This window comes from Candidatus Xenohaliotis californiensis (genome assembly GCF_963930935.1).
In the GTDB taxonomy this organism is placed as follows: Bacteria; Pseudomonadota; Alphaproteobacteria; order Rickettsiales; family CAWVOK01; genus Xenohaliotis; species Xenohaliotis californiensis.
Window position 1 is genome coordinate 1 of record NZ_CAWVOK010000034.1, and the last position, 57,671, is coordinate 57,671.

Sequence of the window (57,671 nt, forward strand, 5' to 3'; positions counted from 1 at the left end):
AAGATGGTTAGTTGGACTAGGATTTAATTGCTGTATGCTTATATTTTTAAGATATAATTTTATTATATATTAAAGTTTTATTTTTATTTATTAATAATAAATAAATAATTTTATTGTAGTATATTTCATTAAAGTTGATTTAATTATTATATGTATGCCAAAGATATCGCGTTTTGCATTAGAGCGAATTGATAAACTTCACCAGCAGTATAAAGAAGATTATCCAAATATATCATTCAGTGATTTAAAGCATAGTGATGATTTAAATAGATATCGTAATAGTATTATATCTCATATTAAAACACGGGTTGATGAATGGAGTAGATTACGTAAGGAATTGCAGAAATCAAAAGATTCAGAAGAAGATATGGTAGATGTGCCAGCAGAAAAATTGGAGGGGTTGATAGGTTTTATTTTCATTGATTGTGAGCCAGAGCCACTGAAGACAATAGCAGAATTGTATAAATTTGCAACACCAGATGAGCAGGTTGTTGGTGCTACATTAGCTAGCACTGCTTTGTCAGAGCTTGGTTATGTTGTTTCAAGAAGTGCATTGCAGAGCTTTAGTGAATTCTCTGAAAAAATGCATGGCAGGAATTGGGCTACAGTGCAATTTGCCAGAGAATATAGTAAGGATATGTATGGCATTAAAGATTTTAAAGATTTTATAAATATCCCCGGTTTTCAGAGATCTGCTGAAGGAAGACAGTTTCTAATTGCACAAAAAGTTCTGAAAAATATTACTGTAACTCAGGATTTATTTATTAAAATGTTTGACAATGCATCTTCTAAAGGCAGTTCTAAGGTTTTGGATAAAAAAGTTAATGGCGAACCTTTATTGTTTAAACTTCTTAGTACAAAAGGTGTAAATAAAAGAGTATTAAGCAACATTATTGCAAACAATGCTAATCCTAGGATAGTTGATAGTAAGGGAAATAGTTTGATGTATGTTGCTTTAAAAAGACTTATTGCTAGTTCTAATGTTTATGAAAAATCAAAATTTAAGACAGGAAAGTCATTTTATTTGGCTAAACATGATTTGCAGGATGCTAAAGAAAATTTTCAAAGCTTAGTAAGAAGTGGTGTAGAATTTGATGCATTAGCTATGCATGCTATGCAAGAGGATGAGCATGGTACTGAGATTGTTTTGCATAATTTGTATACTGGCTTAAGATTAGGTGATTATGGTGAGGAGTACTATAAAAATAAAGCTGCATTTATTAGAGATACTAGCATCAAAGATAAATTAGATGCAGTTGACAGAGAACGAGAAAAAGTTAAAAATGATTTAGAAAAAAATATTAAAAATATTACCATTGCTGGCATAACATCCATTGCTGTTGATAATATAAAAAATGTATTAGATATATTTACCAAGAAGGCAGCAAAAGTCAGAAGATTTGCGGAAGATATGCAGCATAAGGCAGGTGGTCAAATTAATGCTATGGTTATTAAAAAATTAGAAGATGAAAAAAATGAGGTTATTGAGTGTGCAAAAAAAGCTATAGAAGTTATAGAAAGCAAAAAAAGAAATAAAGAGATCCTTGGGTTGGAAGCTGTTGTTATGTCTGTAAAAGATGCAATGTATAAATTTATTAAACAATCATCAGTATCTACTTTTAACTTACAATATGAGGAGGATATGATGGTTTATCGTAATAGGGCTGCAAGAGATAAGAAAATAGAGGATGCAATGGACAAGATTGCTCATTGTGCAGTATCTAATGCTAATAAGTCAATGATTGATGCTGCAATTAAAGAACACTCAAAAGGGGTTGAAAGTGCATTATCAGAAGCAACACCTAAGAAAACATTGGAAATGGTTGCCATGATTGCAGAGCAGAATAACAGAGATGATATTGCTGCAAATGCCATGAGGCTTGCTTTAGGCAATGGAGAGAATTTAGCAAGCTTAATGCAAATGCAAGAAAGCATGGATGCTAAGCATTTAAAAATGGCTCAAGATGATGGATTGTCTGATGATATGCATTTGACACTTGATGATAAAAATCCTTCAAGTGCTTTACGATTATTCAGAAGAGATAATAGTAATTTGAGTACAAAGCATATGAAATAGATTGTTATTTAGAATAAACAGATTATTTCCATTAAACATTGTTTTTATAGCATAAAACTACAACATGAGCTGCAATAGCTAATTCTTGGCCAATGCTATCCATCCCCTCATTAGTTTTTGCTTTGATGCTAATATTATTAATATTAGTGTTAAATATTTTAGCCATGTTTTCTCTCATTATGTTTCTGTGTGGTTCAATTTTTGGTTTTTGACATATGATGGTGATATCAATATTTCCTAGCTTATAGTTTTCAGCATTCATAATTTCAACTGCTTCTTTGAGAAATATTTCAGAATTAGCATTATACCATTGTTTTTCTGATGCTGGAAAGTGTGTTCCTATATCATCTTTAGCCATAGCACCAAAAATTGCATCAACAGCAGCATGTAGAGCAACATCGCCATCGGAATGAGCATCTATTGCTCTATTATGCTTAATATCAATACCACAAATTTTGATTATATGATTTGTTGATATGTTGTTTATTTTGAATTTATGTAAATCATAACCAAATCCAATGCGAAACATGAAGCCTCTTGACTAGTCTAAAATTTATCTCCAGTATATTACAGGATATTTATTTGTCTGCAAGCTTTATTGTAGCACTCTTTCTGTTATTTTTAAGTCTTCTGCATTGGTTATTTTGACATTTGCATAATCACCTAGAACAATTGTTACAGGCAAGTTGTATGCCTCAAGAAGGCTACTGTCATCTACATGTAAGCTAAACTTAGATAGTCTATGGCACATAAGTATATCTCTATACACAAATCCTTGCGGTGTTTGTGCTGTATATAAGCCAGATCTGCCAACATTGCCTACTATTCTATTTTTCTCTATTCTTTTAATTGCATCTGTTATTGGCAGTGCTGGAATAACTCCTGTACTTAATTCAAGCCCTTTAATTACTCTATCAATTAGTGCTTTTGATAAAAATGGGCGTGCAGCATCATGAATTAGTACATATTTTGGATCATATTGCTCTAGCGCTTCCAATGCATTGCAAACAGAGTTTTGTCTTTCCTTGCCACCAGCTACACTTATGATAGTTGGGTAATCTGCCTGTGGTATAGCTGCATTGAATAATTGTTGATCTTGAGGATTTATTGCTATAATTATCTTATCAATTTTTTTATGATTAACAAAGGCATCTACAGCATGATTTATTAAGTTTTTACCATTGATTTTGATATATTGTTTAGGGTATGATTCAGTATTCATTCGTTGTCCACTGCCAGCTGCTACCACAACAGCTGCAATTCTATTATCTTTCACCTTGGCAACCATTTAACATAAGTAATACTACTTTATTTTTTTTTCCTATATGCTTCAACTTAAATCTACTTCTAATAATTTAATTATCGATATCTTGTAGGGTTTTGTTTTTAAATTAGCTAAATACATTGTTTATTTAATACATTTAACTAAGTGCAATATGATTGCTTATTGTATAATCTTGATATGGTTGTCAATGTTTGTTGCTATACCATAATAGCTATGATAGATTGTGGTTATGCTTATTAGACTTTATAATTGGTAATGGGGTTTATATGTATTGTGTCATGTTGCACCAGCGAAAATTATTTTTTTTAGTATTTATACTTACATTGATGTTTGGTCAAAGTGCTGTTGCCATTGATGATAAGCTTAATATTGAGCCATCAGTGTTTACTGCTAATAATGGAATGACAGTTTGTGTTTTAAAAAATACTAGAGTACCACTTGTATCACATGTATTGTTTTATAAAGTTGGTTCATTTAATGAGCCTGTTGGACTCTCTGGCATGGCACATTTGTTGGAACATATGATGTTTAAGGCAACTAAAGAAAGAGATTCTAATTATTATGTTGAGCAACTTGAGAAGATTGGAGCACGTTATAATGCTGCCACTAGTGCTGAATATACTGTTTATTACGCTACTTTTCCTAAGGAATATTTAGCACTTGTAATGCAGTTGGAGTCACACCGTATGAATAGCTTGCTTATTAATAATGATGAGCTTGCAAAAGAGAAGAATGTGGTTATGGAGGAACGCAGACAAAGAGTTGAGAATAATGAGTTTGCTAAAATGATGGAGTCTATGAATGTGTTTTTATGGCTGAATTATCCATATGCACATCCAACAGTTGGCTGGGAGCATGATATTTATGCCATATCAAGAGATGATTTATTGAATTTCTATAATAAATACTATAGTCCATCTAATACTATTTTAGTGCTAGCTGGTGATGTTAGTGTTGAAGATGCTAAAGAAATGGTGGATAAATATTATCCAGCAAAAAATTCAACTAACTTAGCAACACCTAACATTAAGCAGCTTTTGCCTAAATTGTATGGAAATACTTACACTACTATTGCAGACTCAAAAATTAAACAGAATAAGATTATACGTTCTTATCGTGCTCCAGGTATAGGATCAGATCTGCATAATGCATTAATTTTTAGGGTTTTAGGTGAAGTTATATCAGGAAAGCGTAATAGTCAGCTTTATAAATATTTGGTTGTTGAGCGTAAAGTGGCTGTTGAGCTTGACACAGAAGTGGATGTGATTGGCAATATAGGTGTGTTTACTTTTGCTCTCATGCCTTCTGCAAATGTATCAATGGATGTGCTTTCCAAAGAATTGGATAGTTTTTTGGCAGATCTTGCTAAAAAAGGAGTCTCTAATGAGCAGGTTGAGATAGCTAAAAATTCATTGAAGATAAGTAATATTTATATGCATGGCAGTATTGACATTATGGCAAGATATTATGCTCAGATAATTGCATTAGGTTTGCCAAATAGTTTTTTTGCTAATGGATATGCTGATTATATGGAGAAAATATCTTTAGATGATGTAAACAATGCTATAAAAAGTTTAGTTAGTGGGTATTTTGTTGAAGGTTGGTTAAAAGGAGATTCTGCATCATGAAGAATGTTATTTTAATATTAGTTTTATTACCATTAAGTTTTTCTAAAGCATTTGCTTTTAGCTGGGATGATGTTGTTAGTTTTAAGACAGGCAGTGGATTTGATGTAATGCTGCTTGAGAATCATGAATTACCAATAATATCTATGGAAATTTTGCTCAAAGGACAGGGATATGCAACAGAAACAAAGGACAAACATGGGATAACATATCTTGCTATGCATCTACTCAATGATCGTTTAACAGTAGCCAACCCAGATGATTTTTACAACCTAATTGATCAAGATGGCATAGTGTTGAGTTTTTCTAGCGATGTAGACAATAGTAAGGTTTATATCAAATCAGTATCATCAAAACTGATGAATGCACTAGATTATTTACATAGACTTATTATTAATCCTAGTATAACAGATGATGCTATGAAACGCAGCAAAGATTCTATTGAAGCTGAAGTTTTGCATGCTGAGGAGAGTCCATTTTTTATTCTTTCTAAAAAAACATCAGAGTTTGCATTTGGTAAGCATCCATATGGCAGGGTTCCATATGGTGACAAGAATTCACGCAATAGCATTACTGCAGACAACATAAAAGAGAGAGTTGCTGCAATATTTAATACTGCTAATATGCATATTTCAGTATCTGGTGATGTTGATAGTAAAGTGATTTCTATGGCACTTGATAAATATTTAGGCAGCATTCCTAAATCAAGTATTAGCACATCAAAAATTGTTGTACCAACACTACATAAAAGCACAATCATAGAACATTTTAAATATAATGTGCCACAAACTGCTATATCTTTTTATGCACAAGGTGTATCAAAAAGTGATGCAAATTTTTATACCGCTACTGTACTTAATGAAATGTTAGGAGTAGGACTGTCTTCTAGGTTAATGCATGAAATTAGAGTTAAAAGAGGATTGGTTTATTCTATTGGAACTAGCTTAGTTGAGAAAAATCTTTATTCTTTGTTGATTGGAAAATGTTCCACTAAAGACCCAGAGCAAACTATAGATGTTATAAAATCAATTTTAAAATCATTTGCTAGTGAAGAATTGTCAGATGATGAGTTTAATGATATTAAAAAGAACATAACAAATCGTTTTCTTATGTCATTAATGGATAACAAAACTATTGTAATGTATTTATCTAGTCTACAGGCATTAAAACTGCCAGTTACTTTTTTATCTAACTACACTGACAATATAAATAAGGTTAAAATGCATAATGCAATGAAGATGGCTAAAAGCTTTTTAGATCCAGATGCATTTACATTTGTTACTGTAGGCAATTAGCTAGGTATTTATCTCCAGCCAACTGTATTGGCCATTTTTAATGCATCTCTGGCATAGTATATTAAGCTGTCATTAGTTTTTGTATCTTCTTTGAATCCACTCCAATTTTGTAACAATGGGCTGAGAGGAGTATCATTGTTTACAGGATATTCATTATTTTTAATAGCATAAAGCTTTTGTCCATCTTTGGTTATAATATATTGTATGAATTTTAATGCATTGTTTTTATTTTTTGCTGTTTTAAATAGACCAATACCACTAAAATTTGTATGCAATCCATAGTTTTGTTGATTTGGGAAGACAACTTTAATTTTATTGGATATTTTTTCATCTTTTTGTAATAATTTTGCTAATATACTACAGCTTATCACTGCAATATCAGCTTTTTTGCTTATCAGTGCTTTGAGTTGATCTTGCTCATTTGGGAATGGCTCATGTGCTAGGTTGTTTATGAGTCCACTAAGCCAAATTTTTGCATATTCTTGGCCAAAGTGAGCTATTAAGAATGTTAGCAGTGAGTAGTTATTAGCTTCTTTTGACTCAGAGATTATAATTCTATTGTGCCATTTAACATTTGACAGATCTTCATAGTTTTCGATTCTGTTGCCCAATTCCATTCTATCTTTTATATATACTATGAGCTGTGGATTTTTGCTTATAGGAATCCATTTTTGTTCCACTATATTATCTATTCTAATCGGCTGTAGCATGCTTTTGTTTGCTAGTAGTGCCATAATAATATTATTTGATGATATAAGCAGATCTGCTGCATTTATATTTTTTTTTGCATTTTTTTTGTTACATGTTAGTAGTGGCAATGTATCACCATAGAAAACATGGACTTTTACTCCTGTTTTTTTGGTAAACTCTGCAACTACATCTTTTAATAATTCTTCTTCTCTAGTTGAATATATGTTTAGTAATTCTTTGTTGTTAAATATAATTTGAAAAATGATTGCAAGTAGTACAATTATTAGTAAGACAGCTGATTTTTTTACCATAATGTAGTTAATTTGTTGAATAATGGAATTAGAATATCCTTGCCATAATTTTCTATCAAGCCATAAATTTTATTATTTACTAAATTTAAAGTTGCATACACGATTTATGGCATCAAGTACATTATGATAAGTTGGAAGGGTTGCTAGCTCTAGCTCCCTGGAGTAGGGCATGGGATTATCTTGTGCTAATACTCTACATATAGGGGCATCCATATAGTCGAAAGCATGTTCTGCTATTTGTGCAACAATCTCTGATGATATGTTGCAAAATGGCCAACCAGCCTCAACAATAACCATTCTATTAGTTTTTTTAAAGGATTGTATAATAGCTGGTATATCAAGTGGACGTAATGTTCGCAGATCTATCAACTCTACATTTATACCATTTTTTTCTAATACCTCAACAGCACCTAATGCCATGACCATTGCATAAGAAAAAGCAACAATAGTTACATCAGTTCCTTTGCGCACTACTCTTAGTTTGCCTATTTCTGTTGTTTCATTTGTGACATTATAGTTGGGTAATTCATTTTTGTTGCCATATAGCAGCTCATTTTCTAAGAAGATAACAGGGTTATCATCTTTTATTGCAGATTTTAACAAGCTTTTAAAGTCTGTTGCAAAGTATGGTGCAATTACTTTTAATCCTGGGATATGTGCATACCATGCAGCATAACACTGTGAATGCTGTGCTGCAACTCCCACAGCATTTCCATTTGGGCCACGAAAGACTATAGGTACTTTAACTATACCACCAGACATATAATGTGTTTTTGCAGCTGAATTAATAATTTGATCTATGGCTTGCATGGCAAAGTTGAAAGTCATGAATTCAACTATCGGTCTTAATCCCATAAAAGCTGCACCAATGGCTAGACCAGTAAAAGCATGTTCAGTGATTGGAGTGTCAATAATGCGTTTTGAGCCAAATTCTTCTAATAATCCTTTAGTTACTTTATAAGCACCTTGATATTCTCCAACTTCCTCTCCTATGACAAAGATATTTGCATCTTGGCGCATTTCCTCTGCAATAGCATCATTAATAGCTTTGCGTATTTCAATACCCATTGTGCCTCAGTTTTATATAAATTTATTTTAATCTATGCATTTTATTAAAAAAAATACTAATCGTAAATATAGATAATGTATTTATTGGTTATTTGTAATATAATGGTAATAAAAATATATCTTCAGTAATAAATGTTTTTAAATAGTTTTATTTCTAACAATATACAAATTAACTATGAATCTTCAAAAGATTTGTCAATGGCACTTGAATTGCCTTTGGTAATACATCTATACAGTAATTCACCACTTATTAGTTCATTCAATGAGCATATAGATGATATTTATAGAAGCAATAATAATGGAAGTGCAGTAATTGATCTGCAGTTTTGGCAAATTATAATACATAAATTTTTTCTCTCTGTTTTAGATTATGGTGTACGTAATCAGTTTCTTACCTATAAAGTATTTAACCATAATATTATGATTAATGCAGGTCAGAATATAGAAAAGGTAGTTAGTTTATTAAATGATGTGCGTACTGATATTATTAATATTTTTGGCAATGGTAGCAGATTATTAGATAGGCAGAACACAATAGATGTAACTAATTCTATTTGGAGATTGCTTGCCAATAAATATGGTGACACATGTTATTGCAATGATGAGACTACTGAGGTAGATTTAGCAAATAGATTAAAAAAAATGGTTATGGGTATTAGAGATGAGCCAAAAAGTAGACAGAGACACACAAAAGGACATTTATTATACAAATTACGTACTTTTGCACTTGCAGTTATAGTATTTATATTTTTGTTATCTCAAATGGTTTTGTTACCCTATGTTTTAGGGGTTGCTACAGTTGTAGCTTTTGTACAAGCAAATATGTTAATTACAACTGGGGTTGTGCTTGGAACATCAGGACTGTTTGCACTAGTATCAACTAGTTTGTTTTCCAGTGATATGGATATTGAGATGAAGCAAAAGGAGTTAATTAACTCTGCAGTTGGCTTAGGTTGTAAATCACTATCTGGCTATGGTCAGCAGAGTGAGAATAATAATCAAGAATCTGCTGATGTTGTTACAAATTATAATACAACACAAATAGTTGATACTCAGAGTTTAAAAGAAAATGGTGTAGGTAATGTTATTTCAACTGCTGTGTCTACTCCCATGACAACTATAGCATCTATGGACATAAAGTAAATATTTTATATGATAGAAAAATCATCAATGTCTGTTACTGCAGTTAATTTGTATTCCTCAATGCAAGAGGTGTTGCTTAGTGTGTATTCTCCAATTATGTTATTGCTTAAGTCTGTATTGTGTATTTTAGCATCATAGATAGATAGGTTATAAATATTTTCATAATTATAGTGATTGTCAATTTCTGTTTCTGTAATTATTGTCTCTAAGTTGCCATATGCAACAGTATTGCCAAATAAGAATCCTTTATGTACTGAGAATATAGTTCTATTAACATGACATGCACTATTACATTCTTCAGTGCCAGTAATAAAAACATTGTTAACAACATATCCTTCTGCAACTTTTTCTTCACACTCAGTATTGTCTTTATCATTATATTTTTTTATAAGTAATATTTTCTCACGCATTTATTCAATCCACTTGCTTGTATTAAATAAGTTCAAAAATGTGTATCTCATCATTATGGTGGGTATTGTACTGTAGATCTGTTTGTGAGTCTATGTAAAAGATATCCATAGTACCTTTTGAGTAGGCTGAAATAGTTTCTGATCCAGTTGTATTAATTACAGTGCTGCTTTCTATAAAGAATATCATGTTATTTTCATTATCTACTTCCATAGACACTTCATTTGACTCAGTAGATCCTATAAGAATCATGGAAAGACCAAGTAATAATTTGTTTGCAGAATCAGAAACAAACAGATTATTATCATAAATTCCATAATAACTGTCAGTGTGTGGCTCATTATCAATGTAGTATGTATGTACTAATTTTTTATTATTTTTCATTATTTATGTTTATTAAATTAATGAATTTGTAATTAAATTATATATTGCATTACCTAATGAAACAAGATTTATCTTGAGATAATGCTGTTTATTTAAGTAATTAGCATTTGTGTTGATGATTATGTTAAACAGTGAATAGGATTGATTAATTTGTTATTTGTATATCAGGTGAATCTATCGGCCATCTTGCTTGCGGTGCATGATTTATGTTGCTAAATTGGCCAATTTTAGCACGCTCTACACCAGCCCAAGCTATCATTGCTGCATTGTCCGTGCACATTGCAACTGGTGGTGCTGCAAATTTTAGGTTGTGCTGTAAGGCAACATTAGAAATACTTTTTCTAAGTTGCTTATTTGATGCCACGCCACCTGAGACAACCAGATATTTTGCAGCAGGGTAGTTGATTTTTAGCATAGGTAGTAATTTATCTAACTTTACAACAAAAATATCTTTAACAGCTTCTTGAAAAGAAGCACATATGTTATTAACGTTTTGTTCTATTGTTATATCAGTTTTGTCAACTATGCGTTTTACTGCTGTTTTTAAGCCAGAAAAGGAAAAATTATGATTGTTTTGTTTTATCAGTGGGCGTGGTAGCTTAATTGAATCTGATTTACCAAGTAGTGCTCTATTTTCAATAATTGGCCCACCAGGGTAGTTAAGCTTAAGCATTTTTGCTACTTTGTCAAAAGCTTCTCCTACTGAATCATCTAGTGTTTCACCAATTTTTATATAGTTACCAAGACTTTTTACTACCAGAATCTGACAATGACCTCCTGACATTAATAACATGAAGTAAGGAAATTCTATATTATTGGTAAGTATAGGAGTAAGAATATGTCCTTCGAGATGATTAATTGCTATAAATGGTTTGTTTGTAGCTAGTGCAATACCTTTGGCTGTCATTAGGCCAACCATTAAACAGCCAATTAGACCTGGTCCTGAGGTAGCTGCAACTGCATCTAGTTGTTTATAATCAATTTTAGCATTAGTCATTGCTTGATTAACAATCATTTCTATATTTTTAATATGCATTCTAGCAGCTATCTCTGGTACTACTCCATTGTATTTTGCATGTTCTAGAATTTGTGAGAATACAACATTGGCAACTATGTTTTTTTTATTGTCAACTATTGCTGCAGCTGTTTCATCACAACTAGTTTCAATTCCTAGAACCAGCACGGTTGATGCCAAAATTTTGCTGTAATAAGAGCTTCCATGAATTATAGATAAAAAAATAATTTATACTATACATGCAAGCATTGCTTATTGCCATTATATTATTTTACAGTAGTTTATATGTTATTAAGTATTTATAATTCTTATATGAATAAGGATTGAGTAGTCTTGAACTTTAATGATTAATGATGTTATTATTTAATTAGTAAATTAACAATAGAAGTTATAGAAAATCTATGAGTTTTACAATAAGCATTACACCTATTGCATTGTTAGAAATTAAGAATGTTGGTGGCAAGTTAAGAGTTGTGCTAGAAGCTGGTGGATGTTCTGGCTTTACCTATGGCTTTACAAAGCCTGAGAGTTTGCTTGATACAGATCATGTATTAGATATTAATGGTATGGTAGTTGCTGTTGATATTAATGCCTTGCCTTTTTTAAAAGGTGATCTTGTTTTAGATTACCATAAAACGATACAGGAAACTGGATTTTTTATTAAGAATAATTCTCTTGAGTTAGGTAAGTGTGGTTGTGGTAAGAGTGTCTCATTTGATTTTGGCATTAGGTAAATGTTATATAGAATGTGTTTAATGCTATTTTTAATGATGCCTATTAGCATTTTTGCAAATAATGAACTATATATAAATGGTAAATGGTATATAATTGGTCTACCCAAAAGACAAGAAACAATTATTGCTAATCATAATAAAGAAATATGCATTCAAGCATCAACATGTGAGAGTTATGTTTATTATTTAGAGTTAATGAATAGGCTTAATGATAACAAACAGTCTTAGGTTATTATTTAATTTTTTAATTGCATTATATATAGTGATGAATTGTTATTTGCAGTGGAAAAGTTCCCTTTACTGTTATAAATATCTAATACTTCTAGACTAATTTTTTCTGCAGTGCTTTTTACATATTCTTGGCTAAATTGGAAATAGTCATGAATTTCATTGAATTCAACATCATTATTTTCTGTATTGAATAATGCAATTACTATAATGCCATTTTGATGTAAGAATTGTTTAAATTTTTTAAGTATTTTTTCTAAGTTAGCATGATAAGAGATTCTTTCTGTGCAAAATACTGCATTATATAATGACTCCATAGGGTCAAGTAGTTTGGTTGTGGATCTAGTTTGAGTCTTTTTATACACCTTTCCAGTTTTATGGAACCAAAGTTTCTCACAGTGCTCAGTTGCAATTGGTGCAGTGTCTATACCAAAAATATCACATTCAATACTAGCTTTTTTTAGAAAAGTACCTATTTCTCCAATACCACAGCATATATGAAGTATATTCAATTTTTTTTCTGTATCTTGATGGTTTGACAGTGCATTTAAGACTATGCTGTGCAATGCCATATCTTTTTTATCATGATATATTCTATATGTAGTTATATGGTGTGCAGCCTCATTGATGATTGTAGATGGTATGGTTTTAATGTTAAAGCTGTTAATAGATTTTTCCCATTGATATTTTGCCATACTATGCCTGTTTGCTAGTTCTTCAAATATTCTAAATGCTTCATGAAATTTGTTTTTTTTCATGTAGCATCTTCCTAAGTTATATTGAGCTTCAATATCATTGGGATAAAATTTAAGTATTAGTTTAAAGCGTATAGTTGCATCAAAGTTATTATCCATGTAATAATGACACAAGCCAACCTCCATGTTGGTCTCATGTAGGTTTAGTATTTTATGCCAAAATACCTTAAATTTTTTTTTGATAAATGATTGACTTTTATTATTTTGGTTAGATGATATTGTGCTAGTCATTCTCATATACTATTCACTATTTTATAAGAACTATATCAATATTGCATTTATCATGTCTATTGTTTTTGTATCATTAGCTATTTTGTGTTTGATTGAATGCACACAGATCAGAGATCAAGCATTTGTTGCATCTAGGTTTTAATGCTTTGCATGTGTATCTACCATGAAGCACTAGCCAATTATGTGTGTTGGCCATGTCTTTTTTTGGTATGATTTTTAACAACTCTTGCTCTGTTGTCTTTACATTGTTGGTGGAAACAATGCCAATTCTGTTGCTTACTCTAAACACATGTGTGTCAACTGGCATCATTGGAAGATTAAAAGCAGTAATTAGAAAAGCATTAGCTGATTTTCTGCCAACTCCAGGTAATGTGATTAATTGCTCCATATTATTAGGAATAGTATTATTAAATTTATCAATTAAAATTTGACTCATTGCTACTATATTTCTAGCTTTATTTCTCCACAGACCTATACTTGATATATGTTCCTCAAGTTTTTCTATGCCAATTTTAATTGTATCTTTGGGTGATTGTAAAATTTTGAATAGTTTGCTAGTTACTTTATTTACTTGTTTATCTGTTGTTTGTGCTGAAAGCATTATTGCTACAAGCAATGTGTAATTATTGATATAGTCTAACTCTGTTGTAGGATTTGGATTTTCTTTCCTAAAACGGTTAAGCATTTCCTTGATAATCATATCTACTATTAACATCATTGGTTATTGAGTGTACATTGTAAATATACAGTAACTCTATTTATATATGAAGAATAAAGAGCATGTAAGGCAATATTCAGTATTAAATGATTTTATTAAGATGAGCTTTCTTGTAGTGCTGTTGACAATAGCGGGTCTTGTGATTGCTGTTATACAAAAACATAGGCTTTTTAATCAACGAGTGCAGAGATATTTACACAAGGAGTCTATAAAAATGGTTGGCACTATCAGGCAATCTATTTCTCATATAGAATATATAATGTCATATATAGTCAATAGAATACAAGATAATAATGGCAATATAGAATATGTTGATAATCTAATTAACAGTTTTCATAAATATGATTCATTGGTGGTATGGGATTCTATAAATTGGCTTGATAACAATGGTGTTGTTAAGGCTGGTGATGTTGTAGGTAAGATAGGCACTATTCACCCAACTATTAGTGGTTTAAATGCTGATAATTTAAACATTAAATCTAACATGGTGGTTATGGCATATCATAGTGAGACAGGTCTATCACTTGAGCAAAACATATGTAGTTTGTTGGTATTTGCACATAATGATAATGGGGATTATTTGGGAACTTTAGCAGTTGATATTAAGATTGATGATATGCTGCTATTTATTAAAAGTGTTGCTAAGTTAAGTAAGGTGCATTTTGCTGTAGACAGTGGACATAATAATAATGCATTGGACTATTTGCCAATTAGTCAGCATATTTTTTTAAGCAAACTTAAGCCAGAGGATTTTGTTGTACAGAATGTGGTAAATTATCCATTGAAGATTTTGGCTGTGTATGATCCATTTATTAGGAAAAGAGAGTTATACAGGCATTTGTTTCAAACAATATTTATTTTTACTGCAGTATGCTCAACAATGGTCATTTTTTTATATATTATTCATATTAGAAATATTAAACCTATAGTAACATTGGCACGGGTTGTTGATTTAATTTCTATGGGTAAGCATGATATAAACATTCCTAATTACAAGGTAGCTGAGATTAGCATTCTTGCACAACAGTTAAGATCTATAAATTGTTATATTAGTGAACTTGAGTTAGTTAGAAATGAACTTAGTCGTAAGAAGATTGAGGCTGAAATTGCTAATAAGGCTAAATCTGAGTTTATGGCTAGAATAAGCCATGAGTTAAAAACACCATTAAATGTGATTATTGCATTTTCTGAGATTATGAAGAATCAGCTTATGGGTCAATTGAATGATAAGTATACTGAATATAGTAACGATATATATGAGTCTGGAAGGAAATTGTTGTCTACAATAGATGATATTCTACACATATCAACTACTGAAGTTGGTGTGATGCATAACAAAGGTGAGTTGGTTAATGTTGTAGATATTATACAAAAAGTTATTAATGATTTTCGCAAAGACATTAAAAGAAAAAGTTTGCAAATTAGTATTGCTCAAGATGCTAAAGTTGCTGAAAGTTATGTTAATTCAATGCTTACAGAGCGGGTAATATGGCATATTATTTCTAATTCTATTAAGTTTAGCCATAATAATGGGTGTATAGATATCACTATTCTTACTGGTGTTTCTCGGGAGCGTTTGATAATAATTATTAAAGATGAGGGTATTGGTATAGCAAATGATAAATTAAATATAGCTTATTCTGCATTTGATCAGTTGGATGGTGGTTTAAAACGAAGATTTGAAGGTATAGGTCTTGGGCTATCTTTGGCAAAAAAAATATTAAACTTACAGAATGGATCATTGGATATTATAAGTAAACCCAATGAAGGAACAATGGTTAGTATTAAAATACCAGCAACAGCAACAGTTAGCACAGATCTTAAGCATACAGTTAGTAGTAAGAGTAGTAGTGTTTTGTAGTTTCTATGTTGAGCTTTATAGAGTTTTGCTATTTATGTTACAATGGTCTGTGTTGGCTCTGATAAGAAAATTTTGTTTTTACTAATATACTGACTTTAAAGAAATAGTTAGTGCTATGTTAGTGTTAAGATAGATTATTATATTTTTTTTCCACATTTTTGACTGATTTGTCAGTATATTCATCGGTTTCTTCTTCATTGTCTACTAGTAGTATTGGTATATTGTCTTTGATTGCATAGTTTATTTTGCCATCTTCTGTAACCAGTTGATTAGATTTTTGATCATAGTATAGATTTTGCCCAGTTTGAGGACATGCAATTATTTGTAATAATTTGTTTATTTTCTCTTCATTCATGCTGAATTTTATTGCCAAGGAACATGTTATTATTTTATGATCTATTTATGATATAAGCAACATAGGTGCTGTTAATGACAACTATTTTAAGCATTCGTAGTAAAAATAAGGTTGTTATAGCTGGAGATGGTCAGGTTTCCTTAGGTGATACAGTAATGAAATCTACTGCACATAAAATTAGAAAAATTTCCAGCAAAGGTAATGATGTTATTGTTGCTGGATTTGCAGGCTCTACTGCTGATGCATTTACTTTATTGGAGCGACTAGAAGCAAAGCTTGATAAACATCCAGGTCAGCTGAAAAGAGCTTGTGTTGAATTAGCAAAAGATTGGCGAATGGATCGTTATCTTAGGAAGCTAGAGGCTATGATGATTGTTGCAAGCAAGACTGATACTTTAGTTATAACTGGTGTTGGTGATGTTATATCTCCAGGAAGTGGTTTAGCTGCTATTGGCTCTGGTGGCAATTATGCACTTGCAGCCGCTAGAGCTATGTATGCAGATGATATGGATCCAGAGCATGTTGCACGTAAAGCTATGAATATAGCAGCTGATATGTGTGTTTATACTAATCACAATTTGGTTGTTGAGGTTATAGATATTTAATTGTTGTTATATTTAATTTTATTGATTTACAATATGGCTAATAATACTTTTTGTAAGGGCTATGTATGAAATTATTTGTATTTTACATGCTCTGTTTTTTTATTGTGTATAATGCCAATGCATTTAGTAAGGATAGTGTATATTTTGTAGATAAAATTGGAGACAATTGGTTGTTTCGTGGTGATCTGCCAGTATATAACAATGAATTTAAGTATAGTGATTTGTATATGGTAATGCATAATGAAGCTATGAGAGTTAAAAATATAGATATGCCAAACAACTTATTTATTGTTGATATAAATTTATTGCTTAGTGATAGTGACAACATAAAGACTGAGTTTGCATTTTTTAAGAAATATCCAGCTATAGGTGAAATATTTAATTGGCCAATATTTGGCACACCAAGTGTAAAAAAAGTTAAAGTATTTGGCAAAATAGTGGATAATGTTGTGCCAAATAATGGAAGATTGTTTGGACTGCTTTATGACTATGAAAATTATTATCCTCAGCATGTTTCATTGTTGATTAATTTGATGAATAGAGTATATAAGAGTCCTAGGGTATTCTATATTCACTGTGATGTTGGTTGTGATAGAGTAAGTGAGATTGTTGGAGCTTATCGCATGAATAATATGAACATGAGTTTACTAGATTCTTATAATACTACTAGTGTTGAGTGTAGTGGAATGCATTATTTTTCAAAATCTGCACTTGAATGGTATTGTTATTATATGAGAAATTATAGTGGAAAAGTTGGGCAATGTATTTTAGATTAGCACTATGCTTGTTGTATGTTGTAGTTAAACTCAGCACCATAGATTATACATAGATTAATAGCATAGAAAAATATTAATGCTATAATTACTCCTTCTAAACTGCCATATATAGATCCTATTTGTGAAAATTTTTTTATATAAAATGTAAGAATTTTGGCAGTTACTGTAAGCAGACAAGTTACCAATAGTGTTCCAGGTAATACATTAACAATCTTTTGTTTTTTGTTTGGTACAATTGTGTATAGCCAAAGAATGCCTAACATGGTAATAATAATGGTGATAAAATATTGAGCTGTTAGGTTGTTTTTAATCACATGTTTTACTATGCCTGCATCAATTCTTTTAACTGTTATACCAAGCAATGAGCCAACAATTATAGCAAGAGCAATTGCAGTTACTATGAATAGGAATTGCAGTATGCTTGTTAGCCTTCTTATTAGATAGTGTGGTGGACTTTTAACTCTATAAGCTCTGTTAAGTATTACACGAAATGTTTCTATAGTTGATGATGATGTCCATATCATGCCAACTATTGCAATACCTAATATGCTTTGCGGTGGAGTGGAAATTATTGTTAACAGTTGTGGTTTTAATATTGCAAGTAGGTCTCCTAACTCATTGTCAATAAATAATGCTGACATTAAACTTTGAATATCATTTCCTACATTGGTTATTCGCACAATCAAGCCAATTAGGCTGACTATTAATATTAAAGCTGGAAAAATTGACAGTATGATCAAAAATGATAAATAACCTGCATATTCTACCCCATCATGCTGAATAAGATCATGTGCTGATTTATAAAAGCATTTAAATAATTTTTGCATATTATATATGTATACTAATCTTATATTTACAGATATTAACATGGATTTAGCAGTGGGTAGAAAAATATTATTTTTTATACATATTCTTTTCATTATATTTTCCCATAATATACATGCTAATTTTATTAGAGATGAGGAAATAGAATCATTTTTACATAGTATTGTTGACTCATTATCTGCTGTTGCATTGCCAGATGATATGAAGATTGATGTTTTGATGGTTAATGACCCATCTTTTAATGCATTTGTTTTAGGTGGCAATACTATTTATATTAATTCAGGTGTATTTGCAAAAGTTATGAATTGCGATCAGCTTGCAGCTATTTTAGCACATGAGTTAGCACATATAAAATTGGGACATGTTGCACGAATGAGTGAGCAAATAAGAGATGCAAAAAAATTGCTAATGTTAGTTTATGCAGGAACTACATTGTTAGCTGTAGCAAATAAAGGTAATTCTATGGATTCTGCTGCTGCACTTTGGTATGGTGGCGGGCATATGGTGCAGGCTAATATCTTACATCATTCTCGTACAAATGAAGCTGCAGCTGATATGAACGCAGTGGATTACATGTTAAGTACTGGTTACAATCCAGGTGAATTTATTAATTTATTGCAAGTAATGACTAAGAATGATAGTTTATCATCTACAATGAATTCTTATTTATCTACACATCCAATGAATAGAGAGCGTCTGGAATATATAAAAAGCTATTTTGATAGCAGAGATTTACCAGATCGGCATTTTAATAAACAATTTAATAATAAAGAAAAAGAACATGTTTTCCATAAGATTAAAGCTAAGATAGAAGCATTCACGGGGAATATTGATATAGTAAAAAGGAAATACAGCAATGATACATGTATATCTAAATATGCTATGTCTATAGTTAACTACAGAGAAGGTAGTGTAAAAGAAGCATTAGACTATTTGGATTTATTGCTTAATTCTTGTTACAAAAATGATCCATATATATATGAGCTAAAAGGTAATTTGTTTTATAGCATTGGTAATGTAAATAAAAGTAAAGAGAATTATTTAACTGCTTTGCAAGTGCTTAATAGTGATGCATTTTTGATTAAAATGGAATTGGCAGAAGCTTTAAAGAGTTCTTCCAATTTAGACAATTTAGATTTGGCTATTGAAAAATTACTTGGGGTTATTGCCATTGATGCTGATAATGCAAATGCATGGTATTTATTAGGTGAGGTTTACTATAATAAGGGTGATAAAATTGATTCTTATATAGCATTGGCAGAGTACAGCTTATTGCTTAATAAGCGTGAAATGGTAAAGCATTATATTAATTTAGCAAAGAAGCATAATAATGGTAGCAATGATTATGATGTTAGAATTAATGAAATAGAAATTCTTCTGCATAATATTTGACTGCTATGTGATTAGCTTACTTCTGTTACGCAGAGCAACTTCTAATGTGCCATTATCTAAGTAGTCAAGCTCACCACCAATTGGTATGCCAAATGCCAGTCTTGATGTGATAATGTTTTTCAATTTTAAAGCATTGGCAATATAGTGTGCAGTTGTTTGTCCTGATAGAGTAGCATCTGTAGCAATAATAACTTCTTCTATGCCACTTGTTGTACGTTGTATTAGAGATTGTAAGTTTATATCATTTGGTCCAATATTTTCAACTGCGGACAGATTGCCACCAAGAACGTGATATAATCCATTATATATTTTACTGTCTTCTAGAATCCAAAGATCTGCCACATCTTTTACAATGCATATTTTATTTTTTTCTCGTTTTGGATTAGAGCATATATGGCATGGGTCAGCTTCTGAGATATTGTAACATATGCTACAGCTTTTTATTTTGTCATTTGCTAAAGAAAGGCTGTGTAATAATGATGTCATTACTGTTTCTTTATATTTTAATATGTGTAATGTTAATCTACGTGCTGATTTTGGACCTATGCCAGGTAATTGGCATATGGATTTCATCATACAATCAATAACTTCACTGTGCATAGCTGACTGAATAAAACAGATTATTAATAACAGACTATTATTTTTTTTGATAATGTTCAATGTTTATGAGGTATGCTATTTGTTAAGCACTATATTAGTAGCTATAGTGTTGTAGTGCAGGCATTTACAATTGCTTATTATATCTTGCATTGCTATTACTAATCAAGGAAACATGAATTGCAGTATGCTATAGAGCATAATTACTAGACTATTGTGGTTTGTGCTTTATTTTTGGTATAGTTGATCCTGTGATAGATGGTTTTCCAAATCCTTGTCGTAGGAGCACTATCATGTCTAGATCTCTTTCTACTAAAGATTGGCGGCCCATTATTATGCCCAAAAGTCTTTGTCCATCTTTCTGTATAGATGTTATAAGGTTATGTCCAGAAGCATTTGTAAAACCAGTCTTTAGACCATCAACATCTTCATATATTTCTGTTATAATATTATGTCCTAGGTATTTTAAACCTTTTAATACAAAATGTGTTTCTGAGAAAAAATGGTAATGTTGTGGAAAATCATTGTGTAATGAAATAGCTAGCTTTGCCATGTCATTTGCTGTGCTTATCTGTTCTTGGTTGTGCAGTCCTGAGGCATTTTTGAATTTTGTGTCATGCATTCCAAGGTTTTTTGCTTTTTGATTCATTAGCACTGCAAATTTTGCTTCAGTGCCAGATATCATTTCAGCAGCTGCTACAGCTGCATCATTGGCTGATGCAATTATTATTGCTCTTATTAAGTCTTTGATTTTAACTTTTTCGCCAGGTTGCAGTTTAATTTTGCTTGGTATCATTGATGATGCATATTTAGACACCACAGCCTGTTGATTCATGGTAATTTTGTTATGTTTTAGTTGATCAAATATTATATAAGCTGTCATTAGTTTTGTTAGAGAAGCTGGGTGACGTGGTAAGTTGGCATTCTTCTGATAAAGAATAGTATTATCATTTACTCTTATTAGAAGTGTAGCATGTTTATTTTCATTAGCATATACTGCAAATGGGATTACATAAACAGTGCAAATTAAAAAAAATATTACTATTTGATTTAACATTTTTTACATCTAAGCATTTTTTTTTGTTATAGAGAAAATTTTATTTAAATGGAAGTTTTTTTATTTAGTTAATTTTATTTTAAATGTCAACATTTATTTCTTAATTTTTTATATTAAATAGACTATTAAATTTTATATTAAAATGTTAATATTTATCATAATTATTTAATAATAATTTATTAATTATAAGGTAAGTTTATGCCATCCACTTGTTTTTATACAATTTCTGAACAATTAGTTTTTAAGTCTAATGGAGTTAAACTTCCAGATATCCCAATAGTGATGTGTGGAAGCCTGATCTCTAATCTTAAGAGTTTTATTTCATCACAAAGTAAAAATGATGATACATATATTCTTATATGTGATAGTGCACTTTATGATATTATTGGAATGGACTTGAGAAAGACTATAAATTGTGAAGTTCTTGTGCTTGGAGAGAGGCCAAAAAGGACTGTGCAGTTAGCACAAGAAATTAGTCTTAAGTTTGCACAATATAGCTATGCTCTTATTTTAGGCAGTGGTACGGTAGTTGATCTTGGTAAGTATGCTGCAACTCTAGCTGGCAAACCATTTTTTGTTTTGCCTACTGCACCTTCCTCTACTTCATATTCTTCAACATTTGCAGTTTTGTATAATAATGGTGTAGTTGAATTTTTGCATACTAGTGCACCAAGTGCTATATATGTGGATATTAATTTAATTGCAGAAGCACCAGTTGAGCTCATTATTAGTGGTTTAAGTGAGTGTTTAGCATTCTATACTTTGGAGATAGATTGGCTGATTTCACATTTGACATTTGGAGAAAAATACAATGCTGAGGTATATAATTTTTTATTACAATATCTTGATAAAGTATTTGCTGCATCACAACAGATTGTATTGCACAATAAAAGTGCATTAGTAGTGTTAATGAATTGTTTACTAGCTGCTGGCCTAGTGATAGGTTTGTCTGATTTTAGTTATTTATTTCAGAGTGTTTATAATATATCAAATGTTTTAAAGAGTTTATATGGATGTTTTTCAGGTATAAATAATAACAAGCATTTAATTGTTAACACTTCTCTTATATACAGACTGCAAAAATATTTACTGAATGAGCAGATACCTGTTATGTATAATAATCCTGTTGCATTGGATACCAAGTTAGGCATTGTTATAGAGCAGCTGGAAAGAAAAAATGCAGTAGATTTTAGAGAGTTAAATTATAAAATTGCAGTATCTTGGGAGATGATAAAAAATAGATTAGCCACTATGCCAGATATTGCTAAGCTTTATAGAGATATTGGATTGAATTATAATTATAGAGATTTATTTATCTCAAAGAATGCTTATATTAAATCTGTGCAAACAGCACCATTTATGGTTAGCTCTTTCAGCTCTTTAGATATTGCTATGTATGTTAATCCAGAATTGATTGCTAAATTTATATAAATTAAATTATTACACAGTGTTTTTTAGTATTTAGTGCTAACAATAAATTACTTATGTTGTAGGCAACTGTGTGTTAGTTAATGTAGATCAATATAGAATTGTATTTAGTATATATCTAAATCTAAGGTTCTTTTACTATAATTTTCTATTTGCTAAATTTAATATTTGGTGCTTCTGAGTAAATGTTTGTTATAATATTTTTTTACTATAGTGTGATTTGTAGATTGTTATAGCAATCATATGTGCTGTGAGTTTATAGATATGATGATTTTTGCACTACAAGCTATTTAGCAATATTTTTAATCATAGATTGTAGTATTGTTTTTTACTGCAAGTAAATTGCATACATTTATATATAAAATGTATTTTGGCCTTAGCATATAGATATTTAACCATTTGCTATGTGCCTGTCTGGGCAGTATTGCATATGTATTTATTATTGTTTATAATTAAAAATTAATTTAACCACATGTTATTTTAGGTGCGTTATGCCATTAGGCAAAAAGTATAACTTTATTGAAAATGAAAAGATGTGGAATATAACTTGGCAAGATGAGTGTGTTTATGCTTATGATCACAATTCATCTGCAGAAAGATTTGTGATTGACACGCCACCTCCAACTATATCAGGCTCTTTACATATGGGTCATGTGTTTAGCTATTGTCATGCTGATTTTATTGCTCGTTTTCAGAGAATGTCTGGTAAAAATGTGTTCTACCCCATAGGTTTTGATGACAATGGCTTGCCTACAGAGAAACTGGTTGAAAAGGAGAATAAAATACGTACTTTTGACGTTACTCGTTCTAAATTTTCTAACATGTGTGCTGAAATTAGTGAAAAATTTAGAGAAGATTTTTATAATTTATTTACCAGACTAGGGTTTAGTTTTGATTGGTCTTTGTCATATAATACTGCAAACAAGCATTGCATGCATATATCTCAAGCATCATTTATTGAGCTTTATAATAAAAATATAGCATATTTGAAATATTCACCTTGTGCTTGGGATTGTTTAGATAGAACAGCTGTTGCACAGGCAGAGATTGTGGAGACCCAGACAGATAGTTTTATGCATGAAATATTTTTTACCTTATTAAGTCCAGAAGGTAAGAATTTGGGTCATGTTGTTATTGCAACTACTAGGCCAGAGCTTATACATGCATGTTTGGCAGTTTTTTTTCATCCAGATGATAAGCGTTATAGTAGGTTCAATAATGCCAAAAATTGTTTTTCTGTGGTAACCCCTTGTGGTATATGTGTGCCATTAATAGCTAATGATGAAGTTAATATTGACAAAGGTACTGGTCTTGTAATGTTTTGTACTTTTGGTGATGATTTAGATTTAAATTGGTACAATTCACCACATAAAATAGCTAATGCAAATCTGATATTTAAGTTGCACCCTAATGCTTTGGATAAACATGGTCATATTTTACAAGTTAAGCTTGATGATAACGATTATTTGGCAGATTTTGCATTTGATGTAGATAGTTCATCAATTGATCTTTCTAATTTTTGGAAAGTAGTTGATAAAGAATTATTTTTTAAATACACAAAAGCATCAAAAGATTTTTATGTTAAAAAAGCTAGAGACAATATAGTGGGTTTTTTGCAAGACAATAGATTTTTATCAAAAACTGAGCAAATAACTCATACTGTTAGGTGCTCAGAGCGTTCTGGTGCTTTGCTAGAATTTGTCTCATCAAGGCAATGGTATATTGATATTTTATCAAACTCAGATAAGCTTTTAAGTATGGCCAAGAAGTGTGAGTGGCATCCTGTTACCATGTATAGCAGAATAGAACAATGGATTAGTGGTCTTAAGGCTAATTGGTGTATTTCTAGACAGAGATATAATGGTATACCATTTCCTGTATGGTATATTGATTTAGCTGCACATGGTAAATTTAATGATAATTGTGTAATTTTTATTGCATCAGTGGTTGAATTACCCATAAATCCTATGGAAAGACCACCAAAGGAAATGCAGCTACTTCATAAATTAGATGATGATTCTAATGGTTTTTTAGTAAAATGTATTAATGATTATATTGCACCATGCAATATGTTTAATCTTGTTGGTGATATTGTTGTAAAAAATGGTGAGACTTTGTTTAAAAATGGTGATATTTTTAATATATATCCTGAAACTATGGTAATGGACACTTGGGCAACTAGTGCTTTAACACCTCAGATTAATGCTGGTGGGTTAAATGCCATTGATGCTCAAGATGGAAAATTTTTTAATAATGTTTTTCCAGCTAATTTAAGGTCACAGGCACATGAGATTATTAGAACTTGGGCTTTTTATACTATTGCTAAATCTTTTTTCCATAACAATATAGCACCATGGAACAAGATTATGATAAGTGGATGGTGTTTAGCCGATGATAGGAGCAAGATGAGTAAATCTAAAGGTAATACCATTGATCCTAATGTTCTTTTGATGAATAATAGCGCTGATGTAATTAGATATTGGGCATCTACAACTAAGCTTGGTGCTGATACATCTATCTCTGATGATACAATGTACAGTGGACATCGTCTTGTTAATAAACTTTGGAATGCAGCAAGGTTTGTTAGTTTACATGTTGATGCATTTTCTGCTAAATCAATTGATGAAGATATTGAATCTAAGGCTATAAATAGTGTAATAGATTTATGGGTTCTGCATAAGCTGTCTTTATTGAACAATAAGTATAAAAAGTGCTTTAATGATTTAGATTATTGTACTGCAAGACAAGCTGTTGAGGATTTTTTCTGGAGTGAGTTCTGTAATAATTATCTTGAATTTATCAAAGTGCGCATATATGCTGATCAGCAGAGCACTCCCATGGAAGAGAGATATAGTGCAGTAAATACAGTGTGCCACTGTTTTAGGGCTATATTAATCTTTTTTGCACCTTTCTTACCATATATTACAGAAGCAATATACCGTTCACTTTTTATTGCCACTGGTTCTATACATATCACAAATAATAAGATATTCCATAATGATAGCCTGAATATTCCTTCTGATGCTATTAGAATAGGAGAGGGATGTGTTTCTGTTTTGTCTGGAGTGCGTAGAATTAAGTCAGAGAGAAATATTTCTATTAAGAAATCATGTAAATTGTTTTTGGCTATAAATAATAATAGTGATTTTGTAGATGACATTAGCAATATTGCCGATTTAAGAAATGCTATTAATGCTGATTCTATCAGTTGGGGGGAAATGCCTAATGATAATTATGATGTGGTTGGTGACTACAAATTTAGTTTACTAACTAACTAGTTATTTATTTTTATGGTTGATAAGTTATTTTTTCTTACTGTTATCTCTCCATTTTTTTATTAGCATCTTTGGATTGTCCAGTTGAAGATGGGGAGACATTTGCACTGTCTTTCACGTCTGCTTGTAATGACATCTTGCCCATACCAGATATGATATTTCCCATATCTTTTGTTGATGCAGTACTCATGGCTTTTACTATACCACTATTTCTTAAATTTTTTAATTCTTCTGTAGTGGTTTCTTTTTGTGAGGTGTGTTTTATTGTTTCATTTTTTTGTTCATTAACTTGTTTTGTTGATTTATCATGCTCTATGGTTGTTGTTTGTGCTTTGCTATCATCTGTAATTTTATTACCTTCTCTTAAAGGATAGTCTGGTTTTGGTTCTGGTAATGCTGATGATTGAGACTTTGCTACTTCTTGCACTCTGCTAACAGCATCTGTATTTAAGCTTGATGATGATTGTGCTTTGTTAGCATCTGTAATTTTATTACCCTCTCTTAAAGGATGGTCTGGTTTTGGTTCTGCTAATGATGCTGTTGATTGCTTGCTATCTTGATGCACATTTTCCTTATAGCTTGGATTTCTTGGTGGAATAGGAGGTGGAGTATCGGCAACACTCTTTTTGTCTGCTGATTTTTCTTGAATATCCTGTGCATTGACTTTATTTGTATCTTGATGCACATTTTCCTTATAGCTTGGATTTCTTGGTGGAATAGGAGGTGGAGTATCGGCAACACTTTTTGTGTCTGCTGATTTTTCATTTTTTGCTGCTTGTTGTGTCTGTTGAGTGGTGGTTTTGCTTTGCTCATTGTCTACTTGCTGTTGTGGTACTGGAGGAAGTGGTCTTCTTGGTTCAGATTTTGTTGCTAATTCTGGTTGTGTTTGCTGAGGTTTTTCTTGACTTGCCTCAGTAGTTTGAGTTTTATTTTGTTGTGTTTTTTTATTCAGTATATTATTTTTTTCATTTATAGCATCATTGTGTAATTTTTCAATACTTGCTACTTTTTCTTTATTTATTTTTTCTTCAGCATTGTTGATACGTGCTTGTTTGCTGTTTTGTATATCTTGTTTTGTTTGTTTTATACTAATGTCCTTTAATTCTTTACGTGAGTCTACAAGACTATCACTAAGATGTTCTTGTTTTTTTTGCAATTCTGCTTGATCATTTCTTAATTTTGTAAGTTTTTCACTATCTAATTCCTTGTTTGCCGCTTTGGATATTGCTTTGTTTGTTTTCTCCAGTTTTTTATTAGTTTTTTCTAGCTCTTTTTGGGTAAGTGCAGCTTTTGCCTTTAATCTAGCTTTCTCTTTTTTTGCATTAGCAACAGCTGCTTTTGTATCTTGCTTTATAGATTTTGATACATTTTTAGCTATATTTTTCTTTTTTTTCTCAGATTCTTTGACAATTTTTTCTGCACTCTTTTCAGTACGTTTATCAATTTTGTTTATTTTTTTAGGTATTTTTTTAATTTGTTTTTTTTCTTCACTTGCCTGTTTTTTTGCAAGATTGTAGTCTCTTTTGCTTTCTTTTATTGCCTGTTTTGCAGCTAACTTGGCTGCTTTTGCTTCTGTTTGTATATTGCTTTTTCGGGCTTCTATATCCTTTTTTTCGGTTTTTACTACTTCCTCAACAGTTTGTTTGCTTGCCATTTTATCTTCTTTGCTGCGGTAGGCTTGTTGTTTTTGAGCAGCAGCACGTTCACGATTGGCCATTTGAGTCAGTTGCTCTGATTTGTTTTGTTGCTGTTTATATCCACGATCAAATTCTTCTTTTAATGCTTTATCTGGCTCTATTGTTGTTTTGTATAAAGCTTGTAAAGCTTTTTCTTGTTGTTCAGGTGTTGCTCCTTTTTCTACATACTGATTTACTAAGTGTTGTTTTGCTGCTTGATTACCAGCTTCTGCCTTGCCAAATAAATTTGCTGCATTGGCAGAATCAATAGGTGCATAAGCCTGCACCATTTTTTCTGTGGTCATTTTGTCTGTAACTACATTTACACTATCGTGTCTACCAGCCATTGTTTGATATTTATATATTATGTATAAATATTTTAAACATAAAAGATTAATTTTTGTTTATTTTGCATACTGTTTTTAATAATGTATAGTTTTACACTAATATGTGTTTTAGTATGGCTTTACGCATGCACACTCCCATTTTTACCTGATTGTTGATAACTACACGATCATCAGATAAAACACTTTCCATTACTTCAACATTTTTGTTAACTGGCCCTGGGTGCATTATTATGGCATCTTTTTTTAAGTTTAGCAGAGTTGTAGGTGTTATTTGATTTATTTTTAATTTTTTATATAAATCTTTTTTGCTACTATAGATGTGAGCTTTAATTCTTTCCTTATTATATTGAGGTTCTAAGATCATCATTCTTTCCTCTTGAGGTCGCAAGATCATCAATACATCTTGCTCAGCTATTAGATTGGGATTCAGGTGATGGGCTACAGTTATATTTTCTGTTATATTTTTTGTTGTTAATGCAGGTGGTGAAATTATGGTTATATTGGCGCCAAACATGGACAGTAGATTTATATTGGAGTTTGCAACTCTGCTTAACAGTGTATTGCCACATATTGCAACATTTAGATTCTTAATATTTTTTTTATACAGCATGATGGTTGCTAAGTCTAATAATGCTTGAGTGGGGTGATTAGTTGTTCCACTGCCTGCATTTATCACTGAGAAATTATGGCAGTACTTGCTTGTTATTTTAGATAGATCATTCTCACTGCTTCTGATGATTAGCATATCAGGATCCATGGCAGCTATTGATTGAATTGTGTCTACAATGCTTTCATCTTTTTGTAAAGAGCTTGTGCTTGGATTGAAATTTATCACATTTGCACCTAATTTATATGCAGCTATTGAAAAAGATGTGAGTGTTCTGGTTGATGGCTCAAGAAAAAGATTGATAATTATTTTATCAGTTAATATTGGCTCAAATTGATTATCATGATAGTATTGTATAGCTTTGACAACTAGATTGTTTATATCTTTTTTGCTTAAGTCTTTTATAGATAAAAAATGTAACATTGCAGCATAAATTTTCTTGTATTATAAAGTATTTACTGACATCTTACACGTTAAAAAAAGATTTTTTATGAAGACAAAAAAACAGTTGAGCTATCTGTATGGTATATATGCTGAATTATTTGTTATAGCAATACTTTGGCTTTCCTTTTATAGAATAGTTGCTAGAAGATATCGTAGCTCATATGGTGAAATAGATATTGTGGCAACTAAGGGCATGGAATTAGTTTTTGTAGAAGTAAAAGCTAGAAAGAAGCTTGATAGTTTTGAACTATTAAGCAAGAAGCAGTTTAATAGAATAAAGCATAGTGCAATGTTTTTTCTTTATGAGAATAGATATAAAAGCTATGTTAAAAATATAAGGTTTGATATATTCTATGTTAATGGATTCTGGCATTTTCATCATATTAAAAACATTACACAATTATAAAATCTTCTAGATTATGCTATGCATAAACAGCAATTCCAGGTGATTCAGGTTCATGTAATGGAGTTGTATGAGATTGTACTATATTAGTATCTGGCTCTTCTTCTGGACTTGTGACTGCATTACATGCTTCACGAAAAATTTCACTATCACTTACCATTGCCATTCTTCTTGACATATTAGCAATACCGGCTGTTTTATTTAAAGCTGCAACTGCCAATTCTTGATATTTTTTATGAAATCCAGTTCCTACTTTAATATTTGTAGCATTATTTTTTTCTTGTTTTGTTAATGATGACTCACTTCTTGGAATGCTAAATGAAAAACACCCAAGGTTATATTTATCAAAAATATTTTTCTTGCCATCTTCAATGATAATGCATAAATCAACTGGGGCATCAGTAAGCTGGCCAAGTTCAGCACTAACTGTAGTTAGCATGCTGGCAGGAATTGTTCTGTCTGTGGATATTGTCTCATATAAACAATCACGTCCTTTTTCAGCAGATCTAAAGTTTTCTAAGATGTTTGATATAAGATAATCTGTAAACGTTAATTTACCATCACTATTAAAACAGCAAACTATAGCAAAAAGTATTGCACTAAAGAAATCAGAAAATTTTTTGTTACTAACACTTAGTAATTTTTTAAATAATTTTAATATTGTTTTATTATGTGAACTACTATGATTTGTAACACTTAATGCAACCATCATAGACTCAATGTCTGTTAAATTTATTGTCACATTATTGTCTCTAGATTTTCTTGCATAGTAGTTTATAGTATTAATCAAATCTATTAGCACACATAATTCTGTTTTAGATAAATTGTCCGGTACAATGCCTATTTTTGCCAAAAAACATGGTGAGAGATAGAGCATAATATTTTCTAATGCATCAGTAGATTCTGGTGAAATAAGCATATAATCATGCCAATCAGTCATAGAATATGAGCTATGTTTATCACTACTATCTCCTATTGTTTGTTGACTTGGTTTTGCTAAATTTTCCCATTTATCTACTGTATCATCTTTTGTATCTACTTCACTTAGCATGGTAGATAGTTTTTCTGGTGCAATTGATGTATGGCCATGATTCTTATTGTTAACCATATCTGCAAATATAGTATCTAAGGATGTTTTAGCAAAGAAATTACCTATAGTGTATGCAAAACTTGGGTTACCAGGGTAAATAGCTTTATACATAAATAGGTCAAGCTTCCTACATAAATCTTTGATCACAGGGAGTGTTTGCTTTGTTGTGCAATATTCCTCTAGACATGAGAATTCTGATAAGCTATCTTTTTCTGATGTTTTGCTTGTGTTTGCTTTTACAAATACTTTTGCAGATCTGATTTGTTCCTCAGACCACTCACATTTTTCTCCTCTTATTTCATTGACATATTCTAGATTGTCTAAAATAGCCATAATCATTGCTTTTTTAACTAAACTAGACATTACTCTAGGGATATTGAATCTATTTCCAAGTGTAAAAATAAAAGAGTATGTTTTTTTATCTGCTGTTTCTAATGGAATACATCCAATTTTTTGTAAGAATTCAGCAATAACTCTTGTTTTTGATTCTTTGAGATCTGTTGTTTCTATATCATGAAGTGTGATGCAATCAACTGCAAATCCATAATATATAGATAATGAATCTGCTTGACTAGGTATGAGTGGTTGGTGTTGCACACTATAATGTCCAATATCAATATTTTCTGCACATTTCTTCTCTTTTTTTAGAGGAAGGTGTTTAGTTAATTTTTCAATTGATAAGTCAGCATTGGAGAAGTCTAGTTTTTGCCAGAACTTACTTTTTTGAACTTCTTGAGCTGCATCATAATACAGTCTTTGTGTTTCAGCAGATGCTTCATTAAGTCTATCAATTTTGTTTGGATTGAGTGCACTCCATAAACTTTCTGCAGATAGGCTATGTTCAAATTTTAGATATACGCTAGCAGAAGATGCAGTTAATACAATGCATTTAAGCCATTCCTGATCTTTTGGACTTGCAGCTTCATCTGATCTTATAAGTTGTAGTAGTTTTTTTAATGGATCATATGTACTGGATGTAGGTTGACCAACCAATGTAGCACTAGATGTTGCTTCTTCACAATCTTCCCAAGGCTTTGTGGTTGAATATGATGGTTCTTGCTCCAAGGACTTACTCATTTCTACCAATACATCTATGCTAAAACATGGTACTAATGGATATGCACCAATGGATATGTCAGCAATATTTACCAATCTTTTTTTAAGGGAATAAATAGCATCATTAATTGCATCTGCATGGCTGCAGTGCAAAAGATCTGCAGCTGTTCTACCACATGGTTTTTCTATTATTCTTTTTAAATTTTTCAGTGGTGTTATAATTAATGCTAAAGCTATTGCAATGATTGAGTTTTTTGATTCTTTATTTATACAACCATTATTATATGATTCTGCCACCTTTGTTATTAGATTTAGAAAATCAGAGTGTAGTGTAGTATCAAGTCCATATAAATATGATTCTAATACAGCTTCTGTAAACATTTTAAGATGAGCTGATATCTCTTTATTAGCTTGACATCCTATTTCTGCAATTATTTGAATAAAAAATCCTATGCTCTCAGTGTAGTCTAATGTTGTTAAACCTTTGCTATTTCTTATTTTACCACAGAGTACTTCTAGTCTTTGTTTGTCATTATCAGATAAACTGGCAGCTGTTTTTGTTCTATTTTTAAACCTGGGATCAATAGATGTGGCAATGGTTTTTATATTGTTATAGATAGTATGTATATTTTTATATCTTTGGTTATAGACAGAGGGGTTAGATTCTTTAGGTTGAATACAGCTGCTAAGCTTTTTTGAAAGTTTTGTAATAATTTTTTTAACAGTTTCATGGTGTGAAGTAGCTTGCATGGTGCTTGGTGTGTGCTGATTAGGCATAATGCATGTTTGATATATTATTTATTATTACTAAATAATAACATAGATTTTTATAAAGTAAATCTTTTTGCAATTATTTTATGTTTAATAACTTTATGTTGTTACATATTTGCTATTATTGGGTGTATTTGTATTTATTGGCAGCACAGAACATTCTTTGATACAACTATCTGTTGTGCTAATTTTTTTAGCATGTTCTGAGCTTATTGCAAGTGGTAGTATAATGTATTTTTCACCATCACCATCACCAATATAAACAACCTGTTTTTTTATTGGTTGGCTGTCTACTGTTTCTATTTCCTGGTTTTTTATTTTTTCTATGAGTTTGACAATTATGCTATCTAAATCATTTAACACTGCAAAATGCCAATCTGTTTCTTGTAGTATTTCACAAATTGCCAAAGATTCTTGTTGCTCCAATTTTTCTGCAATTTTTTTTGCTTTTTCTTCTATTATGTTAGTTGCATTAAATAAAGCTTGAAAAAATAGAAATATGAAGTCAATGCATAGTACTATGGCCTGTATAAGTTGCCATAGCATATTGGTTTCATTTTGTTCATATATTTCAAATAGCCTAGTATATAGTTTGTCATAAAAATCAACAGGATCTTCTTTAATTTTTTGCATAATAATATGCATGGAGTAAGGGCAGTTGCTGTTATATTTGTCAATATCACTTATATTATGCATTAATTCACCTATGTAAGACACACAAGATAGGCTAAGTTTTTTTAATTGGGTTCGATCAGCTTGATTGTTACAAAAAATTTTTGGATGACTATCTTGTAGTTCTTGAATAATTGATTCCGAGAATACTGTTTGTAGTATTTGTGTAGGACTTTCTATTTTAGTTATATCCTGTGTTTTAAATACAGATTTTGTTGTAGTGCTGCTCTTTAGTTGGTCACTATCATTATCTTGCATGCCCATAATTATAATTTTATTATTTAAATTTTAACTATTTTATTTTTTTGATGTATGAATTTATAGCATGTTTTTTTTAATGTCAAAACCAGAGTCAGTTGATGACATAGATTAAGTTTTGAATAGTGTGTAATATGACACATATGACTGTATGATTTAATCTTTTTATTTTTATAACAATATAAATTTATATTAATCACTTTTTGAATATTGGTTAAATTTTTGATTGCTATGTATTAAGAATAATCATCCAATGAGTGAAATGATGCTCATTGGATGGTGTTGAATTATTAAAACTCTATTTGCAACAGGTTATGCTCCAGTAGCTACAGGTATTAATTGTTGATGATGCATATAAAGTTGTTGTGCTTGTGCTTTGTTAACTATTGTTTGAGTTTGTGTGGGCAGCTTGATTAGCCCCAGCATTTTCATTTCTTCGCTACTGAGTGTTTTGTTTAGTGCTTTAGCTGCCTGCCTATTTTGATCTATTTTCATGTCTTGCAACAATTCTGGTGCTAATGTAATTTTTATCCCCCATGCATCTTGTTTATCACTTTCTCTAACTGACAGCAGCATGTATTCAGAATCTTCTTTATCTATGCTGTGAACTATGCTATCTTCCGTGCATTTTACTAGCTTCTCACAGCTTTCTTTTAATGCTTTAATAATAGTTTCTGCTGTTGTTTCACTAGCTAATGTTTCATTATGATATTGCCCTATGCTTTCTTTGCTTGCATTATCTTTAAGTACTGATTTAGTTGTTGATGCAATACTTTTTGCCACACTATTGCCTGTACTTGGAAAGATGTGAATCACAGAACAAAGCATTGCAAAAGCCCATCTGCTAATTGTTTTGATTTTAGTCATTACTTTTGTGGCTTTTGAGATTGTAAAGAGCAGTGTTCTTGTTGCACAAGAGATAGCTCTGAAGATGCCTTGTTCACATTCATTATCAATGTTTTCTTCAACCTGATTTTTTACAAGATCTTGGTATCTCATATTAGCACTAACAGTAGGCTTGCTGTCATCATGTAATGTCAGTAATTCTTCAAGCATGAATTGTAAATATTTTTTGCCTTTATTCCATATCATTTTTTTTTCTTTTTCATCATGTAATTTTTCTATATTTACACTTATTTTTCTAGCAGTGCCTTGATCAATTGCAGGCATTAAATTTTTCCAACTTAGTTTTTGCATTAATAAATTAGTGCTGGCTGTTGATTGAGGTGTTGTTTTATGTGGTTCATATAACTTTGCTATAGTATCAATACTGCTGGATTCTTCTTTCATTTCTAATGTCTGGTCATTAGCATTGGTATCAACTGTAGCATATAATATGGTTTTAGTTGTACTTTTATGCTTCTTGACAATAGGTTTCTTTTTATTATCTTCTAAGATTTTTAATGCTTTTTTATCTGAAGATAAATCAGCTGGTTTTTTACCATCATTGTTTGTTTTATTTGGATCACATTCTGCTTTGCATAACATTTCTAGCAATTCTGTATTGTTTGCTAATGCAGCAACATGTAGTAATGTATTGCCATCACTACTATCTGACCAGTTTTTAATTTCATCAGGATAATCATCTATAATTTGTTGAATATATTCATTTTTAATAGAATTTGTTTTTATTACATAAAGCAAAGATTCTTGCATATCTTGCTTAGCAAGACTTTCTATTGTTGTGTAAGCTGATAGCACTCCTTTTGCTTTAGATGTTGTTAATAGTGTTAATGGAACTGCCAAATCATAGTGTTTATTTGTAAATAATTGTTTAATAATTTTTTCAAAAAATTTTGTACTAACAGTATCTTCATGCATAGGGTTATCTAGCTCATCAATTATAAACACCGTGTTAAGTAATACTTGTATATTGTCTATGCCACCATGTGTTATAACTGCATCTAATATTTGTTTCAGTGATGTATTATCATGATTTGTAATACAGCTAGTGCAAGATTTGATTTTTTCTATTGCTACAACTGCTAGTTTATTTTTATTTTCTATTGCTTTTTTAATGATGTCAGTATTCTTCAAGAAGTCTCTTGCTTCAAGTGCTTCTGATTTAATGATGTCATCCAGTACAGATTTATCCAGTTTATTTGTAGCTAGGTTTTGCAGCATTTGATGCTTAATTTGACCTTCTGTCCATTTACCTATAGTAAAATATTTTGGCCATTTACATACTGCATTAGCATATGTCTTTTGAGTTGTATTATTAAATTGTTCTGTTTTACATTTAGCACTATCATCAACAGCAATGCAGTAATCTCTAAATTCCATTTGTGCAAAAGTATCCCTTAAATCAGGTGATTTATCTGCCATATTTATGAAAAGTTGAATTATATCTGGATCATTAGTGCAACTAGTCATCACTGGGTTTTTGCCAGTCTTATCTAAGGCTAGGTAAGCATCAGGTTTAACTGCATGAATATCAACTAATACTTGCATTGCATGAGAATTGTTTTGCTTAGCTAAGGTATGTAAAGTGTTGTTGCCATCTTTATCAGTTTTGCTTATGTGCTCAGCTAAAACTTTACAATTAGCTGCACTTAATATATCACTCAGTTTTTCTGAACCCTTGTATTTTTCCATAATTGTAGTAAGCACAGTGCCTTTATCAGCAGGCTGTATATACACCACAGCCAATTTTTCCTTTCCCCAAATAGCAGCAGTATTATGTGCTATATCCATAAATGTTTCATCAGTAATTTCTTCTGCTTCTAGAGCATTTCTTATTATTTGATCAAGAAGGACAGCTGGAGGTTTGTATTTTTCTCTATCTTTTAATGATCTAATCATGAGCAAAGCAGCATCTGCATTACCTTCATGCAATGCATATAATATTGGTTGATGAGTATCTGCATTGGATGCAGGAAGTATTAATTTTAATAAATTATCAATAACTACTAATGGTTCATGATTTTCAATAGCTTTGCATAATACTATTGTATGATTATCTACTGGTAATTCACATGGAGTATAGCTATTTTTTTCATCCCAGCATTTCCAGCACTCATTAAACAATTCTTTTTCTTTGTTTATTAATGTAGCTAATGACTCATTTGACTCTGATTCAGATGTTTGTTTTTTAGCAGCTTGATATTCATCATATAAATCAGGTGCATATTTTCTATATTCTTCACTAATTGTATTTTGACAATTAAGGATTTCTCCATTTTTGTTATGTACAGCTTGTATTAGCTCAAGTCTTTTTAAAAATGCTTTACTAAATGCAGTATGTTCATCAAGGCTTTGTAAGTTTTGAATAATATTTTCTCGCTCACTATGTATTCTTGTACACATTTCATTAAATTTTGTGTAACACTCATTTTTGCCATGATCAACCAATAGTGTTACTAATGAAGTGTATTGTGGGTTATTTCTGTCTTGAATATGCTTATTGTTGAGCAATAAAGATAATAATTTAATTCTATCTTCCAGCTTTAAAGCAGTAAAATGCTCTGTGTTGTCATTAATAAATCTCTTAGTGAATTCATACCCATTATCTGTATTGACACAACATGTAAGATTTGTTAGTGCATTATAAAAATCATTGCTGTTAACTTTAGTTAAGGTTAAGCATGTTATTTGACTGCTTTCAACATGCCTTACAAGTTCAGCATTATTTAATATGCAGTACACCATACCTTCATGGAAATCTTCTCTGGCATCAATTTTATATTTATTAGTGAATTCAATAACAATATTGTTAAGTTTTTCTGATTTTTGATTTGTCAGGCATTTTAATATTTTAATAAAATTACTCTTATTTACTGCAATTTTGACTAATGCTTTGCATTCTACACTTTCAGCAATCTTAGCCAGAGTCATTGGTGGTAGTTCTATATCCATAGCTATTTCAATCAATAATTTTTCTTTATTGTTGTCTAGGAGAGATTCTGCTGCATTTTTTCTGCAATGATCAGTTTTACTAAAGAATATACTTAGTTGGTCATATAAGTTTTTATTATAAAGTAGCTCTATAGCTTTAAGTATTGCTGCTTCATCTTGCATAATTCTATGGCGCTTAACACATGTTAATACTAATTGTCTTGTAAGTTTTTCATCATCTGTATGTACATTCCATGCATCTAGGAATGCATCTAGAGATGTATCTACATCTTCTTCTACCTCACTAAGCATTTTTTTTAGATGCACAGACTTTTTCTCATCTTCAGAAGGAATGCTCTCTGCTAAATATTGTTTTTCACACACAGCATCGTGTTTTAATGTCAATTTGTTTTTGAATTTATGCAGTTTTTTTAAGTTATCAGTAGTTAGTTTAAGTAAATCATGCTCCATTACAGCTATTATTTCAGCATTTAGCTCATTAATTCCTGCCAGTTTTTTAGTAATACTTTCATCATTTAACAACAGCAATGCTTCACAGCATTCATTGAGGATATCTTGGTGTTTATCAATTAAACAATGTGCAAATGCTACTCTGACATGGATATGAATATTTTTATTTTTTAAAAATTTATTTATTGTTTCACAATTTGTAAAGTTGTTATCATGCATGCATTGAGCAATCAAAGGCAATGCAATAACTGCAAAAGATGATACTTTATTTTTATCTTTGCGGTTTGTTGTTTGCAATTGCTCCATTAAAGCTGTAAGAAAAAATTCTGGTTTATATGTTTTACTTTGTAGTAAATAATTGAAGATTTTTGCTGCACTATAACTAAAGACTTGTGGAATTACACCACTAATATTGAGGTCAGTATGCCTTTTTTCTAAAGCTATATAAAGATTCACATTGTCAGATTCTAATGCAAGACCCAATGCCTCTTCTTTCTGAAGATTTTCAGCAATACAAGTACATCCTTTATCATGTTTAATGCATTGCACCACTTGACTCATGTATTGCCTTTGTTGCAATAATTGTTCAAAATCATTCTCATTGTAAGTAGATTCATTGGCTAATAGCATTAGTTTGGATCTAAGATCAGCTGCTTCTATATTTGATAGTCCCAGTGTTTTACTATCAAGTTTCATTTCTATTTGCTTTAAGGCAAATTTTACTGGATCATCAATTACTACAATGCATTCATTAATTAGATTGTCAAGTTGTTGCCATGTAGCAACATTTTCTTCTGCTGTCTGGCTTGTGATGGCATCTTGTATTATTTGTTTTAATGCTTCAAAAGAATTTCTATCATGTAACTTATGCAAAGGAAATGCATTAATTGCATCTGGTGCACACCACCTATCTACTTTGTAGTAATTTTTTAGTAAAGCAATAGCTTGATTTTCACTTTGTTTATCAACTATAGCTTCAAAGTATTCTTTTAACTTTGTTGAGTCTGAGCTGTATAATAGTATTTGTATTAATTCTTCTGATGATTCACCACTTATTGTGAATGCTTGAATAGCATATTCATTAAATGCTTTAAGCATATCGTCACTAATGTTACTATTTTCTTCCAATATACTGCTTATACTTCTCAGCATTTTTTGATCTACTGTTACATTTGCATTTAATATTGCATTAAGTATTCCTGTATCATTTGATTGTATTGCTGCCCATAGCAATGATCTGTCAATTCCATAAGAGTAGTTCAATGCTAAATTAATTGCATCATGCCATTTTAGCTCTATTGCTTTATGAAGTAGCATTCTGCATTGATATGCTTTGCAAGATATGAGTTTTATATATTTTAAATTATTAGAGTTATGCAGATGTTGCATTACATTTGCTGTTATTTTGGCACCAAGATTTAGCATGAGTGTAAAGGCTGTAGCATTATCATGCTCTAAAGCAAGCATTAATGCAGTTCTTCCATTGCGATTTTTTGTGTCAATATCAAATCTTTCTGACAGATAACCTAGCTTTCTAGGGGCATTATCTGTTCTTACTGTAGCAATGTTATGTAATAGCAGGAATGGCTCATCATCTTCTTGTAATGCATCATTTATTGCTTCAGTAAGCTCATCTAAGTATAGAGCATTTCCATTTTGAACCATTTGTAAAAGATAGCTTTTGTTTAAAGAAAGATTGTATATAGAAAGCAGATCTTTTATAAAAGAAGGATTATTATGTGAACATACAGCTGATAGTAATTCTTGCCTCTGTTTAGCAGTGAGCATACAGTTAGTATCTATTAGTTTTATTAGCTCACGTATAGCTGTGTCAGGGTAATTATGCTCTAAAGCTGTTATAATATGATCAGGTGTTATTATTTTAGGTAAGCTGCTTGGTAAGTCTTTAATATACTGATCAAAGTGAGATACATTGGGATTTTTCAGTAAACGTAACAATAATTCATGACGTTCATCTAAACTAAGATTTAGTGCAGAACATTTATCGTTATAAGTAGCGTTTTTACTTAATAATATTGTCTCTAGTAATTTTAATAATTTTGAATCTCCAATATTTTTGTTGCCAAAGAGTACTTTGTATTCTATTAATTTATTAAGTAATTTTTGGTCAATAACTTCTTGTACAAAACTTTCTGTAAATGTGCTATCTTTTAATATGCTCATTAGAGCATTACATTCTTCTGGTTTTAGTTGTTTTATAAATTGACAAAGATCTTTTGATGCATTTTTTATTAAAACCTCTAGTAGAAGTTTTTTATCATTGTTTTTCAGAGCATTATATATACTGGCTATATTTACTAATACTTCTTGATTGTTTGTATATTTTGTACATATGCGCTTACATAGTGCACATGAGGCCTCTTCAGAAATGATGGCATGTTTTATGCAATCTGATAAATTAATTCCATTTATAAGATCACATAAACATTGCATATCTACAACACCTAGCCTTGTTGCTATTTCCGCAATATTGTTACCATTATTTTCTAATTCATATTCTAGTATTGTAACAAGCTGAGCGGAATTTAATTTTTGTAATAAGGTACTAAACAATTTTGCAGCAGAATGATACTTTTTATAGTAATCAAGCAATGTTTCTGTATCAAAAAGCTGCTGATCCCATAGACCAATTTTAAGTAATTCATTTTGCAATTCTAATGCAGCAGCACTATTAGCTTCATCAGCAATATCTTGTTGCATTAGATGGTAAACTTTTTTATGTAAACTACCATTTTTTGGCAGTTCTGTTGCAATTTGTTGAAATAAATATTCGCCATAATCTTGATGATATTTTTCTAGTACTAATTTCCATAGAGTGGCATTGTGAGACAGCTTCAATATTTCTATTACACTATCTTTATCTTTATTTATATGACAGATTATTGTATATAAATCATCTTTAGTGATGCTGCCTTTTTTTGCATGAGTAATGCATGTGGTTAGTGTTTTTCCAGCATATTCTGATAACCATACATTATGGCTTCTTAGAATTTGAGCAGTTTGATTTATAACAAGTTCTGCCATATTTTTGTCAATATCTTGACATTCGCAACTTGTGCCATGGATAATTCTAAGCACATAATCTGTGCTATTTTTTGTAGTAGATTCATCATAGAAAGAATTATACAGTGTGTTTAAAATATCTATACTATCTGTGTTAGAAAAGATATTTAGTATGTATTCAGCATCTATTGTATTTATACTAGTTATTTTATTCAATAGTTCTGGCTTATTTTTTGCCAGAAATGTTAGTACAAACTCTAATATATCAGCATCATTAACACAAGCACATGATTCTTTTATGTATTCCAAACAACTTGTATCATTTTTTTCTTCAGCATAAGCAATAAGCATATGACAGTTATGCTGAGCAATTAGTTTACACATTGCATCATCAGCAACATGCATCTCCACTAAAAGTAAAATTTGATCTTTTTTTAGTGCTTTTAATATTTCAGAACATTTAGAACATGAGTTTCTTTCTAATACTAGTTTAAAATTTTCTTTATTTTTTAAGTGTTCAAATGTACTTGATATATTGTGATGCATGAAATTAACTTTACTATCTTCACTTTCACATTGATCCATTGATTCAGGTATTTTTTTATAATCATGTGATGATTTTATTGAAGACTGTAATTTTGCTAGTAGTTTATTAATGACATTTACTGCAGCAGGTTCATTTTGTATATGTTGAATGTATTGTAGTGTTGAAATACAATCTTCAACATTACATGATTCATGTTTTTCCAAGATAAAGCAAACCATTAATTCAGGATATTTTGATGAATCTATATCAGAAAATACAATGCTATGTTTTCCCCACATATCTTTCAGATATGCAGTTTGTTGTTCAGTCAATTTATCTTTATTAATTGACAATGTAATCTTTGCATATTCATTTAATAGTGGATACAGTATATCTTTTTTAATTTTTTCTGCATTATTGATTATATCTTGAATTAATGATAGTTGGTCATCTTTTGCTGAGATTAGTGATAAACATTCTAGAAGTACCCTAATGTTTTGTTTGTTGGGAGTAGGCATGGGAATCATTCTATTATTTAAAAGATTTGCAGTAATAGCAGTAGTAACTTGATCATTCATATCTTTTCTTTCTGATAATTTTGTTATTGCACAATAATTATCTGGTAGTGCTAATTTTGCCCTTTTTGCAATTAATGGACAAATATTCACTCCTTGGAGATTCTCTAAGGCATATGATAGTAATGTTACATCATCTGATTGTTCACTATAATAATCATATGAATATTTCCATTTTGCACGGCGTAAATGCTCAGAGTTTAATAAGTCAAGTAATTGCTTGTCATTACTATCTAGTTGTAAAGATTTTGCAACTAATTTTGCTAAGAAAATTGCACATTCCTCTGATTGATTAGCTAAGGATTCTAATAAAGATAGCGGTAATTTTTTGGCTATTTTTATAGTTTCAGCTGTTATGGGTTTATGCAGTGGAATTAATGCTTTTTTATTATTTGATTTGTTTGCTAAATAGACTGCCAAATCTATTGCTGCATCATCTGCAGGTTCAGAGATTAGTGCAGTGCATATTTCTTCTATATATCCTTGATTAAGATCAATATTTTCAACTATATATTTGAGCATGCCAGATTTTATTAAGTGATTTAACATCTCTTTGTTAGCTGTAGTAAGTATATGCAAGAAAGCTACATTGAAAGAATGCATAGGTAGCAATGAATTTAAGATATGTCTATAATTTTTATTACTTAATTGTTTGAGTAATGCATGTAGCACATTAACATTTTGTGCAGTGCACAGATTTTCTAGATTATCTACTACACAAGATTGCTTGAATAATTCTTGCACTATATCTTCTTTATCCTCTATTTTTTCTCTAGAAAGAGCAGAGATTATACACTCTAGTGTAGATTTTTCTAATGGCACTCCAGCTTTTACAAGTACTTTTACACCATCCCAACAATGAGGTTGTATACGAGTAATATGTCTTAGATATTTGTTTATTTCTTTTATATTTTCATTGCAATAACTACCATCTATTTGTTTTTTAATGTATTGCATTATGCAATCAATAACTTGATTTACAATTATACTATCACGATAGTTTAAGCCAATGTATTGTAAAGTTTCTAATACTTGATTAATATCTGTTGAGTTAATAGTATGTTCAATGAATTCACGTATTGATTCAATATTTTCAGCAACATTAATGAATGCAATAACTACATCTTTCCAGCTTTTTGTAAACAAAAATGGTTCTTTTTTAGCAATACTAATCATAGGTTCTATGATTCCATATGTATTTAGTCTGTCATAATTATTGAATGCACAAACTGCAAGTTTGGGTATAATACTTGATTGTTTAATTTTAAGCTTAATTAGATTGTTAACTATATTAGTAATAAGTTCTTCAGATAACTTGATTGATGGAGTAGTGAGCAAATATTCCCATAGTAACAATTCCTGACAAGCATTATGTGGCACTGTATTATGCAGTAGTAGTGGTGATGATGATAGTGTGCCACTAGAGTCTACATTAATTTTATGGTCTATAATATTTAATACTTCTTGTATGCATCCTTCTGCTGCTGTGCTAAAGTGTGGAAACATTTCTGCTAGTTTATCATAAATTGCACACTTTAACCCATAATGATCAGTATTAATGCAGTCATGAACTAAGATAATGGCAATAGCAGGATTGTATTTTGCAAATTTTACAATATCTAAATGACCACTACAAATTCTTGTAGCAAGTTGATTATAGTCTGCTCCATCTAATAACTTAGGTATTAAGTCGCTATAAAAGTGACTAGTCTCTATACACTCTTCAATATCAAATAAATTTTTTAATAATTCAATTTTTTGTTTACTATCTGTTTGTTCTATGACATTCCTTAAATATGATTGCAAGTCTTTTGATTCAGTAGATTCAGCAAGCAGCATTGCATAAAGTATATTATCACTTGGTTCATTGCTTGATGTACACTCTTTATGTGTTCTTCCCCACATGATTGATAATACATTATTAATTAATTGTGTATCACTTACATTATTAAGTATTATTTTAAGAAAGTCTTGTTCACTAATGTTGTTTAGTATGTAATCTATTTGTTCAGGTAGTCTATTACTGCTATAAGCTTTATTAACTATAGACATAATATATTGATGCTTATTATGTAATGAATTAGAAGAAAAATGTGCAATTATAACAGGAATTTTTGTTGATGATTTTACGCTCTTTTTTTGGCTATCTGATAGTTTGTATGCAGTTTGTGCACTATCTATATCTATATCATCATATTCTTCAATGATTACTTGCGCTACTGTTGTTCCAGTTGATACTTTTTTATATTTCATATTGCCAAGTGCAAATTCAGCAGATATTGGCAGTGACAATAAAAACAACTCATCTTCTTTGTCAAATTCTTCATTTAATAATTTGATGAGATTGTTATGTAAGGCAGATTTTCCATAATGAGATGCCATTTTTCTTACATCATTTATTAAAGATTGATCAAATTTTTCTGAGCTACTACCATTCAAACATAAAAGAGCATCATTTAAGCAATCCATTTGAGCTCTTACATTAGCTTGATCTGTATTATTATTTTTTGTCAGCTCTGTTAAAAGATTTGTCACATCAGAAGCTGTGTAATCTTTCTTAGATAATTTTTCATTTTGAAGTTTGGCAGTTACATATTGTGCTGTTTCAAGGAATGGTTCACTTACTTTGTGGGCAAATTCTAAAATATTCTCTGGTGTATCTTTAGCTAATACTCTGCATAATAATAATAATCTACCAGAAAGTAAGTCATCATCTGACATAAGACTTTTATATTCAGTAGTTATATTTTGATTAATTTTTTCTATTTGTGCAACAGCTGTTAATTTTTGCAGTAATTCTATGTCTCTATTTATAAATGCTGCTTTAGCTAAATTATCTATTCCCAAAAATAAGAAATATTCAGTAATATTATTATTTAAATTTTGTTGTTCTAATTTTTCCTGTGTGTTCTTTACAAATTGGAGTAATTTATGATCTTGTGGGTGTTGCTCCAGTTGTTGTTTAGTAAGTTCTCTTATACATTTATCATCTATTAGATTTTCTTTACATAGTTCATGCACAGCACACCAGTTAAGACAATGAAAATTATTTCTATATAGTTCTACTTCTTTAGTTTGTGAATGGTCACCAGGAAGTTTCCTTATGCAATATTCACTATCTTCAAAAGTTATAGTAAATAATTCTTGAATATTTTTAACCCCTAGACATCTTAAATTTTTGATTAAATTTTTAATTTGTTGTTCTGTGCAGAATGTATTTCCTGCTAATATTTTCAACACTAGTTCACATGCAAGTTCTTTAATATAATCATTATTTAATTCCAGAAATTTAGTTATAGTAGTGTTTAATGATATCTCACATTTTAGTAAGGTTGTGATAATTGCAGCAGCTGTGTCATTGTTATTGTCATTTTTATATTGATAATTTTCTTGCAATGCGCTACAAGTTAATGGCATTTGAGTAAGGCAATTGATTAGCATAGTTCGGTTAAGCAGGGCATCAGTCATGCTAATTGCTCTAACAAAGTCACTTCCTTTGTGAAGAAGATGTAATATTTTATTTATTATTGCTTTATCATCACTGCCTTTTATTTCATGTAATAGGGCATCCCAACTACAATCATCTCTTGCACATACTAGTTTAACAGCATCAGGGATAGCACTTTTTGCTACTATTTCCATGCAATCAACACTTGGATTTTTAACATTTTGTATTGCTGCACAATAAAATGCCTTTTTTTGCCAGCTGTGAAAAAACTTATTATATTGTGTGGCTAGCCTTACAATATATTCAATGTTATCAGCATCTTGTATAAGTAAAAATTCTGCCAAAATATTTTGAGGTATGCTATTTAAAATATTGACTACACAATGTTCTTCATCAAGTTTGATAGCTAAATCTAGCAGATGCTTGAAGTCTTGCATAAATTTTTGTTTTTGATAGCTGTCTATAGACATAGCTATTTTATCTCTATTTTTGTGCAACAAATCAGGTATAAGCATTTTTCTTTCTGCTGACAGTGATACTGATGTTGAGATGTCTAGCAAAGAATTCCAACTAATGTATTCTTTGTCCAACATCATGTTAGCAGTCTTTTTCCAATTGTGTGATATAGCAGTATATAAAATTCTTTGTAAATTATTGCCTGAAATCATTGCAAGTGTACTAATTATCTTTTCTAGCAAGCTATCTAATGCAGCATTATTTATATCTGAAGGTGTTGTATTTAAAATATTAATTGCAACTTGTGCAAGCAATTCTTGATTATCTGTATTTGCATTAAATGAAAGCAAGTGCAAAAGACCATGAACATACCTGATGTTTTCTTCTGCATTTAGTTTTTTACATGAAAGATTTATTGCTTGTTGTGCTAATGCATTTTTTTGCTCTGCAATGATATCTAATGCCTCATAGTTTCTATGTTTTAAGGCGTTATCAATGATTTGAACAACAATATCTAATAATTCATCTTCATTTTGTTGATCATGGATATTTATTATTTTCTCAATAAATAACTCTAGATTTCTAGTGTTAGATTGATTGATGATGCAGAAATCAAACGCTGTTTGACCATAAATATTTTTTTTAGCTAGAAAATTTTTAATATCTTGTACTGTTGTTATTTGCTCTAATAATCTTTTTAATAGTTTTGTATTTTCCAGTGTATGTGCATAATGTAGAGCAGTATTTCCTGTGCTATCAGTTGCCCTATGCTCAATAGTTAATTTTTCAGATCTTAATTCTAGAATCTTGCAAGCTGTATTGACATTTCCTGCTTTAGCAGCAGCCACTAATACAGTTTCATCTTTTTTATTTTTTACATTAAATTGTTGTGTGTTTTGCATATCCATGCATTTTACAGTGCATGCAAATTGTTCTGGGCTAGCATGCCTTGCTACAATGTGCAATACAGTATCTTGAGTATCTTGACAAACAACAGGGTTTTGTTTTTTTAATAAAGTCTGCAAAATTTCTGTATATTTTTCTAGGTCATCTGGTTTATTATGTACTAACAACAATGTCATCTTATTTTTCTCATTATGTGTTTTTGGTATAAATTTATCATTTTTAAAAAGTATAGATGTTAACTTTAGATAGTTATTTTCAATTAAATACTTTATTAAATTTTCATCATTTTCATCACTTGTAAGATCATCCAAGATACTTGAATCATCTGCAATATCGACACTTTCCAGCTTTTGGGTTAATAAATCAACAGCAGATGCTGCATTTTTACCTTCTAGTATTTGTGTTTTATATTCTAAAAGTTCTTTTTGCAGATTTTCTGTTGTTTGTGGTGAGCCAAAACCATCAACCATATCATCATCTACATCCTCAACAGAATCATTTTTGTATGAATATTGTCTTATATAATTAGCAATATTTATATTACCAGATTTTTTTGTATCTAAAGTAGTTACTGTAGAGATGTTTTCAAGGGCATCATGCCATTCCTCTTTATGTGCTGCTGAGTCTCTTTGGTTGTCAGTTATTGCAGTACTAGTAGGTGATTTTTCTTCAGAATTATCCTCTGCACTATCCAGTTATTGCAGTACTAGTAGGTGATTTTTCTTCAGAATTATCCTCTGCACTATCGTTTGCATCTTGTATTACTTCTTCAAGTCTCTCTTGTATAGTATTTTCATGATATTTCAAATTTTCAGTATTTTTGCTAGATGATGAGTCTCTTTCGTTGTCAGTTATTGCAGTACTAGTATGTGATTTTTCTTCAGAATTATCCTCTGCACTATCGTTTGCATCTTGTATTACTTCTTCAGGTCCCTCTTGTATAGTAGTATCTGTTTTCATTTGATCTGCAGCAGATCCAGTAACATCTGCAGCAGTATTACTCACATTTTCTTTGGTAACATTTTCTGTTTTTTCCCCATCTATTTCTTCATTTAGTTCAGTATTTTCATGATATTTCAAATTTTCAGTATTTTTGCTAGATGATGAGTCTTCTTGGTTGTCAGTTATTGCAGTACTAGTAGGTGATTTTTCTTCAGAATTATCCTCTGCACTATCACTTATATCTTGTGTTTGTGTATTATTTTTGTTTATTCTGTGCAACTCTATTTGCATATCTTGAACTGCACTGTCTCTAAAGTCTCGAATTACAGGTATTTCCACACCTTTTTCCCATACTTCTATTCTGGATGATAATTCTGCATGTACCAATTTGCCTATATAATTATTTTCATCTAGTGCAATTTGATTACCTCTTTTATCTACATACACAAATTTTGGTTTTCCTCTGGTTGATAAAGTATAATTTGAATTTTTGCTGATTTCTTCAATTTGAAGATAATTTGCTAGTTTTTCTAGCATGTTTGTTCCAGATACTTTACTAGATTCATCTGTTTTATCATTTTGTGAAAGCCCATTATGACCAAAAATAGAAGCATTGCATGCTCCTGCTAAGACAACTACACAATCTTTTTCATCACGGAAATTAAACAACCTAATATAGTCAGATTTATTGTATGCTGAAAAATTTTCATTTTTTGATAAAACTATACGATAATCAATATTATTAGTATCCAACCTTTCTTGTTCCGGTTTTTTTGGCATATCAAATGGATCAAAAATTACCATTCTTATGTTTGGGAAGTTATTTTCTTGTAACAACTCAGGGATTACTTTTTTTGCTAGTAGTTCTTTGATGCTATTTTCGCGTTTTCTATCTCCTGCAAATATTCCTGCACCTATGCCAGGAATATTAACTAATGCCTTCTTCCCTTTTTCACCTGCACTGTGATTAATGGATTGCAGCATTGGCAGTAAACGACTTTTTGCAAGTTTAATATACCCTTCCTTATCAAGGTCACCATCTTCTTTTGCAAGCTTTGTATCAGTATGCCTAGTATCTTCCATATTGCTAAGTAATGCTAATACAAGATCTATATTCATCCTGTTTTTTTCTTCAAGTGCCACACAAGGTCTTTTATGGTTTATGGTAGTAAGATCTTTAACTGTAATATTGAGCAACATAAGTGCGTCATTTTCTTCAGTATCTCTATACTCTTTTTTAGGATTGCTTTTACTGGCAAGTAATGCACGCACAGCCCATAGTTGATCACTGTCTAAATTTTTCTCTAAAATTTCTTGTATTTTTTCTGCAAATTTACGATGATTATTTTGTGCATGCTGATAATTTTCAGCTTTTTTCCACATTGTTTCAATGCTATCTACACTTGTTTCATTAAGATAGTCCATAAACAATATTCCATGGTAGAAATATCTACTTTTCTCTAAAAGAATTTTTTCTAATTCTTGATCATTTACACCTTGTTTTATACTGTTAGATAATTTATTATGTACTTTTTTATACATTTTATTTATTTTTTCAACAGAATCTAATGAAACTATAGTTAATAATGGACTGATGACCTCTGGCATTATGTCTACCAAATTATATTAATATTTACTAATTAAAGTTTATTTTAACTATATGTAAAATTTCTGCAAACATTTTTTACTTCTAAAAAACATATTAGTGTATTTATAATTATTTATTAATTTGTCTATACTCTTATTTATTTTTTGAAACGTGCTGTTATACTCATTATTTGAGATATTTAGAGCAGAATAATATTTCTATAGCACAAATTATTTAATTGCATTATAATTATCTATTTATTTTATTTTTTATATTTGGCCAATGAATGATTATGGCAGAAAAACTTAAAAAGTTTTATGTGAAGACATATGGTTGCCAGATGAATGTATATGATTCTATGGTAATAGGCAATATTATGAAACAAGAAGGCTATGAAATGTGTGACAGCCTTGCAGAAGCAGACTTAATTGTTGTTAATACTTGCCATATTCGCAAAAAGGCAACTGAAAAAGTCTACTCAGAGCTTGGTCGCATTAAAATGGTTAAAAAGTTTGGTGCAATAATTGTGCTGGCTGGATGTGTTGCTCAAGCAGAAGGTGAGCTTGTTTTTACTAGAATGCCATTTGTAGACTTTGTGGTAGGTCCTAGAAATATACATCAAATACCAAGCTTAATAAAAGCAAAGGATAATAATATGGCTTTGGATTTTTCTGTAGATCCTAAATTTGATTACATTGAGCAAGATGCCATACCCAGTACTATATCTGCATTTTTAGCTATTCAAGAAGGTTGTGATAAATTTTGTTCTTTTTGCGTGGTTCCATATACACGTGGTTCAGAATACTCACGTCCTGTTATGGATGTATACATGGAGGCTGTAAGTCTAGCACGACATGGTGCAAGTGAGATTATTTTGTTAGGTCAAAATGTTAATGCATATCATGGTTTAGATGAGAATGGGGAGGCACAGTCATTAGGGTGGTTGATATCAAAAATTGCTAGGATTAAAGAGATAAAAAGAATTAGATATGTTACTTCTCATCCAGTTGATATGCATAGTGAATTGTATGATGCACATAGAAATGAATCAAAACTTATGCCATTTTTGCATCTTCCAGTACAATCTGGCTCTGATGCAGTCTTAAAGCATATGAATAGAAGATATAATTATGATACATACATGCAAGTTATATATAAACTGTGTGAGTGTAATCCAGATATAAAATTTAGCTCTGATATTATAGTTGGCTTTCCAGGTGAGAGTGATATAGATTTTGCTATGACAATGAAATTAGTTGAGTGTGTTGACTTTATTCAGTGTTTTAGCTTTAAATATAGTCCACGCCCAGGAACACCTGGTGCTGATTTTGACAATCAAGTACCAGAGCATATTAAAGATGAGAGGTTGAAGATATTGCAGAAAGTTTTAAACGATAAGCAGATTGCTTTTAATAATAAAATGATTGGCAGATCATTAGATATTCTTTGTTTATCAAATGATGCAAAAAATCAGAATTGCATGTTAGGCAAAACACCATACTTTCAGACTACAAGAATTATTAATGCCAACAATAAAAATTGTAGATTAGGTGATGTGGTCAAGGTTAGTGTTACTAAGGCATATCAAAATAGTCTTGATGCGATCATACATGGAGTTTAGTTGTGTAGAATTTTATATTACTATATATACTTAACTTATTTAATATTTTATAATATATTTAACTATTAACAGTTTGCTTGATGATTAATGATAAAAATTTACACTCTAATTCCCCTCCACCACTAAATGCTTTAGCTTTTTTACTCTATTTTATCAGACCATATAGATTATATTTTGCCTTAATGTTTATATGCTTCTTAGCTAGCGTAGTTGACAGAACAGTGGTTCCATATTTATTTAAAATAATTATAGATAAAATAGAATTATGCACTACTGACAAAAATGATGTTTTTTTTTCTGTTGTTTGGAATATTGGTTTTGTAGTGTTCCTATCTTTTATGCTAGAGATTTCTTATAGAATTAAAGGTTTTATAGAGGCTAAGATAATGCCTGCTTTTCAGGCTGATATGCGTATGAAATCAACCGTGTGGCTTCAGCGTTATCCAATGAGTTATTTTATTAATAACTCTACTGGATCCATAGCAAGCAGAATTAACGATATGCCACGTAGTTGTGATGAGATATTAAGCACTATGATAGAGGTTGTGGTGCCAGTATTTTGCACTGCACTAGTTTCATTGTTTATGTTTGGTTCTATAAGTTATTATTTAGCATTGTTTTTTTTGGGATGGTTTGTTTTACATATATCAGTAACATTGTTTTTTACTAAACAGTGTATGAATCATGCTGGAATGCATGCATATGATGTTAGCAAGTTGCAGGGCGTTATAACAGACAGCATGCATAATATTTTTAATGTGAAAATGTTTGCACGTAATAGCTATGAGTCTTCTTATATTGCTAAATACCAGAAGAAAGAGTATGCAAGTCATAATAAGGTTATTAACCATACAGAAAAGACAAAAATGGTCTTGGGTGTTTTAACTTCTTTTGAGTATGGTGGAATGTTAATAATTTCACTGTTTGGTTGGAAAAAAGGATTTATGAGCATTGGTGATGTAGTGTTTGTATTTAATATAGCAACAAACATGATAATGTTGGCATGGTGGCTTGTATTAGAAATGCCATTTTTTTTTCGTAATTTTGGTATTTTGCAGCAAGCATTAAGTGTTTTTAAGACTTCAGCATCAGATCATTTAGATAAAGAAGGTGGGAAGAATCTTATTGTTACTAATGGTGCTATATCTTTTACTGATGTTAATTTTGGATATCTAAAGGGTAGAAATGTTTTTGATAACTTAAATGTTGTAATAGAGCCCAAGACTACTATAGGATTGGTTGGATCTTCAGGGAGTGGGAAGAGTACATTTATAAATTTACTGCAAAGATTTTATTGTCTTAATGCTGGAAAGATAAAAATAGATGATCAGGATATTGCTAGTGTTAGTATTGGATCATTGTCTAGTAATATAGCTGTTGTTCCACAAAATGTAACATTATTTAATCGTAGCATTGCAGAAAATATAATGTGTGCCAATCCTAATGCTACCTATGATGATATGCTGATGGCTACTAAGAAAGCTTGTTGTCATGATTTTATTATGAATACTGAGTATGGCTATAATAGCTTGATAAGTGATGTGGCAACCAATTTATCAGGTGGACAAAAGCAGCTTATCGGCATAGCTAGAGCAATTATACATAATGCACCTATATTAATATTAGATGAGGCAACTTCAGCCTTGGATTATGTAACTGAGATGAAAATTAGAAATATTATAAGTGACTTGATGATAGATAAGACAGTTATTGTTGTAGCACATAGGCTTAGTACAGTTACTAAGCTTGATCGTATATTGGTGTTTAACAATGGTAAAATTGTAGAAGATGGTACACATTCTGGTTTGCTTTCATATAACTCACACTATTCTTTGCTTTGGCATACACATAATAATGGATTTATACTGTAATCTATTCTTAATAAAGATTTATTATAGTTTATTATTAGATTGAAAATATATATAATTATATGGCAAGGGTGCAACCCATAAAAGATTATAGTAGTCACTCAGTTTCAGTTTGGGATTCATTAAAGCATTACACTAAGGGCACAGCCAACAGAGTGCCAAATATAGTAAATGATGCCCTGATACATGCATTATGTGCTAGTGATGGTTATCGTACAACAGGAGATATACACTTGTCTAGGGCAGATATCAAGATGAATCTTTTGACTTCTGGATTTTTACGTACACTTAATGAACGAATTCTTAGTCCTAGGCATTACAATAATTTTGAGTTTCGTTGGATAAGGCATCAAGGAATGATCAGGTTATCATTATTGTACTATAAAAATAAAAGATCTATGCCAAAGATTGTTCCTGGTAAGTATATTGCTAATATGCCAGGGTTTGATTTCACTGGTTATAAAAAACTTTTGCATAAGATGGAAAAAAGTGCCTCATTTTTGTATCTTGGTGCAAAACAACGTGAGCTTGAAACAGGTACACCTGTGTTAACTTTTAAAGCAAGTAGAATTGATTTTATTAAGCCATATGTTAAATCTCGTTTAGCTAGTGAATTTGCATACAGGCATATTTATGACAGAGTCAGTGATGTTGCACATGTTGATAAATTACGCACCAATATAGCTAGGTTTATATTTTATACTCCATTGCTTTTGATACCACTGATTGGATGGCTAATCATATACATTTCTGAAAAATACAATGCTATGAATGATGTCTCGGCATTTTTTGGTCCTTATTCAACACAACTATATGTTGCAGAGAATTTTGCTAATATGTATTCTGCTATGCAGCCAGATAATAAGGCAAGATATAATGCAATTACGAGAATACAATTAAGTGATTTAGAGTCTCCTTCTGATGAAGAATTGCGCTATATTAATGAAGAGCTGTATGGTAATAAAACAGCAGATTCAGCTGCCATGGAATCTAGAAATAGAACAAGAGTAGATTCTTATGGTGCCTCATATGATAAAAGAGCAGCAGATCTGTCTGTGCATAGTGTTAGAGATAAGCCAAGAGATTCTGCTAAAGAGATTGGTAGACTAAGAGAAAGAAAAATGCATGTTGCTACAAATAGATATAATAATGCTGCAAAACATGATTTTTATAGTGATAAATATCCTAATGAAGTTTTGTCAAAAGGTGAGTATATTGATGTGGATAAAAATACACAAAAAATAAGAAGAAATAATCGGAATGAATAAAATAATTATTATTGTATCAGTGGTTGCAGTTACTCTTTATTATTTTTTTACTTTTAAATTGTGGTTGAGGTTTAATAAAAAGACACTTAGTTATGCTGCTGCATGGTTGGTTATTATTTTTCTATCAATAATACTTTACGTTCATAAGAGTAGTGTGCTGAATAATTCATTGGTAGCTGCTATTTCCCCATCTAAAGGCTACCATACTTTAAGAGAAGCAGTGTATTATAAAGCAAATGATGGACATTTTTATATAGATGCATTTGTAGGAAGGGTTAAAATTAAATTTATTGTGGATACTGGTGCATCAGGAATTGCAATAACTCCTGATGATGCTATTCGCTTAGGTGTTTCATTAAGTAGTTTGCATTTTACTGAAGATTATGAAACAGCATCAGGGACAACTAGGGCTGCACCAGCAGTAATACCAATGATGAGAATAGGTGATTTTGTATTAAAGGATGTAAAGGTTTCTATTAATGAAAGCCCAAGCAGCATTTCATTGATGGGTATGAGTGTTTTAGAAAGATTTAACATTCATATTAGTAATGAGAAAATTATTTTATCACAGTAAGTAGTGCTGATGATTTTTTTGAGATAGTTTTGCAGTTATTCTGTTGCTAGGCATGTCAATTCTCTGACTATTTTTGGATTGCGTGCTGCAAGTGTTTCATTAACAGCTTGCACAGGAGTGTTTGTTGGATTAATTAGCAGATTTTCTTTTTCTCCCATTTCTGCTTGTTTTGCTATTTTGATCATTGTAGCAATAAAATTATCAAGTGACTCTTTGTTTTCTGTTTCAGTTGGCTCTATTAGCATTGCACCATTAACAATTAGTGGGAAATAGATTGTCATTGGGTGTATGCCATTTTGTATAAGTGTTTTTGCAATATGGTTTGCTGTAATTCCATATTTTCTTTGTTTTGCATCTGTTATTAAGCATTCATGTGCACATGTTTTGCCAAATGGAACATGATAGTGTTTCTGTAGTTTGTATAGTATATAGTTTGCATTTAATAAGGCATCTTCAGAAACTTGTTTTAAGCCATCTAGTCCACAGGACATTATATATGCTAAGGCACGTACAATGACTGTAAAATGTCCATGGAATGCTTTTAAACGGCCAGCAGAATTTTTCTTTTTAGTTACTAGTGAATATTTTCTTAGTTTTTTTACTACATATGGTATGGGAAGAAAATTTTTTAATTCTTCTGAGACTGCTAATGGGCCACAGCCTGGACCGCCACCACCATGTGGAGTTGAGAATGTTTTATGGAGGTTAAAGTGCATAACATCAGTGCCAAAATCTGCTGGTTTTATTTTGCCAACCATAGCATTAAAATTTGCTCCATCACAGTAAAGATATGCTCCAGCTTTTTTTATTATATTGCTAATTTGTAGTATATCTGCATCAAATACACCACATGTACTTGGAACTGTTAGCATTACTGCTGCTGTGTTAGCATTTATTGCATTGCTTAATATTTCTACATCAACCATGCCATTTTTATTAGATTTTATTGTTGTTATGCTATACCCACACATAGCAGCAGTTGCAGGATTTGTGCCATGTGCACTATCTGGTATGATAACAGTCATTTTTTCCCTTCCTGCATTTTGATGTGCTTTTTGTATGACTTTCAACCCAGCAAGCTCTCCATGAGCACCAGCTGCAGGTGATAATGTGACATGTGGTAATCCACTAAGTTCTGCTAGATATTTTTGCATTATATACATAGCCTCAAGCGCACCTTGAACAGATGATTCATCTTGTAGTGGGTGTATATCTGTGAATTCTGCCATATTAGCTATTTTATCATTAAATTTTGGGTTGTATTTCATTGTGCATGAGCCTAGTGGGTATATGCCTGTGTCTATGCTATAATTTAGCTTTGATAATCTTGTAAAATGTTTTATGATTTCTGGCTCACTTAATTCTGGTAACCCAATATTTTTTCTTGCCGGCAATCCAGTGCGTGTTTTGACATTTTTTGTTTCTGGCAGATCTACACCAACAGAGCCTTTTTTATTATAGTCATATATAATTTTTTCATTATATAAAAGTGGATGTTGTTTGCTCATATAATTAAGTACATCATGCCTAATATGCCATTAAGTATTACTCATTCTTTTTTTTTGTCAAGAAATGCATTGTGTTGTTATTTAATTAAGTATATTTATAAATTATTTTGTTTTTAATTATTTGTTAATAGCGTTGCATAAAAGACTCTGTTATATAGTAATTATTTATTATTTTTTATGTATTCTCTCTATTGTGTTTATAGTGCTGTATATACATTAATTATAAACATTAATCACTATATAGAATTAATTTTTAGCATATGCTATAATTTTATACACTGACGTTATGATTACGTCAGCTATTTATAATTATAAATGGTAGTAAAATGTTTAATGATCATTCTAATGACCACTCAAAACATGCTAAATCCTTACTGTATAATCTTGGTGAAGACAATGATGATACAGCAGATAGTGGTTTTAATTCTGTACCAAATGTTAAGCCTATTGCTAAACCATATCTTCATCCCACTGTTGTATTAACACCAGATGCTACTACAACAGACACAGCATCAACAGATGCAACTGATATTAGGCATCATGAACCAGTAATAGATACAGGTGGCAGTATTAATTCTAATCCCACTGATGTATTAACACCAGATGCTACTACAATGGCAGCATTAACAGATGCAACTGATATTAGGCATCATGAACCAGTAATAGATACAGGTGGCAGTATTAATTCTAATCCCACTGATGTATTAACACCAGATGCTACTACAACAGACACAGCATCAACAGATGTAAATTATAATCAGCCAAATTATATATTTCTTGGCAATTATTTTAACAAAGCTTCTACGGCATCAATATCAGAGCCAGTGGATGATTGCATAATGCATATGCTTGATGCAAATGAACCTAGTGAATCTGGTACAAAGTTTTTATTTTCTCAAGGCATTGATGGTGGGTGTGAAAAGTTTATGGAAACTGGGTCAGTGTCATTAGATCATAGGAGTAACTTTATTTTTACTAGCATAGCCAATCTTGATGATGATATAGCATTAACTAGAGTTAATTTTAGCGATGGAAAGATTTACATTGCAAATATTTTTTGCCATAAAGACAGTGATGTACATGTACATGCTTCACTAGATTCTTTTGATGTTAAGGATAGTTATTATATGCATGACATAAATAGAGTGGAAATTATGGCTGTACACAATGAGCCCGTTATAGATGGAATAGATATGCATCAAGATGTATGTTTTTCTTTAGAGCCTTTTAGTACTGTTAATTCATTGCATGAAGAAAATTCTCTTAGCATTGCATTTACATTATTAAATATAGTTTAATTTAATATACTTTATTAGTAGATAAAGCAGTTTTGCTGCTTATCTACTATACACTATTCTAGCTCTTCAAGTTTTGATATAGCACTTTCTATGTTTTCTAAGATTTGTCTTAGATCATTAATAGTACTATCAATGGCTGCTATACTTGATTTTTCCTGTAAATTTTTGTTAAGAGCCATTTCAATTGATGATACTTTATATCCATGATTTTTTATCATATCTTTAGCATTTTGTAATATTTGCAGTATTTTTTTGCTATAAAGACGTCTATTGTTGTGGCGCATTGGTGCTAAAGATGGTAT

General features: G+C 30.8%; 39 protein-coding genes (1 of these 39 running past the window's edge). 18 read left to right on the plus strand and 21 right to left on the minus strand.

The window, feature by feature from the left end:
• Positions 1 to 154: 154 nt before the first annotated feature.
• The gene (locus tag AABI72_RS04550) at positions 155 to 2,077 is read left to right on the plus strand and encodes a hypothetical protein (RefSeq protein WP_338364857.1); all 1,923 of its coding nucleotides are present in this window, start codon (positions 155 to 157) and stop codon (positions 2,075 to 2,077) included.
• A gap of 31 nt (positions 2,078 to 2,108) precedes the next feature.
• On the opposite strand, the gene ispF is transcribed toward AABI72_RS04550, so the two are convergent.
• Both ispF and ispD read right to left on the minus strand, forming a co-directional pair.
• The gene (ispF, locus tag AABI72_RS04555; protein ID WP_338364859.1) at positions 2,109 to 2,606 is read right to left on the minus strand and encodes a 2-C-methyl-D-erythritol 2,4-cyclodiphosphate synthase; all 498 of its coding nucleotides are present in this window, start codon (positions 2,604 to 2,606) and stop codon (positions 2,109 to 2,111) included.
• Positions 2,607 to 2,672: 66 nt separating this feature from the next.
• Positions 2,673 to 3,353: a 2-C-methyl-D-erythritol 4-phosphate cytidylyltransferase gene (gene ispD, locus AABI72_RS04560; protein WP_338364861.1), complete on the minus strand. Its 681-nt coding sequence runs from the start codon at positions 3,351 to 3,353 to the stop codon at positions 2,673 to 2,675.
• Positions 3,354 to 3,688: 335 nt separating this feature from the next.
• Between ispD and AABI72_RS04565 the strand changes: the two genes are divergently transcribed.
• Both AABI72_RS04565 and AABI72_RS04570 read left to right on the plus strand, forming a co-directional pair.
• Positions 3,689 to 4,990 (plus strand): pitrilysin family protein, encoded by a 1,302-nt coding sequence (locus AABI72_RS04565; protein WP_338364863.1) that lies wholly within the window; start codon positions 3,689 to 3,691, stop codon positions 4,988 to 4,990.
• Positions 4,987 to 6,282 carry a pitrilysin family protein gene (locus AABI72_RS04570; protein ID WP_338364865.1) on the plus strand — a complete coding sequence of 432 codons (1,296 nt, stop codon included), beginning with the start codon at positions 4,987 to 4,989 and terminating at the stop codon, positions 6,280 to 6,282. The genes AABI72_RS04565 and AABI72_RS04570 overlap by 4 nt, the downstream gene beginning before the upstream one ends.
• Before the next feature lie 8 nt (positions 6,283 to 6,290).
• Here AABI72_RS04570 and AABI72_RS04575 read toward each other — a convergent pair whose 3' ends face one another.
• Both AABI72_RS04575 and AABI72_RS04580 read right to left on the minus strand, forming a co-directional pair.
• The gene (locus AABI72_RS04575; RefSeq protein ID WP_338364867.1) at positions 6,291 to 7,283 is read right to left on the minus strand and encodes an extracellular solute-binding protein; all 993 of its coding nucleotides are present in this window, start codon (positions 7,281 to 7,283) and stop codon (positions 6,291 to 6,293) included.
• A gap of 72 nt (positions 7,284 to 7,355) precedes the next feature.
• Entirely contained in the window at positions 7,356 to 8,351 is a 996-nt protein-coding gene (locus tag AABI72_RS04580) for a pyruvate dehydrogenase complex E1 component subunit beta (RefSeq protein WP_338364869.1), read from the minus strand.
• Positions 8,352 to 8,483: 132 nt separating this feature from the next.
• On the opposite strand from AABI72_RS04580, the gene AABI72_RS04585 reads away from it, so the two are divergent.
• Positions 8,484 to 9,494, plus strand: a complete 1,011-nt coding sequence (locus AABI72_RS04585) for a hypothetical protein (protein WP_338364871.1) — start codon at positions 8,484 to 8,486, stop codon at positions 9,492 to 9,494.
• A 5-nt stretch (positions 9,495 to 9,499) separates the two neighbouring features.
• Here the strand turns inward: AABI72_RS04585 and AABI72_RS04590 are convergent, their stop codons facing one another.
• The 3 genes from AABI72_RS04590 to tsaD all read right to left on the minus strand — a co-directional run bounded on the left by AABI72_RS04590 (position 9,500) and on the right by tsaD (position 11,481).
• Positions 9,500 to 9,904, minus strand: a complete 405-nt coding sequence (locus tag AABI72_RS04590) for a hypothetical protein (RefSeq protein ID WP_338364873.1) — start codon at positions 9,902 to 9,904, stop codon at positions 9,500 to 9,502.
• Between the two features lie 22 nt (positions 9,905 to 9,926).
• Positions 9,927 to 10,286: a hypothetical protein gene (locus AABI72_RS04595; protein ID WP_338364875.1), complete on the minus strand. Its 360-nt coding sequence runs from the start codon at positions 10,284 to 10,286 to the stop codon at positions 9,927 to 9,929.
• A gap of 145 nt (positions 10,287 to 10,431) precedes the next feature.
• Positions 10,432 to 11,481 (minus strand): tRNA (adenosine(37)-N6)-threonylcarbamoyltransferase complex transferase subunit TsaD, encoded by a 1,050-nt coding sequence (gene tsaD, locus AABI72_RS04600; protein ID WP_410520610.1) that lies wholly within the window; start codon positions 11,479 to 11,481, stop codon positions 10,432 to 10,434.
• Between the two features lie 221 nt (positions 11,482 to 11,702).
• Here tsaD and AABI72_RS04605 point away from each other — a divergent pair, with 221 nt between their 5' ends.
• Together AABI72_RS04605 and AABI72_RS04610 are read left to right on the plus strand one after the other, a co-directional pair.
• Positions 11,703 to 12,035, plus strand: a complete 333-nt coding sequence (locus tag AABI72_RS04605; RefSeq protein ID WP_338364877.1) for an iron-sulfur cluster assembly accessory protein — start codon at positions 11,703 to 11,705, stop codon at positions 12,033 to 12,035.
• Entirely contained in the window at positions 12,036 to 12,263 is a 228-nt protein-coding gene (locus tag AABI72_RS04610) for a hypothetical protein (protein ID WP_338364879.1), read from the plus strand.
• 8 nt (positions 12,264 to 12,271) lie between these two features.
• Here AABI72_RS04610 and AABI72_RS04615 read toward each other — a convergent pair whose 3' ends face one another.
• Both AABI72_RS04615 and nth read right to left on the minus strand, forming a co-directional pair.
• A complete protein-coding gene (locus AABI72_RS04615; protein WP_338364882.1) occupies positions 12,272 to 13,249 on the minus strand; it encodes a methyltransferase domain-containing protein in 978 nt (325 codons plus the stop codon).
• Between the two features lie 73 nt (positions 13,250 to 13,322).
• Positions 13,323 to 13,967 carry an endonuclease III gene (nth, locus tag AABI72_RS04620; protein ID WP_338364884.1) on the minus strand — a complete coding sequence of 215 codons (645 nt, stop codon included), beginning with the start codon at positions 13,965 to 13,967 and terminating at the stop codon, positions 13,323 to 13,325.
• A gap of 46 nt (positions 13,968 to 14,013) precedes the next feature.
• On the opposite strand from nth, the gene AABI72_RS04625 reads away from it, so the two are divergent.
• Entirely contained in the window at positions 14,014 to 15,828 is a 1,815-nt protein-coding gene (locus tag AABI72_RS04625; RefSeq protein WP_338364886.1) for a HAMP domain-containing sensor histidine kinase, read from the plus strand.
• A 124-nt stretch (positions 15,829 to 15,952) separates the two neighbouring features.
• On the opposite strand, the gene AABI72_RS04630 is transcribed toward AABI72_RS04625, so the two are convergent.
• Positions 15,953 to 16,183 (minus strand): Trm112 family protein, encoded by a 231-nt coding sequence (locus AABI72_RS04630; RefSeq protein ID WP_338364887.1) that lies wholly within the window; start codon positions 16,181 to 16,183, stop codon positions 15,953 to 15,955.
• A 74-nt stretch (positions 16,184 to 16,257) separates the two neighbouring features.
• Here AABI72_RS04630 and hslV point away from each other — a divergent pair, with 74 nt between their 5' ends.
• Together hslV and AABI72_RS04640 are read left to right on the plus strand one after the other, a co-directional pair.
• Positions 16,258 to 16,788, plus strand: coding sequence for an ATP-dependent protease subunit HslV (gene hslV, locus AABI72_RS04635; RefSeq protein ID WP_338364888.1), 531 nt, complete (start codon positions 16,258 to 16,260; stop codon positions 16,786 to 16,788).
• A 65-nt stretch (positions 16,789 to 16,853) separates the two neighbouring features.
• Positions 16,854 to 17,564 carry a hypothetical protein gene (locus AABI72_RS04640; RefSeq protein WP_338364889.1) on the plus strand — a complete coding sequence of 237 codons (711 nt, stop codon included), beginning with the start codon at positions 16,854 to 16,856 and terminating at the stop codon, positions 17,562 to 17,564.
• Positions 17,565 to 17,566: 2 nt separating this feature from the next.
• Here AABI72_RS04640 and AABI72_RS04645 read toward each other — a convergent pair whose 3' ends face one another.
• Positions 17,567 to 18,391, minus strand: coding sequence for a YihY/virulence factor BrkB family protein (locus AABI72_RS04645; RefSeq protein ID WP_338364890.1), 825 nt, complete (start codon positions 18,389 to 18,391; stop codon positions 17,567 to 17,569).
• A gap of 40 nt (positions 18,392 to 18,431) precedes the next feature.
• Here AABI72_RS04645 and AABI72_RS04650 point away from each other — a divergent pair, with 40 nt between their 5' ends.
• The gene (locus tag AABI72_RS04650; protein WP_338364891.1) at positions 18,432 to 19,781 is read left to right on the plus strand and encodes a M48 family metalloprotease; all 1,350 of its coding nucleotides are present in this window, start codon (positions 18,432 to 18,434) and stop codon (positions 19,779 to 19,781) included.
• Between the two features lie 3 nt (positions 19,782 to 19,784).
• Here the strand turns inward: AABI72_RS04650 and recR are convergent, their stop codons facing one another.
• Both recR and AABI72_RS04660 read right to left on the minus strand, forming a co-directional pair.
• The gene (gene recR, locus AABI72_RS04655; RefSeq protein WP_338364892.1) at positions 19,785 to 20,381 is read right to left on the minus strand and encodes a recombination mediator RecR; all 597 of its coding nucleotides are present in this window, start codon (positions 20,379 to 20,381) and stop codon (positions 19,785 to 19,787) included.
• 208 nt (positions 20,382 to 20,589) lie between these two features.
• On the minus strand, positions 20,590 to 21,435 hold the full coding sequence (locus AABI72_RS04660; protein WP_338364895.1) for a D-alanyl-D-alanine carboxypeptidase family protein: 846 nt from the start codon (positions 21,433 to 21,435) through the stop codon (positions 20,590 to 20,592).
• 198 nt (positions 21,436 to 21,633) lie between these two features.
• On the opposite strand from AABI72_RS04660, the gene AABI72_RS04665 reads away from it, so the two are divergent.
• Together AABI72_RS04665 and AABI72_RS04670 are read left to right on the plus strand one after the other, a co-directional pair.
• On the plus strand, positions 21,634 to 22,866 hold the full coding sequence (locus AABI72_RS04665) for an iron-containing alcohol dehydrogenase (RefSeq protein WP_338364897.1): 1,233 nt from the start codon (positions 21,634 to 21,636) through the stop codon (positions 22,864 to 22,866).
• Positions 22,867 to 23,354: 488 nt separating this feature from the next.
• Positions 23,355 to 26,141: a class I tRNA ligase family protein gene (locus tag AABI72_RS04670; RefSeq protein ID WP_338364899.1), complete on the plus strand. Its 2,787-nt coding sequence runs from the start codon at positions 23,355 to 23,357 to the stop codon at positions 26,139 to 26,141.
• A gap of 40 nt (positions 26,142 to 26,181) precedes the next feature.
• Here the strand turns inward: AABI72_RS04670 and AABI72_RS04675 are convergent, their stop codons facing one another.
• On the minus strand, positions 26,182 to 28,161 hold the full coding sequence (locus AABI72_RS04675; protein ID WP_338364901.1) for a hypothetical protein: 1,980 nt from the start codon (positions 28,159 to 28,161) through the stop codon (positions 26,182 to 26,184).
• 91 nt (positions 28,162 to 28,252) lie between these two features.
• Entirely contained in the window at positions 28,253 to 29,191 is a 939-nt protein-coding gene (locus tag AABI72_RS04680) for an aspartate carbamoyltransferase catalytic subunit (protein ID WP_338364903.1), read from the minus strand.
• Positions 29,192 to 29,258: 67 nt separating this feature from the next.
• Between AABI72_RS04680 and AABI72_RS04685 the strand changes: the two genes are divergently transcribed.
• Positions 29,259 to 29,618 carry a YraN family protein gene (locus AABI72_RS04685; protein WP_338364905.1) on the plus strand — a complete coding sequence of 120 codons (360 nt, stop codon included), beginning with the start codon at positions 29,259 to 29,261 and terminating at the stop codon, positions 29,616 to 29,618.
• Between the two features lie 16 nt (positions 29,619 to 29,634).
• Here the strand turns inward: AABI72_RS04685 and AABI72_RS04690 are convergent, their stop codons facing one another.
• From AABI72_RS04690 to AABI72_RS04705, 4 genes are all read right to left on the minus strand, one after another.
• Complete coding sequence (locus tag AABI72_RS04690; RefSeq protein WP_338364907.1) at positions 29,635 to 32,538, minus strand: hypothetical protein; 2,904 nt, start codon at positions 32,536 to 32,538, stop codon at positions 29,635 to 29,637.
• Positions 32,539 to 32,631: 93 nt separating this feature from the next.
• On the minus strand, positions 32,632 to 33,468 hold the full coding sequence (locus tag AABI72_RS04695) for a hypothetical protein (RefSeq protein WP_338364909.1): 837 nt from the start codon (positions 33,466 to 33,468) through the stop codon (positions 32,632 to 32,634).
• Positions 33,469 to 33,774: 306 nt separating this feature from the next.
• Entirely contained in the window at positions 33,775 to 47,172 is a 13,398-nt protein-coding gene (locus tag AABI72_RS04700; protein WP_338364911.1) for a hypothetical protein, read from the minus strand.
• Between the two features lie 217 nt (positions 47,173 to 47,389).
• Positions 47,390 to 49,252 (minus strand): hypothetical protein, encoded by a 1,863-nt coding sequence (locus AABI72_RS04705; protein WP_338364913.1) that lies wholly within the window; start codon positions 49,250 to 49,252, stop codon positions 47,390 to 47,392.
• Positions 49,253 to 49,524: 272 nt separating this feature from the next.
• Here AABI72_RS04705 and miaB point away from each other — a divergent pair, with 272 nt between their 5' ends.
• From miaB to AABI72_RS04725, 4 genes are all read left to right on the plus strand, one after another.
• Positions 49,525 to 50,853: a tRNA (N6-isopentenyl adenosine(37)-C2)-methylthiotransferase MiaB gene (gene miaB / locus AABI72_RS04710; protein ID WP_338364915.1), complete on the plus strand. Its 1,329-nt coding sequence runs from the start codon at positions 49,525 to 49,527 to the stop codon at positions 50,851 to 50,853.
• Positions 50,854 to 50,933: 80 nt separating this feature from the next.
• Positions 50,934 to 52,724 (plus strand): ABC transporter ATP-binding protein, encoded by a 1,791-nt coding sequence (locus AABI72_RS04715; RefSeq protein ID WP_338364917.1) that lies wholly within the window; start codon positions 50,934 to 50,936, stop codon positions 52,722 to 52,724.
• 59 nt (positions 52,725 to 52,783) lie between these two features.
• Positions 52,784 to 53,989: a hypothetical protein gene (locus AABI72_RS04720; protein ID WP_338364919.1), complete on the plus strand. Its 1,206-nt coding sequence runs from the start codon at positions 52,784 to 52,786 to the stop codon at positions 53,987 to 53,989.
• Positions 53,982 to 54,563, plus strand: a complete 582-nt coding sequence (locus AABI72_RS04725; RefSeq protein WP_338364921.1) for a TIGR02281 family clan AA aspartic protease — start codon at positions 53,982 to 53,984, stop codon at positions 54,561 to 54,563. Before AABI72_RS04720 ends, AABI72_RS04725 begins: the two co-directional genes overlap by 8 nt.
• Positions 54,564 to 54,598: 35 nt before the next feature.
• Here AABI72_RS04725 and gcvPB read toward each other — a convergent pair whose 3' ends face one another.
• Positions 54,599 to 56,071, minus strand: a complete 1,473-nt coding sequence (gene gcvPB / locus AABI72_RS04730; RefSeq protein WP_338364923.1) for an aminomethyl-transferring glycine dehydrogenase subunit GcvPB — start codon at positions 56,069 to 56,071, stop codon at positions 54,599 to 54,601.
• A gap of 326 nt (positions 56,072 to 56,397) precedes the next feature.
• On the opposite strand from gcvPB, the gene AABI72_RS04735 reads away from it, so the two are divergent.
• Positions 56,398 to 57,369: a hypothetical protein gene (locus AABI72_RS04735; RefSeq protein WP_338364925.1), complete on the plus strand. Its 972-nt coding sequence runs from the start codon at positions 56,398 to 56,400 to the stop codon at positions 57,367 to 57,369.
• A gap of 53 nt (positions 57,370 to 57,422) precedes the next feature.
• Here the strand turns inward: AABI72_RS04735 and AABI72_RS04740 are convergent, their stop codons facing one another.
• On the minus strand, positions 57,423 to 57,671 hold the 3' portion of the coding sequence (locus tag AABI72_RS04740; RefSeq protein ID WP_338364927.1) for a MerR family transcriptional regulator. The gene runs 96 nt beyond the window's last position; the window shows 249 of its 345 coding nt (coding positions 97–345); its start codon lies beyond the right edge, outside the window; the stop codon is at positions 57,423 to 57,425.

Excerpts from the sequence above, each read along its gene's own strand:
- miaB (WP_338364915.1), top strand. The coding sequence starts at position 49,525 with ATGGCAGAAAAACTTAAAAAGTTTTATGTGAAGACATATGGTTGCCAG.
- AABI72_RS04595 (WP_338364875.1), bottom strand. The coding sequence starts at position 10,286 with ATGAAAAATAATAAAAAATTAGTACATACATACTACATTGATAATGAG.
- recR (WP_338364892.1), bottom strand. The coding sequence starts at position 20,381 with ATGCACAGTGAAGTTATTGATTGTATGATGAAATCCATATGCCAATTA.
- AABI72_RS04640 (WP_338364889.1), top strand. The coding sequence starts at position 16,854 with ATGAAATTATTTGTATTTTACATGCTCTGTTTTTTTATTGTGTATAAT.
- AABI72_RS04660 (WP_338364895.1), bottom strand. The coding sequence starts at position 21,435 with ATGTTAAATCAAATAGTAATATTTTTTTTAATTTGCACTGTTTATGTA.
- AABI72_RS04615 (WP_338364882.1), bottom strand. The coding sequence starts at position 13,249 with ATGACTAGCACAATATCATCTAACCAAAATAATAAAAGTCAATCATTT.
- AABI72_RS04735 (WP_338364925.1), top strand. The coding sequence starts at position 56,398 with ATGTTTAATGATCATTCTAATGACCACTCAAAACATGCTAAATCCTTA.
- AABI72_RS04645 (WP_338364890.1), bottom strand. The coding sequence starts at position 18,391 with ATGCAAAAATTATTTAAATGCTTTTATAAATCAGCACATGATCTTATT.
- AABI72_RS04575 (WP_338364867.1), bottom strand. The coding sequence starts at position 7,283 with ATGGTAAAAAAATCAGCTGTCTTACTAATAATTGTACTACTTGCAATC.
- AABI72_RS04605 (WP_338364877.1), top strand. The coding sequence starts at position 11,703 with ATGAGTTTTACAATAAGCATTACACCTATTGCATTGTTAGAAATTAAG.
- AABI72_RS04550 (WP_338364857.1), top strand. The coding sequence starts at position 155 with ATGCCAAAGATATCGCGTTTTGCATTAGAGCGAATTGATAAACTTCAC.
- AABI72_RS04565 (WP_338364863.1), top strand. The coding sequence starts at position 3,689 with ATGTTTGGTCAAAGTGCTGTTGCCATTGATGATAAGCTTAATATTGAG.
- AABI72_RS04590 (WP_338364873.1), bottom strand. The coding sequence starts at position 9,904 with ATGCGTGAGAAAATATTACTTATAAAAAAATATAATGATAAAGACAAT.
- ispF (WP_338364859.1), bottom strand. The coding sequence starts at position 2,606 with ATGTTTCGCATTGGATTTGGTTATGATTTACATAAATTCAAAATAAAC.
- AABI72_RS04675 (WP_338364901.1), bottom strand. The coding sequence starts at position 28,161 with ATGGCTGGTAGACACGATAGTGTAAATGTAGTTACAGACAAAATGACC.
- AABI72_RS04625 (WP_338364886.1), top strand. The coding sequence starts at position 14,014 with ATGAAGAATAAAGAGCATGTAAGGCAATATTCAGTATTAAATGATTTT.
- AABI72_RS04580 (WP_338364869.1), bottom strand. The coding sequence starts at position 8,351 with ATGGGTATTGAAATACGCAAAGCTATTAATGATGCTATTGCAGAGGAA.
- AABI72_RS04680 (WP_338364903.1), bottom strand. The coding sequence starts at position 29,191 with ATGTTACATTTTTTATCTATAAAAGACTTAAGCAAAAAAGATATAAAC.
- AABI72_RS04685 (WP_338364905.1), top strand. The coding sequence starts at position 29,259 with ATGAAGACAAAAAAACAGTTGAGCTATCTGTATGGTATATATGCTGAA.
- AABI72_RS04665 (WP_338364897.1), top strand. The coding sequence starts at position 21,634 with ATGCCATCCACTTGTTTTTATACAATTTCTGAACAATTAGTTTTTAAG.
- AABI72_RS04725 (WP_338364921.1), top strand. The coding sequence starts at position 53,982 with ATGAATAAAATAATTATTATTGTATCAGTGGTTGCAGTTACTCTTTAT.
- AABI72_RS04570 (WP_338364865.1), top strand. The coding sequence starts at position 4,987 with ATGAAGAATGTTATTTTAATATTAGTTTTATTACCATTAAGTTTTTCT.
- AABI72_RS04585 (WP_338364871.1), top strand. The coding sequence starts at position 8,484 with ATGTTTTTAAATAGTTTTATTTCTAACAATATACAAATTAACTATGAA.
- AABI72_RS04630 (WP_338364887.1), bottom strand. The coding sequence starts at position 16,183 with ATGAATGAAGAGAAAATAAACAAATTATTACAAATAATTGCATGTCCT.
- hslV (WP_338364888.1), top strand. The coding sequence starts at position 16,258 with ATGACAACTATTTTAAGCATTCGTAGTAAAAATAAGGTTGTTATAGCT.
- AABI72_RS04700 (WP_338364911.1), bottom strand. The coding sequence starts at position 47,172 with ATGGTTGATGGTTTTGGCTCACCACAAACAACAGAAAATCTGCAAAAA.
- AABI72_RS04690 (WP_338364907.1), bottom strand. The coding sequence starts at position 32,538 with ATGCCTAATCAGCACACACCAAGCACCATGCAAGCTACTTCACACCAT.
- AABI72_RS04695 (WP_338364909.1), bottom strand. The coding sequence starts at position 33,468 with ATGGGCATGCAAGATAATGATAGTGACCAACTAAAGAGCAGCACTACA.
- AABI72_RS04715 (WP_338364917.1), top strand. The coding sequence starts at position 50,934 with ATGATTAATGATAAAAATTTACACTCTAATTCCCCTCCACCACTAAAT.
- AABI72_RS04705 (WP_338364913.1), bottom strand. The coding sequence starts at position 49,252 with ATGCCAGAGGTCATCAGTCCATTATTAACTATAGTTTCATTAGATTCT.
- AABI72_RS04670 (WP_338364899.1), top strand. The coding sequence starts at position 23,355 with ATGCCATTAGGCAAAAAGTATAACTTTATTGAAAATGAAAAGATGTGG.
- nth (WP_338364884.1), bottom strand. The coding sequence starts at position 13,967 with ATGATGTTAATAGTAGATATGATTATCAAGGAAATGCTTAACCGTTTT.
- gcvPB (WP_338364923.1), bottom strand. The coding sequence starts at position 56,071 with ATGAGCAAACAACATCCACTTTTATATAATGAAAAAATTATATATGAC.
- AABI72_RS04610 (WP_338364879.1), top strand. The coding sequence starts at position 12,036 with ATGTTATATAGAATGTGTTTAATGCTATTTTTAATGATGCCTATTAGC.
- AABI72_RS04720 (WP_338364919.1), top strand. The coding sequence starts at position 52,784 with ATGGCAAGGGTGCAACCCATAAAAGATTATAGTAGTCACTCAGTTTCA.
- AABI72_RS04650 (WP_338364891.1), top strand. The coding sequence starts at position 18,432 with ATGGATTTAGCAGTGGGTAGAAAAATATTATTTTTTATACATATTCTT.